The 57,671-nt window shown below is 61.5% G+C and carries 48 protein-coding genes (2 of these 48 running past the window's edge); 33 read left to right on the plus strand and 15 right to left on the minus strand.

Annotated elements, in window-relative coordinates; translation table 11 throughout:
- A protein-coding gene (locus IHQ43_RS01765; RefSeq protein WP_192563171.1) for a substrate-binding periplasmic protein crosses the window boundary here: on the plus strand, positions 1-54 show its end. It extends 702 nt beyond the left edge of the window; 54 of the gene's 756 nt are visible here — the last part of the coding sequence; its start codon lies beyond the left edge, outside the window; the stop codon is at positions 52-54.
- Here IHQ43_RS01765 and IHQ43_RS01770 read toward each other — a convergent pair.
- The 5 genes from IHQ43_RS01770 to gpmI form a co-directional block, all read right to left on the minus strand.
- Positions 35-1,408 (minus strand): Vps62-related protein, encoded by a 1,374-nt coding sequence (locus IHQ43_RS01770; RefSeq protein ID WP_192563172.1) that lies wholly within the window; start codon positions 1,406-1,408, stop codon positions 35-37. The genes IHQ43_RS01765 and IHQ43_RS01770 overlap by 20 nt on opposite strands.
- Before the next feature lie 116 nt (positions 1,409-1,524).
- Positions 1,525-2,301, minus strand: coding sequence for a divergent polysaccharide deacetylase family protein (locus IHQ43_RS01775; protein WP_192563173.1), 777 nt, complete (start codon positions 2,299-2,301; stop codon positions 1,525-1,527).
- Positions 2,302-2,303: 2 nt separating this feature from the next.
- The gene (locus IHQ43_RS01780) at positions 2,304-3,623 is read right to left on the minus strand and encodes a S41 family peptidase (protein ID WP_192563174.1); all 1,320 of its coding nucleotides are present in this window, start codon (positions 3,621-3,623) and stop codon (positions 2,304-2,306) included.
- Between the two features lie 31 nt (positions 3,624-3,654).
- Positions 3,655-4,941, minus strand: coding sequence for a murein hydrolase activator EnvC family protein (locus IHQ43_RS01785; RefSeq protein WP_115076224.1), 1,287 nt, complete (start codon positions 4,939-4,941; stop codon positions 3,655-3,657).
- 251 nt (positions 4,942-5,192) lie between these two features.
- On the minus strand, positions 5,193-6,719 hold the full coding sequence (gpmI, locus tag IHQ43_RS01790) for a 2,3-bisphosphoglycerate-independent phosphoglycerate mutase (protein ID WP_192563175.1): 1,527 nt from the start codon (positions 6,717-6,719) through the stop codon (positions 5,193-5,195).
- 152 nt (positions 6,720-6,871) lie between these two features.
- On the opposite strand from gpmI, the gene IHQ43_RS01795 reads away from it, so the two are divergent.
- From IHQ43_RS01795 to secB, 3 genes are read left to right on the plus strand one after another with little or no spacing between them, the layout of a single operon-like run.
- Positions 6,872-7,285 (plus strand): rhodanese-like domain-containing protein, encoded by a 414-nt coding sequence (locus tag IHQ43_RS01795; RefSeq protein WP_007952524.1) that lies wholly within the window; start codon positions 6,872-6,874, stop codon positions 7,283-7,285.
- Position 7,286: 1 nt separating this feature from the next.
- On the plus strand, positions 7,287-7,541 hold the full coding sequence (grxC, locus tag IHQ43_RS01800; RefSeq protein ID WP_007952522.1) for a glutaredoxin 3: 255 nt from the start codon (positions 7,287-7,289) through the stop codon (positions 7,539-7,541).
- Positions 7,542-7,594: 53 nt separating this feature from the next.
- Positions 7,595-8,080, plus strand: a complete 486-nt coding sequence (gene secB, locus IHQ43_RS01805) for a protein-export chaperone SecB (protein ID WP_085733279.1) — start codon at positions 7,595-7,597, stop codon at positions 8,078-8,080.
- A gap of 123 nt (positions 8,081-8,203) precedes the next feature.
- Here secB and IHQ43_RS01810 read toward each other — a convergent pair whose 3' ends face one another.
- The gene (locus tag IHQ43_RS01810) at positions 8,204-8,659 is read right to left on the minus strand and encodes a tRNA (cytidine(34)-2'-O)-methyltransferase (RefSeq protein WP_007952520.1); all 456 of its coding nucleotides are present in this window, start codon (positions 8,657-8,659) and stop codon (positions 8,204-8,206) included.
- Here IHQ43_RS01810 and IHQ43_RS01815 point away from each other — a divergent pair.
- A complete protein-coding gene (locus tag IHQ43_RS01815; protein ID WP_192563176.1) occupies positions 8,658-9,098 on the plus strand; it encodes a hypothetical protein in 441 nt (146 codons plus the stop codon). The genes IHQ43_RS01810 and IHQ43_RS01815 overlap by 2 nt on opposite strands.
- A gap of 410 nt (positions 9,099-9,508) precedes the next feature.
- On the opposite strand, the gene ntrC is transcribed toward IHQ43_RS01815, so the two are convergent.
- From ntrC to glnA, 5 genes are all read right to left on the minus strand, one after another.
- Positions 9,509-10,945, minus strand: coding sequence for a nitrogen regulation protein NR(I) (ntrC, locus tag IHQ43_RS01820; RefSeq protein ID WP_007952518.1), 1,437 nt, complete (start codon positions 10,943-10,945; stop codon positions 9,509-9,511).
- Positions 10,942-12,027 (minus strand): nitrogen regulation protein NR(II), encoded by a 1,086-nt coding sequence (gene glnL / locus IHQ43_RS01825; RefSeq protein WP_007952516.1) that lies wholly within the window; start codon positions 12,025-12,027, stop codon positions 10,942-10,944. Before glnL ends, ntrC begins: the two co-directional genes overlap by 4 nt.
- A 230-nt stretch (positions 12,028-12,257) precedes the next feature.
- Positions 12,258-12,881 (minus strand): DUF4124 domain-containing protein, encoded by a 624-nt coding sequence (locus IHQ43_RS01830; protein ID WP_192563177.1) that lies wholly within the window; start codon positions 12,879-12,881, stop codon positions 12,258-12,260.
- Complete coding sequence (locus IHQ43_RS01835; RefSeq protein ID WP_192563178.1) at positions 12,878-13,387, minus strand: DUF4124 domain-containing protein; 510 nt, start codon at positions 13,385-13,387, stop codon at positions 12,878-12,880. The genes IHQ43_RS01830 and IHQ43_RS01835 overlap by 4 nt, the downstream gene beginning before the upstream one ends.
- Positions 13,388-13,652: 265 nt before the next feature.
- The gene (gene glnA, locus IHQ43_RS01840; protein ID WP_179692968.1) at positions 13,653-15,059 is read right to left on the minus strand and encodes a type I glutamate--ammonia ligase; all 1,407 of its coding nucleotides are present in this window, start codon (positions 15,057-15,059) and stop codon (positions 13,653-13,655) included.
- 327 nt (positions 15,060-15,386) lie between these two features.
- On the opposite strand from glnA, the gene thiI reads away from it, so the two are divergent.
- Positions 15,387-16,841, plus strand: coding sequence for a tRNA uracil 4-sulfurtransferase ThiI (thiI, locus tag IHQ43_RS01845; RefSeq protein ID WP_192563179.1), 1,455 nt, complete (start codon positions 15,387-15,389; stop codon positions 16,839-16,841).
- 139 nt (positions 16,842-16,980) lie between these two features.
- Positions 16,981-18,801 (plus strand): translational GTPase TypA, encoded by a 1,821-nt coding sequence (gene typA, locus IHQ43_RS01850; RefSeq protein ID WP_007952502.1) that lies wholly within the window; start codon positions 16,981-16,983, stop codon positions 18,799-18,801.
- Between the two features lie 193 nt (positions 18,802-18,994).
- Here the strand turns inward: typA and IHQ43_RS01855 are convergent, their stop codons facing one another.
- On the minus strand, positions 18,995-19,432 hold the full coding sequence (locus IHQ43_RS01855; protein WP_007952500.1) for a YkgJ family cysteine cluster protein: 438 nt from the start codon (positions 19,430-19,432) through the stop codon (positions 18,995-18,997).
- A gap of 258 nt (positions 19,433-19,690) precedes the next feature.
- Here IHQ43_RS01855 and IHQ43_RS01860 point away from each other — a divergent pair, with 258 nt between their 5' ends.
- The 5 genes from IHQ43_RS01860 to IHQ43_RS01880 all read left to right on the plus strand — a co-directional run bounded on the left by IHQ43_RS01860 (position 19,691) and on the right by IHQ43_RS01880 (position 29,172).
- Positions 19,691-22,141 (plus strand): glycogen/starch/alpha-glucan phosphorylase, encoded by a 2,451-nt coding sequence (locus tag IHQ43_RS01860; protein ID WP_192563180.1) that lies wholly within the window; start codon positions 19,691-19,693, stop codon positions 22,139-22,141.
- 267 nt (positions 22,142-22,408) lie between these two features.
- The gene (locus tag IHQ43_RS01865) at positions 22,409-25,999 is read left to right on the plus strand and encodes a DUF2339 domain-containing protein (RefSeq protein ID WP_192563181.1); all 3,591 of its coding nucleotides are present in this window, start codon (positions 22,409-22,411) and stop codon (positions 25,997-25,999) included.
- On the plus strand, positions 25,996-27,360 hold the full coding sequence (locus IHQ43_RS01870; protein ID WP_192563182.1) for a DUF3999 domain-containing protein: 1,365 nt from the start codon (positions 25,996-25,998) through the stop codon (positions 27,358-27,360). Before IHQ43_RS01865 ends, IHQ43_RS01870 begins: the two co-directional genes overlap by 4 nt.
- A 195-nt stretch (positions 27,361-27,555) precedes the next feature.
- On the plus strand, positions 27,556-28,566 hold the full coding sequence (locus tag IHQ43_RS01875; protein WP_192563183.1) for a class 1 fructose-bisphosphatase: 1,011 nt from the start codon (positions 27,556-27,558) through the stop codon (positions 28,564-28,566).
- Between the two features lie 3 nt (positions 28,567-28,569).
- On the plus strand, positions 28,570-29,172 hold the full coding sequence (locus IHQ43_RS01880) for a DUF924 family protein (RefSeq protein ID WP_192563184.1): 603 nt from the start codon (positions 28,570-28,572) through the stop codon (positions 29,170-29,172).
- Here the strand turns inward: IHQ43_RS01880 and IHQ43_RS01885 are convergent.
- Positions 29,161-29,316 carry a hypothetical protein gene (locus IHQ43_RS01885; protein WP_192563185.1) on the minus strand — a complete coding sequence of 52 codons (156 nt, stop codon included), beginning with the start codon at positions 29,314-29,316 and terminating at the stop codon, positions 29,161-29,163. The genes IHQ43_RS01880 and IHQ43_RS01885 overlap by 12 nt on opposite strands.
- Before the next feature lie 184 nt (positions 29,317-29,500).
- Complete coding sequence (locus IHQ43_RS01890) at positions 29,501-31,393, minus strand: methyl-accepting chemotaxis protein (RefSeq protein WP_208492428.1); 1,893 nt, start codon at positions 31,391-31,393, stop codon at positions 29,501-29,503.
- Between the two features lie 282 nt (positions 31,394-31,675).
- Here IHQ43_RS01890 and IHQ43_RS01895 point away from each other — a divergent pair, with 282 nt between their 5' ends.
- Together IHQ43_RS01895 and IHQ43_RS01900 are read left to right on the plus strand one after the other, a co-directional pair.
- The gene (locus IHQ43_RS01895; RefSeq protein ID WP_007952486.1) at positions 31,676-31,930 is read left to right on the plus strand and encodes a hypothetical protein; all 255 of its coding nucleotides are present in this window, start codon (positions 31,676-31,678) and stop codon (positions 31,928-31,930) included.
- A gap of 31 nt (positions 31,931-31,961) precedes the next feature.
- Positions 31,962-32,531, plus strand: a complete 570-nt coding sequence (locus IHQ43_RS01900) for a lipocalin family protein (RefSeq protein ID WP_192563187.1) — start codon at positions 31,962-31,964, stop codon at positions 32,529-32,531.
- Between the two features lie 189 nt (positions 32,532-32,720).
- On the opposite strand, the gene IHQ43_RS01905 is transcribed toward IHQ43_RS01900, so the two are convergent.
- Positions 32,721-34,085 carry a formimidoylglutamate deiminase gene (locus IHQ43_RS01905; RefSeq protein ID WP_192563188.1) on the minus strand — a complete coding sequence of 455 codons (1,365 nt, stop codon included), beginning with the start codon at positions 34,083-34,085 and terminating at the stop codon, positions 32,721-32,723.
- A gap of 146 nt (positions 34,086-34,231) precedes the next feature.
- Between IHQ43_RS01905 and hutC the strand changes: the two genes are divergently transcribed.
- From hutC to IHQ43_RS02000, 19 genes are all read left to right on the plus strand, one after another.
- The gene (gene hutC, locus IHQ43_RS01910) at positions 34,232-34,942 is read left to right on the plus strand and encodes a histidine utilization repressor (protein WP_170844914.1); all 711 of its coding nucleotides are present in this window, start codon (positions 34,232-34,234) and stop codon (positions 34,940-34,942) included.
- 9 nt (positions 34,943-34,951) lie between these two features.
- Positions 34,952-35,521 carry a HutD/Ves family protein gene (locus IHQ43_RS01915; RefSeq protein ID WP_192563189.1) on the plus strand — a complete coding sequence of 190 codons (570 nt, stop codon included), beginning with the start codon at positions 34,952-34,954 and terminating at the stop codon, positions 35,519-35,521.
- A gap of 456 nt (positions 35,522-35,977) precedes the next feature.
- Positions 35,978-37,660, plus strand: coding sequence for a urocanate hydratase (gene hutU, locus IHQ43_RS01920; protein WP_064382814.1), 1,683 nt, complete (start codon positions 35,978-35,980; stop codon positions 37,658-37,660).
- A 162-nt stretch (positions 37,661-37,822) separates the two neighbouring features.
- On the plus strand, positions 37,823-39,295 hold the full coding sequence (locus IHQ43_RS01925) for a purine-cytosine permease family protein (protein WP_085608389.1): 1,473 nt from the start codon (positions 37,823-37,825) through the stop codon (positions 39,293-39,295).
- A 70-nt stretch (positions 39,296-39,365) separates the two neighbouring features.
- The gene (locus IHQ43_RS01930) at positions 39,366-40,334 is read left to right on the plus strand and encodes an ABC transporter substrate-binding protein (protein ID WP_192563190.1); all 969 of its coding nucleotides are present in this window, start codon (positions 39,366-39,368) and stop codon (positions 40,332-40,334) included.
- 84 nt (positions 40,335-40,418) lie between these two features.
- Positions 40,419-41,270 carry an ABC transporter permease gene (locus IHQ43_RS01935; protein ID WP_007952475.1) on the plus strand — a complete coding sequence of 284 codons (852 nt, stop codon included), beginning with the start codon at positions 40,419-40,421 and terminating at the stop codon, positions 41,268-41,270.
- A complete protein-coding gene (locus IHQ43_RS01940; protein WP_179692956.1) occupies positions 41,267-42,097 on the plus strand; it encodes a quaternary amine ABC transporter ATP-binding protein in 831 nt (276 codons plus the stop codon). Before IHQ43_RS01935 ends, IHQ43_RS01940 begins: the two co-directional genes overlap by 4 nt.
- Positions 42,098-42,242: 145 nt before the next feature.
- On the plus strand, positions 42,243-43,766 hold the full coding sequence (gene hutH, locus IHQ43_RS01945; protein WP_192563191.1) for a histidine ammonia-lyase: 1,524 nt from the start codon (positions 42,243-42,245) through the stop codon (positions 43,764-43,766).
- A gap of 116 nt (positions 43,767-43,882) precedes the next feature.
- Positions 43,883-45,415 (plus strand): histidine ammonia-lyase, encoded by a 1,533-nt coding sequence (gene hutH, locus IHQ43_RS01950; RefSeq protein ID WP_192563192.1) that lies wholly within the window; start codon positions 43,883-43,885, stop codon positions 45,413-45,415.
- Between the two features lie 99 nt (positions 45,416-45,514).
- Positions 45,515-46,720, plus strand: coding sequence for an imidazolonepropionase (gene hutI, locus IHQ43_RS01955; RefSeq protein ID WP_192563193.1), 1,206 nt, complete (start codon positions 45,515-45,517; stop codon positions 46,718-46,720).
- A 10-nt stretch (positions 46,721-46,730) separates the two neighbouring features.
- On the plus strand, positions 46,731-47,534 hold the full coding sequence (gene hutG, locus IHQ43_RS01960) for an N-formylglutamate deformylase (RefSeq protein WP_192563194.1): 804 nt from the start codon (positions 46,731-46,733) through the stop codon (positions 47,532-47,534).
- Between the two features lie 268 nt (positions 47,535-47,802).
- Complete coding sequence (locus IHQ43_RS01965) at positions 47,803-48,750, plus strand: choline ABC transporter substrate-binding protein (RefSeq protein ID WP_192563195.1); 948 nt, start codon at positions 47,803-47,805, stop codon at positions 48,748-48,750.
- Entirely contained in the window at positions 48,750-49,667 is a 918-nt protein-coding gene (locus IHQ43_RS01970) for an alpha/beta hydrolase (RefSeq protein WP_192563196.1), read from the plus strand. Before IHQ43_RS01965 ends, IHQ43_RS01970 begins: the two co-directional genes overlap by 1 nt.
- Positions 49,668-49,771: 104 nt before the next feature.
- Entirely contained in the window at positions 49,772-50,743 is a 972-nt protein-coding gene (gene pip, locus IHQ43_RS01975) for a prolyl aminopeptidase (protein ID WP_169428482.1), read from the plus strand.
- Positions 50,740-51,177 carry a D-aminoacyl-tRNA deacylase gene (gene dtd / locus IHQ43_RS01980; protein WP_064592873.1) on the plus strand — a complete coding sequence of 146 codons (438 nt, stop codon included), beginning with the start codon at positions 50,740-50,742 and terminating at the stop codon, positions 51,175-51,177. The genes pip and dtd overlap by 4 nt, the downstream gene beginning before the upstream one ends.
- 321 nt (positions 51,178-51,498) lie before the next feature.
- Positions 51,499-53,313 (plus strand): glucan biosynthesis protein G, encoded by a 1,815-nt coding sequence (locus IHQ43_RS01985; protein WP_179692948.1) that lies wholly within the window; start codon positions 51,499-51,501, stop codon positions 53,311-53,313.
- Entirely contained in the window at positions 53,306-55,876 is a 2,571-nt protein-coding gene (mdoH, locus tag IHQ43_RS01990; protein WP_192563197.1) for a glucans biosynthesis glucosyltransferase MdoH, read from the plus strand. The genes IHQ43_RS01985 and mdoH overlap by 8 nt, the downstream gene beginning before the upstream one ends.
- A 246-nt stretch (positions 55,877-56,122) precedes the next feature.
- Positions 56,123-56,920, plus strand: coding sequence for a transporter substrate-binding domain-containing protein (locus IHQ43_RS01995; RefSeq protein WP_192563198.1), 798 nt, complete (start codon positions 56,123-56,125; stop codon positions 56,918-56,920).
- A gap of 144 nt (positions 56,921-57,064) precedes the next feature.
- Positions 57,065-57,671: the 5' portion of an amino acid ABC transporter permease gene (locus IHQ43_RS02000; protein ID WP_007952431.1), read on the plus strand. 353 nt of this gene lie beyond the right edge of the window; only the first 607 of its 960 coding nucleotides appear in the window; the start codon lies at positions 57,065-57,067; its stop codon lies off the right edge, out of view.

The following is a 57,671-nucleotide window of genomic DNA, read 5'->3' on the forward strand; positions in this document are numbered from 1 at the left end:
GATCAGATGCGCAAGGACGGGGTGGTCGAGGAAATCATGGGGCGCTATCTGTAACTGTCGACGATTCCGATGACGACTGCTGAACAGCGCTGACGCCGCCGGTAATGGTTTCCGTCGATAGACTTCCCGCCATTACAGGCATCAATGTTGCTGTCGCGACTACTTCTGGCGGGTATTCACTCATGACAAAACTGGTGTCATCGGTGTAACCAAGCGGGACGGAGACCTCAGTGCCATCCTCCCGTACCAGCTCGTAGTGACTTTCCATCTGATACACCGCAACCGATTTGAGTTTCGCCGCCATGGCGATGACGACCCGAGAGCCCGATTCGCTCCACTCGTTCGAGGACGTTTCGGTGTGAGTGAAACTCCTGGGCAGGCACGCCGAGAACTTTGTTGCCCGGAGATCACTGAGGATTGCCGCCGGCCAGGCTTTGGTGAATTCGACGGCGGTATGGCGATTGAATAACCGCATGCCCGCTGCACTTTGCGCCCTTGGCGCTTTCCATTTGATCGACTGAGTCTGTTCCGTGGTATTTCGGCCATACCCGACCAGCACATATTGGTCGGTTCTTTTCAGATCGTAGTAACGCGAATTGTGAAATCCATCATTGGGTTGAGCGTAATCCCTGACTGTGAACCACGGAAGGCGGGCAACCTGCGTGACCTTGGCCGCTCCGCTTTCGGGATTCATGTGTGTAGAAAGTACCGGAGCTTCTGCGGGTGCGCTGACTTGAACCGGAATCTGTATCCGCAACGCATACGCGGAAGGGCCGGTTGCCGGTTTGTTGTGGCTCGGGACGCCGATGAAGGTGCCGGGCACAAAGCAGATTTCGCCCGCCTTGGCGGTCGGAGGATCAATGCTCCAAGCGCTGAAGTTCAGCGTTGCACCACTGCCTTTGTCATCCCAGATCCGATCACCGAGGTCGGCAGAAACGACCAGATCGGCCCTGACGCAACGGATTGCGTTGAGTGAGGGTTTGCCGTGATCGCTGGAGCAGGTCATACCCAGCGCGACGTAGCCCTGTGGCGCAATCGGGCGCCAGATCGAAGTTCGCATGGCGGCTCCCCTCCCGGATTCTTTCCAGACGAGTTCGAAGTCGGTGGGGCGGCTGAGTGCTTTTCCCCTGGTGTGACCGTCGTCCTGGAACGCTCCCTCGCAGACCACTGCGGCGACAATTTCGCCGTTGATGGAGGTGTTGTCGGGGATGAGGATGTCTCCCAGCGGGAAGTATCCCGGCAAAAGATCAGGGGCCGGCGCAGGTCGCCAGAAAGTGGCGGGCTTGGCCTGTGAGCCGTTGCTGTTCCAGATGCGGTTGAATTCGCTGGTGAAGTTGATCAGCAGGTTATCGAGCTTGATCGGCTCCATTGGCCTGGCGGCCAATGAAGCATTGTCGTTGGTAGTCATAGTCAATCCTGATAGTTGAATGGCAACTCGAAGGAGTTGCGACCTGTTGCGGGTCTGACTATCCGGAAAGGGGGGCGATGCGAGGCGGTAACTATTTATAGGCGCGTGTTGGTTTGTTACCGGTAAATCCCTTCCTTGCCATGAGCGACCGTAGCGCGATTGCTGCGCACACTGATCATCTGTTTGATGTCGATCCAATCGATGCCTTGAGCTTTCAACTTCGGCAGCTCCCGCTCCAGCACCGCCAAAGTCTGTGGATAAGGGTGGCCGATCATCACCGCCGAACCCTGCTTGCGAGCCAGGCTGATCGCCGTCTGCAACTGGGTAAAAATTGCCGCTTCAGTGCGCTCGTCATCGAGAAACACATCCCGGGAAACACTTGCCAGGTCGATCTTTTGCGCCTGTTGCGCAGCGACGGTCTGGGCGCTGGTGCGGCTGTCGACGAAGAATTTGTGGCGGCGCTGCAACTCACCCATCAACCACGCCATCGCTACCGGTTGTGCAGTCATGCGACTGCCCATGTGGTTGTTGATGCCGGCGGTGTAGGGGACCATTTTGAACGCGGCGTTCAGCCGTTTCTCAAGTTCCTCGATGGGCAGTTCAGGGTGCCAGGCGAACGGGCCGGTGGCCGGATCCATCGGCATGTGCAGGATCACGACCTTGCCGGCGCGGTGGGCTTCGCGGGCAAATTCGGTGGCGTGCGGGGTGTCGGGCATGATTGCCGTGGTGACCGGCCCGGGCAGGGCCAGCACGCGACGATCCCGGGGCAGGTTCTGCCCCAGGTCATCGATGATCAGTGTCAGGTAGGCTTTTTGAGGTGTCGGTCTGGCAGGTTCTGCGTGAGCAGCACCCGCCAGACAGCACAGCAGGACAAAGACGAAACGCAAAGACATCCTCAACGGCCGGACGTGATGCTCAGGCCTTTGAGCAGGCTCAGGGCCTGGGCCAACTGGTAATCGTCATCCTGCGGCATGGCTTTCGGTTTGGCGCCGGAGCCGGTCGGTTTGTCCGCGCCACCGTTGCCGTTGCCCAGGTGACCCTGCAGGTCGGCTTCCTTGAAGTAGTCGCCATCCGCTTCGTTGGTGATCTTGGCCTTGCGCACTTCGATGTCCGGGACGATGCCCTGGGCCTGGATCGAGCGGCCGTTCGGCGTGAAGTACAGCGCCGTGGTGATCTTCAGCGCGCGGTCGTTGTTCAGTGGCAGCACGGTCTGCACCGAGCCCTTGCCGAAACTGGTGGTGCCCATGACCACGGCGCGTTTCTGATCCTGCAGGGCGCCGGCGACGATTTCCGAAGCCGAGGCGCTGCCACCGTTGATCAGCACGACCATCGGCACCGCTTCGCTTTCGTCCTTGCCGGTGGCGGAGAAACGCAACTCGGAGTTGGCGATCCGGCCCTTGGTGTAGACGATCAGGCCTTTGGTGATGAAGTGGTCGACCACTTCCACCGCTGCCTGCAACACACCGCCCGGGTTGTTGCGCAGGTCGAGGATGATGCCGTTGAGCTTCTTGCCGTTGTCCTTGCGCAGCTTGGCCAGGGCCTTGGAAACCTCTTCGCCGGTCTTGACCTGGAACTGGGTGATGCGGATCAGGCCATAACCCGATTCCAGCAGCTGCGCCTTGACGCTCTTCACCTGGATCACGGCGCGAGCGAGGGTCACGTCGAATGGTGTGCCGCCGTCGCGGACCAGGGTCAGGGTGATCTTCTGGCCGATCTTGCCGCGCATCTTGTCCACGGCTTCGGTCATGGTCTGGCCGCGGGTTGGTGCGCCGTTGATCTTGACGATGAAGTCACCGGCCTGGATGCCGGCCTTCGACGCAGGCGTATCGTCGATTGGCGACACGACCTTGATGAAGCCGTCTTCGGCGCCGACTTCGATGCCCAGGCCGCCGAACTCACCGCTGGTGCTTTCCTGCAACTCGGCGAAGTCTTCAGGACCGAGGTAGGCGGAGTGCGGATCGAGGTTGCTGAGCATGCCCTTGATCGCGTTTTCCAGCAGGGTCTTGTCGTCCACCGGCTCGACATAGGCGGCCTTGATCCGGTCCATGACCTCGGCAAAGGTGCGCAGCTCTTCCAGCGGCAACGGTGCCTTGCTGGTGGCAGCAGTGCCTGCCGGAGCGACAGCCGGAGCCGGTTGAGCGGCGAACGCCAGAGGCGCGCCGATCACCAGAGCGATCGTCAGGGCCAGCGAGGTAAGACGGGACAAATGCAGCATGTCGAACGAACTCCTTAATTAGGCGGTGCGCTTATCCTTGCGCACGACACCATTGCGCCGGATCACTCGGGTGACCCTGCTGACGAATTGCGAAATACAGCGCTGGTGTGTCCTGGCCGCCACTGTTACCCACAGTGGAGATGGACTCACCGGCTTTAACCACGTCACCCGCCGACTTCAGCAGCGTCTGGTTGTGACCGTAAAGACTCAGAAAACCGTTGCCGTGGTCGAGGATCACCAGCAGCCCGGCGCCACGCAGCCAGTCGGCAAATACCACACGCCCGCCGTGTACGGCATGCACCTGGCTGCCGGCGGAGGCGCTGATCATCACGCCGTCCCACTTGGTACGGGCATCGTCACCACGGGTTTCGCCAAAGCGTGCCAGCAGTCGACCATCAACCGGCCATGGAAGTTTTCCCCGACTTGACGCAAAAGGGCCACCGAAGGTCTCGCCGCCGCTGGACACCAGGGCGCCGGGTGTCGATCTGACCGGTTTGCGTGGGGCGTCGGTGTTTTCCGCCTCGGCCTCACGCAAGCGCTTTTTTTCGGCTTCCTGCTGGGCGATGAGCGCTTTCTGCCGCGCTTCTTCTGCCTCACGAGCCTGGCGGGCCAGGGTTTCTTCAATGGTTTTAAGGACTTTAGACAGGTCTGCCTGATCCTGCTCGCGGGCGGCCAGTTTCTGGTCCCGGGCTTTCACGTCGTCATTGAGTTTGGCAAGGGCCTGCTGGCGTTCCTTGCGGACCTTGTCGAGCGCTTCGCGCTGAGTGTCGAGATCGCTTTGCTGTACCAGCAATTGTGCCTGCTGCAAGCCAATGTCCTTTTCGACATTGGCCAGTTGGCGCAGGGTTTCGTTGAAGCTTTTCAACTGTTCCAGGCGAGCCTGGCTCAGGTAGTCGTAATAGGTGAGGGTGCGGGCGAATTTCTCGGGATTCTGCTGGTTGAGCAGCAGCTTGAGGTATTCCTGGCGGCCGTTCTGGTAAGCGGCGCGGGCCTGGATGGCGATCAGTCGCTGCTGTTCAGTGCGCGCGCTCTGGAGTTTTTTTTTCTCCGCATCGAGTCGCTGCAGCTCGGATTCGCTCTTCTTCAGCTCTTTCTGCAAGGCTTCGACCTGCTTCTCGAGCTTGCCCATCTCGGTTTCGGTGCCCTTGAGTTCCTTTTGCACACCGGATTTTTCTTCCTGGAGCTTGCCCAGCAGTTTTTTCAGCTCGGCAATGTCCTGGCGCGTGGCGTCCAGTTGCTGTTGGGTTTGCGCGCGCTCATCCGCGAAGGCCGGTTGGAGCAGGCATGTCAGAGCGAGGGCGATCAGGACGCGAAGCATAGAGGCGGGCGGCACCAGGGTAAGGGACGGCCTAGTATGCCCGCCCGACGCGGCAAAAAAAACGCCCAATTGGGACTGTGTGATAACTGGGGTGCCGGACAGAGTGAAATCCTCTTTGAAAACCCCACAAACCATTGTGGGAGCTGGCTTGCCAGCGATGGCGTCTGCAGATTCAACATAGATGTTGGCTGTCAGATTGCTATCGCTGGCAAGCCAGCTCCCACAGGGTTTTTCAGTGTTTTGACGGGCGATTACACCAGAATCGAAGTGCCAGTCATTTCCGCCGGTTTTTCCAGGCCCAGCAGTTTCAGCATGGTCGGCGCCACGTCCGCCAGCACGCCGCCTTCGCGGACTTTCAGGTCACGCTTGCCGACGTAGATGAACGGCACCGGCTCGGTGGTGTGCGCGGTGTGCGCCTGGCCGGTGGATTCGTCGGCCATTTGCTCGACGTTGCCGTGGTCGGCGGTGATCAGCGCTTCGCCGCCGACTTTTTCCAGTGCCTCGACGATGCGGCCGACGCAGGTATCCAGGCATTCAACGGCTTTCACCGCGGCTTCGAACACGCCGCTATGGCCGACCATGTCGCCGTTGGCGTAGTTGACCACGATCACGTCGTAGCGCTGATTCTCGATGGCCTCGACGATGCGGTCGGTGACTTCCGGTGCGCTCATTTCCGGCTGCAAGTCATAGGTGGCGACTTTCGGCGACGGGATCAGGATGCGTTCTTCGCCCGGGAACGGTTCTTCACGACCGCCGGAGAAGAAGAAGGTCACGTGAGCGTATTTTTCGGTTTCGGCGATGCGTAGCTGAGTCTTGCCGTTTTTCGCCAGGTAGTCGCCGAGCACGTTTTCCAGGCTGCCCGGGGCAAAGGCTGCGGGGGCGGGGATGCTGGCGGCATACTGGGTCAGGCCCACGTACTGCACTTTTGGCTGGCGTGCGCGCTCGAATTCCTTGAAGCCGTCTTCGACAAACACGCGGCTCAGCTCGCGGGCACGGTCGGCACGGAAGTTCATGAACACCACGGCGTCGCCGTCTTCGACTGTTACCGGCTCGCCGATGCTGGTGGCTTTGACGAATTCGTCGCTCTCGCCACGGGCGTAGGCGGCTTCCAGACCTTCCTGGGCGGTGGCGGCGTTGAATTCGCCATTGCCATCAACGATCAGGTTGTAGGCCTGGGACACGCGGTCCCAACGGTTGTCGCGGTCCATGGCGTAGTAGCGGCCGATCAGGCTGGCGATGCGGCCCTTGCCGAGCGCCTGGAAAGTCGCGTCGAGCAGTTCGATCGACGAGGCAGCGCTTTTCGGCGGGGTGTCACGGCCGTCGAGGAAGGCATGCAGGTAGATTTTTTCGGCGCCACGCTTGAAGGCCAGTTCGGCCATGGCGATCAGGTGATCCTGGTGGCTGTGCACGCCGCCATCCGACAGCAGGCCCATGAAATGCACGGCCTTGCCGGCGGCCACGGCTTTATCCACAGCGGCACAGATAGTCGGGTTCTCGAAGAACTCGCCGTCGCGGATCGCTTTGGTCACACGGGTGAAGTCCTGATACACCACGCGCCCGGCGCCAAGGTTCATGTGGCCGACTTCGGAGTTGCCCATCTGGCCGTCCGGCAGACCGACGTCCATGCCGCTGCCCGAGATCAAGCCGTTCGGCACGGTGGCCCACAGGCGATCCAGCACAGGCTTTTTGGCCGCATAGACGGCGTTGGATTCGGGGTTGTCGCTGTGACCGAAGCCGTCGAGAATCATCAGGACCAAAGGTTTAGGCGTGGTAGTCATGGAATCCACTCGTGGCTAATAAGAAGAGGGCGATGGAAAAGGGAGTTGGAGTTTAAAGCGAAGTTCCGGCGGCGTCACCGCCGGACGGGGTTTGGCCGACCATAGTGGCTGTGTATACTGGCCGACATTTTAACGCCCTGGAACCTCCTTCGATGGTTGCTCACCTGATTGAATTTGCCACTAACCACTACATTCTTGTCGGTATCTTCGTCGTACTGCTGGCTTTGCTGCTGGCGCATACGGTGCAGGGCGGCGGTAAAAGCCTGAGCACGGGCGAGCTGACCGCACTGGTCAACAAGGAAGCCGGCGTGGTGGTGGACATCCGTCCGAGCAAGGACTACGCCGCCGGTCACATCGTTGGCGCGGTGAACATTCCCCAGGACAAACTGGCCGCCCGTATCGGCGAGCTGGAAAAACACAAGGCCAAGACCATCATTCTGGTCGACGCCCTGGGCCAGACCGCCGGCACCCACGCCCGCGAGCTGATGAAGGCCGGCTTTACCGCCGCCAAGCTGTCCGGCGGGATTTCCAGCTGGAAAGGCGACAACCTGCCGTTGGTGAAGTGACATGAGCGACGTCATCGTCTACTCCAGCGATTACTGCCCTTACTGCTCGCGCGCCAAGTACCTGCTCGCGAACAAAGGCGTGGCCTTCGAAGAGATCAAGGTCGATGGCAAGCCGCAGGTGCGCGCCGCCATGGCCCAGAAGGCCGGACGCACGTCCGTGCCGCAGATCTGGATCGGCGACACCCACGTCGGCGGATGTGATGATTTGTATGCCCTGGAGCGCGCCGGCAAGCTCGACGCGCTGCTCAAGGCCTGAACTGCTGCACACGTAAAGAACCCTAAAAGACCCAAGATCAGAAAGGATCTGAGATGACTGACCAACAGAACACTGCAGCCAGCGAAGAAGAAACCGCACCGCAATTCTCCTTGCAGCGCATCTACGTACGCGACCTGTCCTTCGAAGCCCCGAAAAGCCCGGCGATCTTCCGCCAGCAGTGGGATCCGGCGGTCGGTCTGGATCTGAACACCCGCCAGAAAGCCCTGGAAGGTGATTTCTACGAAGTCGTGCTGACCCTGTCCGTCACCGTGAAAAACGGTGAAGAAGTGGCCTTCATCGCTGAAGTGCAGCAGGCCGGTATCTTCCTGATCAAGAACCTGGACGCGGCTTCGATGAGCCACACCCTGGGTGCGTTCTGCCCGAACATCCTGTTCCCGTACGCGCGCGAAACCCTGGACAGCCTGGTGACCCGTGGTTCGTTCCCGGCCCTGATGCTGGCCCCGGTGAACTTCGACGCCCTGTACGCGCAAGAGCTGCAGCGCATGCAGGAAGCCGGCGAGACCCCGACCGTTCAGTAAGCGGTCTGGTTTCACCCAATGTGGGAGCGAGCTTGCTCGCGATTACGGAGGGTCAGGTGACATTGATGTCGTCTGACACACCGCTATCGCGAGCAAGCTCGCTCCCACAGTTGTTTTTGGGCGTTACTTGAAGTCGTTCTGCCGCCACGCTTCGTACACGGCCACTGCCACGGTGTTGGACAGGTTCAGGCTGCGGCAGCCTTCGCGCATCGGCAGGCGCAGGCGCTGTTCGCCGGGCAGGGCGTCGAGCACTTCCGGCGGCAGGCCACGGCTTTCCGGGCCGAAGATGAACGCATCGCCGGGGACGAACGCGGCATCGTGAAACGGCCGCGAACCCTTGGTGGTGAAGGCGAACAGCCGTGGATGACCGAGGCTTTCCAGGCAGCTGGCAAGGTCGGCATGGCGCTGCAAAGTGGCATACTCGTGGTAGTCGAGACCGGCGCGGCGCAGGCGCTTGTCGTCCATCTCGAAGCCCAGCGGTTCGATCAAATGCAGGTGGCAGCCGCTGTTGGCGCACAGCCTGATAACGTTGCCGGTGTTCGGCGGAATTTCCGGTTGAAAAAGGATGACGTGAAACATGCACGGCTCCGAAGGTAAAGATGACGCGCATTCTACGCCGCAAGCGGATCCGCGTTCGAAACTATTCCCACGGGTGATGGCTTCACTGGCGATCGTTGGTGTGATGGTCGGGATGATGATCGGCCGTTTGACCACACCTGACCCGACCGTCTTGCAGCAGGTCGAGGTGATCGATGGCGGTCTGGCGGTCTGGTTCAACAACGAGCCGAAGCTGCACGGCGAGATCGTCGATGGCAGCATTGCGCTGCTGTTTGAGGCCGAAGGCAAGGCGCAAAAAGGCCAGCTCAAGTTCAACGGCAAGGACCTGAACTGGCGGACGCGGTTGAGTGACGGGGGATTGTTGCTGACGCTGGTGGCGGCGCGGCCGCTGCAGGGCGACTGGGCCGGCCAGGCGGTCGATGACCGCTGGCGGCTGGAGATCCATCTCCGGGAGCAATAAAAGAGGGAATCCCCGGCCTGCCTGTACCAAGGTTCCCGAAACGGGCGGGCTCATCGCATCGCGTTCTGAGCCGGTGTAAAGAAGGAACCCCTGACCTGCCTGTATCAAGGGCCCCAAAAGGGTGGACTCGATGAGTCCGGTGTAAAGAGGGGAATCCCCGGCCTGCCTGTACCAAGGCCCCCGAAAGGGTGGGTGAATCGAATCACCTGATTGAGCTGTTGCAGGGGGCGTGCCAGGTTTTCTCGTTTTGAAACAAAAAAGCCCGGCACAATGACGAAGGCCCCGTAATACGGGGCCTTCGTCTTTTCACAGGATGGGATTTTCAGCGGTTTACAGTGCAAGACTGAGTCAGTGGCCGTGCCCGATTAAGGGTCACGGTGCCTTGCGGCGGTGCAGGCGGGCGCTGAATCTCAGCCTTCATCGCCCTCATCGTCATCCCCGCCATCGACCTTCATGCCGAGTTCCTTGATCTTGCGGGTCAAGGTGTTCCGGCCCCAGCCCAGCAGCACCGCAGCATCGCGACGACGCCCGGCGGTGTGCTTGAGTGCGGTCTCGATCATGATCCGCTCGAACGCCGGCACCGCGCTGTCGAGCAGGCTCGACTGACCGCGCGCCAGGGCCTGGTCGGCCCACTGGCGCAGCGCCTGTTCCCAGTTGGTCACCGGCGCCGAGTCCTGCGGCAGGCTCAACAGTTCCGGTGGCAGGTCGCTGATGTGTACCTCGCGCCCGGAGGCCATTACCGTGATCCAGCGGCAGGTGTTTTCCAGCTGACGCACGTTGCCCGGCCACGGCAGGTTTTTCAGGTATTCCTCGGTCTCGCTTTTCAGCAGCTTCGGCTCGACCGCCAGTTCTTGCGCGGCGCGGCTGAGGAAGTGCTTGGCCAGGGTCGGGATGTCTTCGCGACGGTCCGACAGGCGCGGGATGTGGATGCGGATCACGTTGAGGCGGTGGAACAAGTCCTCACGGAATTTCCCGGCGTGAACCAGGGTTTCCAGATTCTGGTGCGTCGCGGCGATGATTCGCACATCGACCTTGACCGGCACGTGCCCGCCAACGCGATAGAACTCGCCATCGGCCAGCACCCGCAGCAGTCGGGTCTGGGTGTCTGCTGGCATGTCACCGATTTCATCGAGGAACAGCGTGCCGCCATCGGCCTGCTCGAAACGGCCGCGACGCAGGTTGGCCGCACCGGTGAAGGCACCTTTCTCGTGGCCGAACAGCTCGGATTCCATCAGGTCTTTCGGAATCGCCGCCATGTTCAGCGCGATGAACGGCGAGGCCGCGCGCGGGCTGTGGCGGTGCAGGGCGTGAGCCACCAGTTCTTTACCGGTCCCGGATTCGCCGTTGATCAGCACGGTGATGTTGGAGTGGCTCAAGCGCCCGATGGCGCGAAACACTTCCTGCATCGCCGGCGCTTCGCCGATGATTTCCGGGGTGCGGGTCAGGGTCGGTGCGACTTCCAGGCCTTGCTGTTCCTGGGCGTGCTGATTGGCGCGCTTGACCAGCGACACGGCTTCGTCGACGTCGAACGGCTTGGGCAGGTACTCGAACGCGCCGCCCTGGTAGGAGGCGACAGCGCTGTCCAGATCGGAGTGAGCGGTCATGATGATCACCGGCAGCCGCGGGTGCTGCTCGCGGATCCGCGCCAGCAGGTCCAGGCCGCTGGCACCGGGCATGCGGATATCGGAGATGATCACGTCCGGCTGCTGGCGCGCGAGGCGGCTCATCACGCCATCGGCACTGTCGAAGCTCTGGGTGGTCATGCCTTCCTGTTGCAGGGCTTTTTCCAGAACCCAACGGATAGAACGGTCGTCATCGACGATCCACACGGTTTCACTACGGCTCATGTCGATGTGGCTCCTTGTTCCAGTGGCAGAAAGATCGAGAACGTGGTGTGGCCTGGATGGCTGTCACACTCGATCAGGCCCTGGTGCTGGCTGATGATGTTCTGGGTAATGGCCAGGCCCAGCCCGGTACCGTCCGGACGGCCGCTGACCATGGGAAAGAAGATGGTTTCCTGGAGTTCCGCCGGAATGCCCGGGCCGTTGTCGATGATCTCGATCTTGGTCACCAGACGATGGCGGACGTGGCCGATGGTGAACTGACGCATGGCGCGGGTACGCAGGCTGATGCGGCCCAGGCGCAGCTCGTTCTGGCTGCTGATGGCCTGCATCGCGTTGCGCACGATGTTCAGCACCGCCTGAATCATTTGTTCGCGGTCGATCAGGACGTCGGGAATGCTCGGGTCGTAATCGCGCACCAGCGTGATGCAGCCCTGACTTTCGGCCTCGACCAGTTGGCAGACGCGCTCCAGCACTTCGTGGACATTGCACAGGGCCAGCGACGGCAGTTTGTTCGAGCCGAGCATGCGGTCGACCAGATTGCGCAGGCGGTCGGCCTCTTCGATGATCACGTTGGTGTAGTCGCGCAGGCTGTCTTCCGGCAGTTCCCGGGCCAGCAGTTGCGCGGCGCCTCGGATGCCGCCCAGCGGGTTCTTGATCTCGTGGGCGAGGCCGCGCACCAGCATCTTGCTGGTTTCCTGCTTCGACAGCTGCGCCTCTTCCTTGGTGATCCGCAACAGGCGGTCACGGGGATGGACTTCCAGCAGGAGCAGGGTCGCACCGTTGCTGAGGATGGGCGTCACCGCGTAATCCACGGTCAGGGTCTGGCCGGTGAGGGCAGTGAGCATCGCTTCGCGCTTGGTGAACGGGTGCGCCTGTTCCACCGCCTGGCGCAACGAGTTGAGCGCCTCGGTGGACTCGGTGAACAGCTCGCTGATGAACTGCCCATGGCTGCGCTGACCGCTGATGGCCAGCAGCATCTCCGCCGCCGGGTTCATGTACTCGAGGCGCAATTCGCTGTCGAGCAGGATAGTGGCGGTGGTCAGGTTGTCGAGTAGCAAGCGATGCAGTGCGTCACTGATGGTCATGAGGACCTCTTTTGGAGCATGGCGCGCGCAGGGATACAGCGCTGATGCGAGGAAAATGCAAAAACCAAACCAAGGCTCCGAAAAGAAGCGTTCAACCCCTGAAACGGGCGTTTGACGCTCGTTTGCGTGGCAGTCAAACCGCTCTGGCGGGTACTTTCGAACCAAAATGGGTTGGAATGTGAGTACGGTGCAGCGTATTGCACCAATATAGTGCGCAAAGCTGAACGGCGTCAGAAGAAACGCAGGAAAGGATTTTTCGGTTCAGCGGGTTTGTCTTTCAGCGGACATTCCGGGCGCACGCCATAGTCGGCGCTGACGCACGGTTTGACCTGACGCTTCTGCGCCAGGGAGATGCGCTGCATGTGGAACGGCTGGTTGGCGGTTTTCTCTACGGTTCGGCCGTGTGCATCGAGGATTTCCACCGACAGGTTGTGGCTGCCACGATCAATGTTGCTCAGCGGGAACACCGGACTCAGGCCGGGCTCACCGACGGCCTGGCCATCCAGCAGCAGACGATACAGATGACCTCTTTGCAGGCCCGGCTCGCTGGTGACGCTGACGATCAGCTCGCCGGCGCTGCTGCGGATGGTCGCATCCGGCTCGGGGATCAGCACCCGCAGCATGTCGTAGTGGAACAGCGGCGGCTCTGCTGATTTTTTCGAAGGCGTGACCGGTGCAGCGCCGGTCGGATTCGAGGCCATGCGATTGCTGGTGGCCAGCGGTACACGCTTGGCGTTGCCATGCGGTTGATCGGTGTAGACGCGATTGCCCTGTGCGTCGATGTAAGTGAACACCTCGGCCGATGCGCCGAGCGCGATCAGTGAAAGGCACAAGGCAATCAATCCCCGCATCATGGTTTGTGCACCCGCTGCACGGTGAACACCACCGCCGGACTTTGCTGAAGGATCGCCTCGCCATCGATCACCTGCACCGCCAGCCGATGTTCGCCCCGGTCGACATTCACCAGTTGCAGGATTGGCACATTGCTCGGCTGGCCATAGGGCGCGTCGTCCAGCAGCAGACGCAATTGATGCGGCGGTTGCAGGCGCGGCTTGATCAGCACACTGACCGTGAACGTGCCGTTGTTGGCGCGCAGGGCTTCCTCGGTGGGCAGGCCGGTCAGCTCCAATACTTCATAGGCATTGCGCGCCGGCGCTTGGCTAACCGTGTCTGACGATGGCGCACTCGGTGCCTGCGGCTGGACGCTATTGAGCGGCGGCAAATCCACCGCTTGCGCCTGCACGCCGTCCGGCGCGTGATCGCTGTACACCGTGTTGCCGCTGGCGTCGGTGTACTTGTAGATCTGCGCGGCGGCGGGCAGGGCGATCAGCAGCAGAATGTAGAGAAAGGTGCGACCCATGAAATCGACCGGTAACGAAAGCGATGGGTTGCAGCATAGGCCAGGCGCGGCGGTTGGCCCAACCCAGCACACATCCAGAGATTATTCGGTTGATCGTTCCCACGCTGCGTGGGAACGCCTCAAGGGACGCTCCGCGTCCGGTGACGCGGAGCGTCACGGGCTGCATTCCCACGCAGAGCGTGGGAACGATCAAACATCCGGGCACAAAAAAGGCCTCCCGAAGGAGGCCTCTTTTTGTCACGCCGCGTAGCGCGGCGCTACCGGATCAGCAGCTGTAGTACAGCTCATATTCCAGTGGGTGTACGAAGGTGCGGACCTTGATTTCTTCTTCGGATTTCAGCGCGATGTAAGCATCGATGAAGTCGTCGGAGAACACGCCGCCCTTGGTCAGGAACGCACGGCCCTTGTCCAGCTCTTCCAGGGCTTCTTTCAGGCTGCCGCAAACTTGCGGGATCTCTTTCGCCTCTTCAGGCGGCAGGTCGTACAGGTTTTTGTCGGCAGCATCGCCTGGGTGGATCTTGTTCTGGATACCGTCCAGGCCGGCCATCAGCAGTGCTGCGAAAGCCAGGTACGGGTTGGCAGCCGGATCCGGGAAACGGGCTTCGATACGACGGCCGCGTGGGCTGTTGACGTAAGGAATACGGATCGAGGCGGAACGGTTGCGAGCGGAGTAGGCCAGCATCACTGGAGCTTCGAAGCCTGGCACCAGACGCTTGTAGGAGTTGGTGGCCGGGTTGGTGAAGCCGTTCAGGGCCTTACCGTGCTTGATGATGCCGCCGATGAAGTACAGGGCGGTATCGGACAGGCCGGCATAACCTTCACCTGCGAAGGTGTTCTTGCCATCTTTGGAGATGGACATGTGAACGTGCATGCCCGAACCGTTGTCGCCGTACAGCGGCTTCGGCATGAAGGTCGCAGTGCGGCCGTAGGCGTCGGCAACGTTGTGTACAACGTATTTCAGAGTCTGAACTTCGTCAGCTTTCTTCACCAGGGTGTTGAACTTGACACCAATTTCGTTCTGACCGGCAGTTGCCACTTCGTGGTGGTGAACTTCAACGGTCTGGCCCATCTCTTCCAGCGCGTTGCACATGGAAGTACGGATTTCGTGGTCGTGGTCGAACGGCGGAACCGGGAAGTAGCCGCCTTTCACGCCTGGACGGTGGCCTTTGTTGCCGCCTTCCACGTCCTGGTCGGACATCCACGAGCCTTGCTCGGAGTAGATCTTGAACATGGAACCGGAGATGTCGGACTTGAACTTCACTTCGTCGAAGATGAAGAACTCTGGCTCTGGACCGGCGAATACGGTGTCACCGATACCGGTGGTCTTCAGGTATTCCTCGGCGCGGTGGGCGATGGCGCGCGGGTCGCGATCGTAACCTTGCATGGTCGAAGGTTCGATGATGTCGCAGACCAGGATCAGGGTCGGCTCTTCGGTGAACGGGTCCAGAACGGCGGTTTCGTCGTCCGGCAGCAGGATCATGTCGGAGGCTTCGATGCCTTTCCAGCCAGCGATGGAGGAACCGTCGAACATCTTGCCAACTTCGAAGAAGTCGTCTTCCAGCGCATCGCGAGCCGGCATGGTCACGTGGTGCTGAGTGCCTTTGGTGTCCGTGAAGCGCAGATCAATCCACTTGACGTCATGATCTTTGATGAGTTGAACCGACTTCGACATAGTGTCCTCCGGGTGAATTAGGGCGGGTAGTGGATGCCCTTAATAGTGGTGATGCCGGCGCGAATACTCTGCCAAGGCAACCTGCCTCACAAGGGAGCAAATTGCATGCCAGTGCCCCAGCATGGGTTTTTTGCCCCAAATTCACGCTTCTAAAGGTCGAAAGCGCCTTAAAGGCGAAAATCTCGCCCTTTAATGTAGCGCTCAAATCGAAAAATGACCCGTTTTGGTGCGCACAAAACCTTCTGCACATTAACTGGTTAAACCTTGAGCAATTTCCGCTATAATCCGCGCCCCCCTTTTTCGGCTGGCCCTGCGCGCGCTGTTTTCATGAAACTAATCGTAAAAGTCTTCCCCGAGATCACCATCAAAAGCCGACCTGTCCGGACGAAATTCATCCGCCAACTGGCCAAGAACATCCGCACCGTGCTCCGCGACCTGGACCCGGCCGTGGTGGTGAACGGTGTGTGGGACAATCTCGAGCTGGAAACCCGCGTCACCGACCCCAAGGCCCTGAAAGAGATGGGCGAACGCCTGACCTGCATGCCGGGCATCGCGCACTTCCTGCAGATCGACGAGTACTCGCTGGGTGACTTCGACGACATCACCGAGAAGTGCAAGCAGCACTACGGCGATGCGCTGGCCGGGAAGATCTTTTCGGTGCGCTGCAAGCGTGCAGGCAAGCATGCATTCAGCTCGATGGACGTCGAAAAATACGTCGGCAGCAAGCTGCGCCGTGAGTGTGGCGCTGCCGGAATCGACCTGAAACAGCCGGAAATCGAAGTTCGCATCGAAGTTCGCGACAAACGGTTGTTCGTGATCCACAGCCAACACAATGGCATCGGCGGCTATCCGCTCGGTGCGCTGGAGCAGACGCTGGTATTGATGTCCGGCGGCTTTGACTCGACGGTTGCCGCGTACCAGATCATTCGTCGCGGCCTGATGGCGCACTTCTGCTTCTTCAACCTGGGCGGTCGTGCCCACGAATTGGGCGTGATGGAAGTCGCGCATTTCATCTGGAAGAAGTACGGCAGCTCGCAACGCGTGCTATTTGTCAGTGTTCCGTTCGAAGAAGTACTGGGCGAAATTCTCGGCAAGGTCGACGACAGTCATATGGGCGTCGTATTGAAGCGTATGATGTTGCGCGCGGCGTCGAACATTGCCGAACGCCTGCACATCGATGCGCTGGTCACCGGCGAAGCGATTTCCCAGGTGTCGAGCCAGACGTTGCCGAACCTGTCGGTCATCGATTGCGTCACCGACAAGCTGGTGCTGCGACCGCTGATCGTCGCCCACAAGCAGGATATCATCGACACGGCCGACCAGATCGGTACCGGTGATTTCGCCCGGCACATGCCGGAATACTGCGGCGTCATCTCGGTCAACCCGAAGACCGCCGCCAAGCGTGGCCGGGTCGAGCACGAAGAGCAGGAATTCGACATGGCGGTGCTCGAGCGTGCGCTCGCAAACGCCAGACTGGTGCCGATCGATCGGGTGATCGACGAATTGGGCCAGGATTTGCAGATCGAAGAAGTCAGCGAAGCGCTGGCTGGTCAGATCGTCATCGACATCCGTCACCCGGATGCCGCCGAGGATGACCCGCTGGAGCTCGCCGGCATAGAGGTACAGACGATGCCGTTCTACGCAGTGAACGCTCGTTTCAAGGAACTGGACCCTACTCGCCAGTACCTGCTGTATTGCGACAAAGGCGTGATGAGTCGCCTGCATGCCCACCATTTGCTCAGTGAGGGGCATGCCAATGTGCGCGTTTATCGACCGAGCTAAGTGCCCGGGGCTGTTTGCCTGTGGCCTGCGTCACCGGCCCCCCGACACCGCCGTCAAGCTGTAACGGCCATGCCGGACACTACTGTCAATCGCTGCCAAGACTTGTCAGCAAACCGAATCCTCTGATCGAGATACACAAGTGATCGAAAATCTACGCAACATCGCCATCATTGCCCACGTTGACCATGGTAAGACCACCCTGGTAGACAAACTCCTGCGTCAATCCGGCACCCTGGAGCGCAACGAGCTCAACGACGAGCGCGTGATGGACTCCAACGACCAGGAAAAAGAGCGCGGCATTACCATTCTGGCGAAAAACACCGCCATCAACTGGAACGGCTACCACATCAACATCGTGGACACCCCGGGCCACGCCGACTTCGGCGGCGAAGTTGAGCGCGTTATGTCCATGGTTGACTCCGTGCTGCTGCTGGTCGACGCCCAAGACGGCCCTATGCCGCAAACCCGTTTCGTGACCAAGAAGGCTTTCGAAGCCGGCCTGCGTCCAATCGTGGTCATCAACAAGGTTGACCGTCCGGGCGCGCGTCCTGACTGGGTTCTGGACCAGATCTTCGATCTGTTCGACAACCTGGGCGCTACTGAAGAACAACTGGACTTCCAGGTTGTTTACGCTTCGGCCCTGAACGGCATCGCCGGTCTGGACCACACCGCCATGGGCGAAGACATGACCGCGCTGTACCAGGCGGTAGTCGACCACGTTCCGCCTCCGGCTGTTGACCGTGACGGTCCGTTCCAGATGCAGATCTCCGCTCTGGACTACAACAGCTTCCTGGGTGTTATCGGTGTTGGCCGTATCGCCCGTGGTCGCGTCAAGCCGAACACCCCGGTTGTCGCTATCAGCGCCGACGGCAAGCGCCGCAACGGTCGTATCCTGAAGCTGATGGGTCACCACGGTCTGCACCGCGTTGACGTTGAAGAAGCAGCGGCCGGCGACATCGTCTGCATCAGTGGTTTCGACGAGCTGTTCATCTCCGACACCCTGTGTGACATCAACAACGTCGAGGCGATGAAGCCTCTGACCGTTGACGAGCCAACCGTTTCCATGACCTTCCAGGTAAACGACTCGCCATTCTGCGGTAAAGAAGGCAAGTTCGTGACCTCCCGTAACATCAAGGATCGTCTGGACAAAGAGCTGCTGTACAACGTTGCACTGCGCGTTGAAGAAGGCGACTCGGCTGACAAGTTCAAGGTTTCCGGCCGTGGTGAGCTGCACCTCTCGGTACTGATCGAAACCATGCGTCGCGAAGGCTTCGAGCTGGCGCTGGGCCGTCCTGAAGTGATCATCCGTGAAGTTGACGGCGTGAAGCAGGAACCGTTCGAAAACGTAACCATCGACATCCCTGAAGAATCCCAGGGCAAGGTCATGGAAGAAATGGGTCTGCGTAAAGGCGACCTGAGCAACATGGTGCCGGATGGCAAGGGCCGTGTTCGTCTGGAATACAACATCCCTGCTCGCGGTCTGATCGGTTTCCGTAACCAGTTCCTGACCCTGACCAACGGTGCTGGCATCCTGACCTCGATCTTCGACCGTTACGCTCCAGTGAAGTCGGGCCACATGTCCGGCCGTCAGAACGGCGTTCTGGTTTCGGTTGAAACCGGCAAGGCGCTGACCTACTCCCTGGAAACCCTGCAGGCTCGTGGCAAGCTGTTCGTAGAACACGGCCAGGAGATCTACAACGGTCAGATCGTTGGTCAGAACTCCCGCGACAACGACCTGGGTGTGAACCCTACCAAAGGCAAGAAGCTCGACAACATGCGTGCTTCGGGTAAAGACGAAACCATCGCTCTGGTCCCACCTGTTCGCTTCACCCTGGAACAGGCTCTGGAATACATCCAGGAAGACGAGCTGTGCGAAGTCACTCCTAAGTCCATCCGTCTTCGCAAGAAGATCCTGGACGAAAGCGAGCGTACCCGCGCTGCCAAGAAAGCCAAGGCATAAGATTTAGCCAAGGCTGAAAAAAACGCCCCCGGTCGAGAGACCGGGGGCGTTTTTGTTTGTCTGGCTTTTGAAAGTCTCGTTCCCACGCTCTGCGCGGGAATGCCTCAACGGACGCTCTGCGTTCGGCTCTTGGGACGCGGAGCGTCCCGGGCTGCATTCCCACGCGGAGCGTGGGAACGATCAGGCGTCGGGATCAGAAGCGTTCGATCGACCGCGAATTCTGCACCCGCTCCACTTCCTTCGGCTTGTACGCGCAATAGCCCGGGCGCGGGCCGATCTTCGGGTGGTTGCGGCAGGTGTCCGGGCGCTTGTCATAAATGGTGCACAGGCGGCTCTTACGATCCAGGTAATAGCAATCGTTGTTGCTCATGCGCTGCAGGGTGAAGATCCCCGACTTCTGGTTGAAGCGCTCGACCAGACCTTCTTTTTGCAGACGCTTGGCGATGTTCTTCGGCGGGTCGCCCAGTTCGAACTCGTCGACCACACCGATGCGCACCAGATCCTTGATCTTGACCTCGACCGGCAGCGTGCAGCAGCTGGAAACGCACGAGCCGCACATCGGGGCCGAATATTTGGCCCAGGTATCGAGACGGTCGATCTCGGCTGCGGCGATCAGGTTGGGCTTCATCATCGGTGTTTACCAGGCGTGTGCATCAGGGCGCGCGATCATACCGGGACTGGTGGATTTTTGAACAACCTTTCGCCAGATTTTTTCTTCATGCACGAGCATCGTCCGACAATTCGGCACGGCCCCTGCATTCATTAAGGCATTCGCCAAGGTAATGCCGGACGAAGTCTCACTCTCAGGAAAAACTGCCGAACCAGAGCCCCTACCGTCGGTCAGACCGTCTAGGCTCTGACAATTCCCCGCTCGCTCGAGGTCCTATCGATGACTCAAGAACCACTAGTTCGCGAAGCAGAGGTGGCCGCATTCCGCGACGCCGTCCTGACCAAACTCACCTACGCGGTGGGCAAAGACCCGGATCACGCCTTCGACCATGACTGGTTCGAAGCCATCGCGCTGGCGGCGCGCGATCACATGGTCGAGCACTGGATGGACCACACCCGGCAGATCTACCGCAAAGGCCAGAAGCGGGTGTATTACCTCTCGCTGGAATTTCTCATCGGCCGCTTGCTGTACGACAGCCTGAGCAACCTCGGTCTGCTGGACGTCGCCCGTGAAGCGCTGACCGAACTGGGCGTCGATCTGGAGCGCATCCGCATCCTGGAGCCGGATGCGGCGCTGGGCAACGGTGGCCTCGGACGCCTGGCGGCGTGCTTCATGGAAAGCATGTCGACCCTCGGCATCGCCGGCCACGGCTACGGGATTCGTTATGAGCACGGGTTGTTCCGCCAGGCCATCGTCGACGGCTGGCAACAGGAACAGACCGAGCACTGGCTGGATTTCGGCAATCCCTGGGAGTTCGAGCGGCCGGAAGTCGTGTATTCCATCGGCTTTGGTGGCAGCGTCGAGACCGTCACCGATGTCAGTGGCAAGAGCAAACAGGTCTGGCATCCGGCGGAAACCGTCCGGGCGATTGCCTACGACACCCCGGTGGTCGGCTGGCGCGGGGCAAGCGTCAACACTTTGCGCCTGTGGCGGGCCCGGGCCATGGAAGATCTGCACCTGGAGCGCTTCAACGCCGGTGACCACCTCGGAGCGGTCGCCGAAGTGGCCCGGGCCGAAAGTATTTCCCGCGTGCTCTACCCGGCGGACAGCACCGAAGCCGGGCAGGAACTGCGCCTGCGTCAGGAATACTTCTTCGTCGCCGCGTCGCTTCAGGATTTGCTGCGCCGTCACCGCAACATGCACACCTCGGTACTGACTCTCGGCGATCACGCGGCAATCCAGCTCAACGACACGCACCCCTCGATCGCCGTTGCCGAACTGATGCGCCAGTTGGTCGACGTCTACGACGTGGCCTGGGACGCGGCGTGGCAAGTCACCGTCGATACGCTGTCGTACACCAACCACACGCTGCTGCCCGAAGCGCTGGAAACCTGGCCGGTGGGGCTGATGGAGCGCATGTTGCCGCGACACATGCAGATCATTTACCTGATCAACGCCCAGCACATCGATTCGCTGCGGGCCAAGGGCATCCACGATTTCGACGTGCTGCGCGCGGTGTCGCTGATCGAGGAAGACAACGGCCGCCGGGTGCGCATGGGCAATCTCGCGTTTCTCGGTTCCCACAGCGTCAACGGCGTGTCTGGCCTGCACACGCAACTGATGCGCAAAACCGTGTTCTCCGAACTGCACAAGCTGTATCCGGAGCGGATCAACAACAAGACCAACGGCATCACCTTCCGCCGCTGGCTGTATCAAGCCAACCCGGAACTGACGTCGATGCTGGTCGATTCCCTCGGCCCGGACGTGTTGGATAACCCGGAACAGCGTCTGCTCGATCTTGAGCCGTTCGCCGAGAAACCCGCCTTCCGCAAAGCCTTTGCCGAACAGCGGCTGCACAGCAAAAAGGCCCTCGCTTACCTGATCCATGAACGGCTGGGGATCGCGGTCAATCCGGCGGCGATGTTCGACGTGCAGGTCAAACGGATCCACGAATACAAACGCCAGTTGCTCAACCTGATGCACACCGTCGCGCTGTATCAGGCGATCCGCGCCGAGCCGGAAATCGACTGGGTGCCGCGGGTGAAAATCTTCGCCGGCAAGGCAGCGGCGAGTTATCACCAGGCCAAGCTGATCATCAAGCTGACCAACGACATCGCCCGGGTGGTGAACAACGACCCGACCGTGCGCGGCCTGCTCAAAGTGGTGTTCCTGCCCAACTACAACGTCAGCCTGGCGGAAAGCATCATTCCGGCGGCTGACCTGTCGGAGCAGATCTCCACCGCCGGTTTCGAGGCCTCGGGCACCAGTAACATGAAGTTCGGCCTGAACGGCGCGCTGACCATCGGTACCCTCGACGGCGCCAACGTGGAAATGTGCGAGCGTATTGGCGCCGAGCACATGTTCATTTTCGGCCTCAGTGCCCAGCAGGTCGAGGCGCGCAAGCAGAACCACGAGTTCAGCGCCTTGCCGGATATCGCTGCGTCCCATCGCCTCAACGATGTGTTGCAGGCGATCCGCAGCGGGGTGTTCTCGCCGGACGACACGTCGCGCTACACCGGGCTGATCGACTCGCTGGTGGATTACGACCGGTTCCTGGTCTGCGCCGATTTCGACTCCTACTGGGAGGCGCAGATGCGTGTCGACGCGCTCTGGCACGACTCCAACAACTGGTGGCGTTCGGCGGTGCTGAATACCTCGCGCATGGGCTGGTTCTCGTCCGACCGGACGATCCGCGAGTACGCCACGGATATCTGGAAGGCACTGGAGTAACTTTTAGCGACAAATGTGCGCCCGGCCCCACGATTGTTGGGCCGGATCGATATACTGAGCGCCGGTTTCCGGTCGTTTCAGGCAGCGCTGAATCATTGTGGGAGCGAGCTTGCTCCGGGCTGCGATCCGACGAAGACGTTTAGCCAGTCAGCATCAATGTTGAATGTGCCGGCCTCTTCGCGAGCAAGCTCGCTCCCACAGGTTTGTGCCTAGACTGAAACCATCGCCGGACTTGCCCCAACCAGGGGCCGCTTAGGGATATCGACCATGCAATGGATGTTCATGTTGATCGGGCTGCTGCTCGGCTGGCTGCTCGACGAGTCGTTCAGCGATGCGCTGTTGGGCGCGTTGCTGGGGCTCGCCATCGGGCAGGCGATGCGCATTGCCCGGCTCGGTTCGCAGGCTGCCGAGCAACAGCGTCAGCTGGATCACGCGAAGATCGCGTTGCAGGGCGTCGAACAGCGACTGTTTCTGCTGGAGGGCGCTCCGGCGCATTCGCCAGCGCCGCCGAGCGTCGCGCCGGCCAGCGAAACGATCGTTGAACCCGTCACGGTATTTGAACAACCCTCTGCCGCAGAACCCGAGCTGGTCTGGGAACTGCCACCGGAACTCGAACCTGTTGCTGTCGCCGCTAGCGAACCGAGCCAGCCGCTGCCGGCCGATGTCTGGCGCCCGGAACCTGTCACCCGCGAACCACAACCGCCTGCCGAACCTCGTGGCCCGAACCTTATCGAGCGCGGCATCAGCGCTGCGCGTAACTGGCTGTTCGGTGGCAATACCGTGCTGCGGGTCGGCGTGGTGCTGTTGTTCTTTGGTCTGGCCTTCCTGCTGCGCTACGCCACCGAAGGCATGGTGGTGCCGATCGAATTGCGTTACGCCGGGGTCGCGGCGGCGGCGCTGGGATTGCTGGCGCTGGGCTGGTGGTTGCGCCATCGCAACAGCAGCTACGCCTTGATGCTGCAAGGCACCGGGATCGCGGTGTTGTACCTGACGGTGTTCGCGGCGATGCGTCTGCACCCGCTGCTCGATCCGTCTGCCGCGCTGGGATTGTTGGTGGCTGTGACGGTGTTCTCGGCCATTCTGGCCATCACTCAGGATTCCCTGGCCCTGGCCTGCGTCGCCGCACTGGGCGGTTTCGCCGCGCCGATCCTGACTTCTACGGGCGCCGGCAACCATGTCGCGCTGTTCAGTTATTTCGCATTGCTCAACGCCGGCATTCTGGCCATCGCCTGGTTCAAGGCCTGGCGCCTGCTCAACCTGATCGGCTTCGTTGGCACCTTCGGCATCGGTTTCGCCTGGGGCCTGCGTTCGTACACGCCGGAACTGTTGTGGAGCACCGAGCCGTTCCTGATTCTGTTCTTCCTGATGTACCTGGCCATCGGCCTGCTGTTCGCCCGACGCAAGTTGCTGGACCTGCCGGATGCACCGGCCGACGGTGACCGCGAGGCGCTGCTGCACTGGTCGGCGCGCAAGGGTGACTACGTCGACGGGACGATGCTGTTCGGTCCGCCGCTGGTGGGCTTCGGTCTGCAATTCGCGCTGGTCCAGCATCTGGAATTCGCCGCCGCGTTCAGTGCGTTGGCGCTGGGCATGATCTACATGGCCCTCGCCAAAGTGCTGATGGGCGGACGCGCATTGTTGCTGGGTGAGACTTGCCTGGCGCTCGGCGTGATTTTCGCCAGCCTGGCGATTCCATTGGGGCTGGATGCGCGCTGGACCTCCGCCGCCTGGGCGGTGGAGGGCGCGGGGATTTTCTGGCTCGGCTTGCGTCAGCAACGGCCGTTGGCCCGGGCCTTCGCATTGCTGCTGCAACTGGGCTCGGCACTGGCGTTTCTCAGCCAGTTGCGCGTTGGCGAAAGCAGTCTGCTCGACGGTGCGCCGCTGGGCGCATTGATGCTCGGCGCGGCGTTGTTGTTCAGCTTCTATCAATTGCGCAAGGCGTTGCCGGAGCAAACTTCACCGTGGGAGCGTCAGGGCTTGCCGGTGCTGGCGTGTCTCGGGCTGACCTTCCTGTATCTGCTGGCGCCGCTGTTCTTCTTTACTCAGGGCACGGCGATCAGTTGGGCGCTGGCCGGTCTGGTGACCTTGTTCGTCGGCTTGCGCCTGCAATCGCGCACCTTCCTGTTCACCGCGTTTGCCGTGCAACTGCTCGGCGGGGCGTTGTTCCTGTTGCGCCTGCAAGGAGCGGGCGAGGATTCGGCGGCGGTGTTCAGCGCCGGGTGGAGCGGTCTGCTCAGCGCATCGCTGATCGGTCTGGCGCTGATCGCCGGCATGCTGCTGGCGGCGCGCGACGAGATGGTGCGCAGCGATGTTCGTCTGCTGCGCGGTTTGTCGTTGGTGCTGCTGGCGGGTCTGGTGCTGATCAATCTGGCGGTGTTGTTCGTGCTGCCATGGCAAACCGCGAGCGCGGTGTGGGCGGCCAGTGGCTTGCTGATCATCTGGCTCAGCCTGTACCTCAAGCAGCGCGTGAGTTTTGTCTTCGGTCTGCTGTTGCAACTGATCGGCGGCGCGGCGTTTTTGCTGGCAGGCCCCGAATTGCTCGGGCCGCTGTCCAGCGAAGGGCTGCGACCGCTGGCCCATGGCGGATTCTGGACGCCACTGGTGTTGGGCCTGGCAGCGATGATCGGGGCGTGGCGCCTGCAACTGGGCAATCACGCTTCGGCGTTCGACGTGCTGAGTCTGCAGCGCCTGTCCGAAGTGTTGCTGGTGTGGGGCGCCGGTTGGTGGGCGCTGGCGTGGATCAGCGAAGTGCTGCGGTTTACGCCGCTGAATCTGCAGGCAACGCTGTTGCTGCTGGTGGCCGCACTGAGCGTCGCGTTGTGGACGCTGTTGGCCCTGCGTCTGAAATGGCCGTCGCTCGGGTTGCTCTGCACCGTGCTGATTCCGGCGGCCGGGCTGGTGTTGCTCGGTGCGTGGCATTCTCGCTATCACCCGGCGGCGGATTTCGGCTGGCTGGCCTGGGTCGCGGTGTTCGTTGTGCATTTCATCAGCCTGCGGCGTCTGGCGCCGATGTTGCCAGCGCGGTCCTTGAGCACGGCGCATGTGCTCGGTTGCTGGCTGCTGATCGGCGTGCTGGCGCTGGAGTTGCGTTACGGCCTGCTGCTGTTGTCCGAGCAATACAACGCCTGGCGCTGGCTGGGCTGGGCGATTCTGCCGAGTGTGTATCTGTTGCTGATGGCCGCACCGCGTCAGTGGCCGTGGCCGGTGGCGGCGTTCCCTCGGGAATATCGCCTGTACGCGGCGGCGCCGCTGGCGGTGTTGATGCTGGTCTGGTTCTGGCTGGCCAATGGCGTCAGCGATGGCAATGCCGAGCCGCTGCCTTATGTACCGCTGCTCAACCCGCTGGAGTTGGGTCTGCTGTTTGCGTTGTTCGGTGTCTACGTCTGGTCGCGCAGCGCCGTTGCCGAGCTGTCGATCCGCCAGGATTACGCGGCTTACGCAACGCAACTGATCGCTGGTGTTTCGCTGTTCGCGTTCTGCACTGCGCTGGTCACCCGCGCCGCGCACCATTGGGCCGGCATTCCGTTCGAGCTGGATCTGCTGCTCGAATCGATGCTGGTGCAGGCCGGTCTGTCCATCGTCTGGACGCTGATGGCGCTCGGACTGATGATCGGCGGGCACCTGCGCCATCGCCGCGAAGTGTGGTTGATCGGCGCGGCGCTGATTGCGCTGGTGGTGGCCAAACTGATTTTTGTCGAATTGAGCAACCGTGGCGGACTGGCCCGGATCGTCTCGTTCATCGGCGTCGGCGTGTTGCTGCTGGTGGTGGGCTACTTTGCGCCGCTGCCGCCCAAACGCGTCGACGCTGCACCGGCGGCGGACAAACCGGCCCCGGAAACCGAAGGAGTGTCGTCTTGAGTCGCAAGCTTAATCTCGGGTGGCTGTTGCTGGGCGTGGCCATGACGGCCGGCGCCCAGGAAAAACCGGCGGACTTCGCCGCGCAGGTGCCGTTGTCGGTCAGTGGCTCCGGCCCTTGGTATCGCCTCGAACTGCCGCTGAGCGTGCAGTTGCAGGCACGTCAGACCGATCTCAGTGATCTGCGGGTGTTCAACGCCGCCGGAGAGCCACAGGCCTATGCGCTGGCCCGGGAATCGGCGCAAACCCGCGACGACGGCCAGTTGCATGAGGTGAAGTGGTTCCCGCTGTACAACTCGGCGGATGCCACCGAACGCGCGCCGAGCGTGCGCGTGCAGTCCACCACCACCGGCACGCTGGTGGAGGTGCAGCCGTCCAGTCAGCTCGAAGCTGGTGAGGAAGTGCTGCGCGGCTGGCTGCTCGATGCCAGCGCGATCAAGGCGCCGCTGCAGCAACTGATCCTCGACTGGACCAGCGAGCGCGACGGCTTCCAGCGTTTCAGCATCGAGGCCAGCGACGACTTGCAGCACTGGCAGGCCTGGGGCGAAGGCCAGGTCGCGCGCCTGACATTTGCCGACGAACGGGTCGAGCAGCATGAAGTGGCGCTGCCGGGGCAGTCCGCGCGGTATCTGCGTCTGCTGTGGGATTCGCCGGCTTCGGCGCCGGTCCTGACGTCGGCGCAACTGAAAAGCAGCGACCCGCGCAACCTGCCGCTGCCATTGGTCTGGTCGCCGGCGCTGGCCGGCAGCAGCGGCAAGCCCGGCGAATACACCTGGCAGCTGCCGATGGGGCTGAATATCGAGCGGGTGCAGGTCGAACTGAAACAGGCCAACAGCCTCGCGCCGGTGACCCTGTCGGGACGTCGCGAAAGCAGTCTGCCGTGGCAACCGCTGATCAGCGGCTTGCTCTATCGCCTGACCCAGAACGGCCAGGACGTGGTGCAGAACGAATTGCAGCTCTACGGCCAGACCGTGCAGCAGTTGAAACTGACGGTCGACGAACGCGGCGGTGGCCTCGGCGAGCAGGCGCCAAGTGTGAAATACGCAGTGCGCGCCACTCAGGTGATCTTCCTTGCCCGTGGCGAAGGACCGTACAGCCTGGCGCTGGGCAATCCGACCGTGAAAACGGCCAACCTGCCGCTGACCACGCTGATTCCCGATTTCAAACCGGAGAAACTGGCCACGCTGGGCAAGGCCACAGTGCAGGGCGAAGCGCTGGCGACCCAGACTTCGACAGCCACCACCTCGGCCACGGCGGACACCAACTGGAAGAAGTTCGGCCTGTGGGCGGTGTTGCTGCTCAGTGTGCTGTTTCTGGCAGCGATGGCCTTCAGCCTGCTGCGCAAACCGCCGGCCAAGTCGTGAATATGACGGGTGTGGCCTCTACACCCGTCGGGTTTCCAACTACGCTGAATCCGGTACCTGAACTCTCTGGGTTCGATCACGTCTGATAGCAGGAATTGCACCCGACGCACGTTACCGGGCGTCATTGCTCGCTACGGTTTCAGACTCCCTGTAAACTGCGCGGGTTTTTAGCCCCCCATTCCACCGGAGCCGTCCATGTCCCGCGTTACCCTGAGTCGCTATTTGATTGAGCAGACCCGCAGCAACAACACTCCTGCCGATCTGCGTTTCCTGATCGAAGTGGTGGCGCGTGCCTGTAAAGAGATCAGCCACGCCGTGTCCAAAGGCGCCCTGGGCGGTGTTCTGGGCAGCATGGGCACGGAAAACGTGCAAGGCGAAGTGCAGAAGAAGCTCGACGTGCTGTCGAACGAAATCCTGCTCGAAGCCAACGAGTGGGGCGGTCACCTGGCCGGCATGGCGTCCGAAGAAATGGACAACGCCTACCAGATCCCGGGCAAATACCCGAAAGGCGCCTACCTGCTGGTATTCGACCCGCTGGACGGTTCGTCGAACATCGACATCAACGCCCCGGTCGGCACCATCTTCTCCGTGCTGCGTTGCCCGAACGAATACCTGAGCCAGAACGAGCCTCTGAATGAGAAGGCCTTCCTGCAGCCAGGTACCCAGCAGGTTGCCGCCGGTTACGCCATTTACGGCCCGCAGACCATGCTGGTGCTGACCCTGGGCCACGGCGTGAAAGGCTTCACCCTGGACCGCGAAATGGGCAGCTTCGTCCTGACCCACGAAGACATCACCATTCCTGAAACCACCCAGGAATTCGCCATCAACATGTCCAACCAGCGTCACTGGGAAGCTCCGGTACAGCGCTACGTTTCGGAACTGCTGGCCGGTGAAGAAGGCCCGCTGAAAAAGAACTACAACATGCGTTGGGTCGCGGCGATGGTTGCCGACGTTCACCGCATCCTGACCCGTGGCGGTCTGTTCATGTACCCGCGCGACAGCCGCGAGCCGTCCAAGCCGGGCAAACTGCGCCTGATGTACGAAGCCAACCCGATGTCGTTCCTGGTGGAACAGGCGGGCGGCGCTTCCACCGACGGTCACCAGCGCATTCTCGACATCAAGCCTGAAGGCCTGCACCAGCGCGTAGCGGTGTTCCTCGGCTCGAAAGAAGAAGTCGCCCGCGCCACGGCTTACCACAAGGAATAAACCATGAACGTGCCCTGGCAGCCGTTGCTCGATTGGTGGTTCGGACACTCCGAATCAGCTACTGAAGTAACGGCCCAACAGGGCGGGTTGTGGTTCGGCAAGAAAGACAGCCAGGACCTCGAAGCGCGTGAGCGTTTCGGGGTCTTTGTCGATCAGGCCCTCGCTGGCGAATTGACCGAATGGACGCAACGTCCCGAGGGTTGGCTGGCGGTGGTGCTGTTGCTCGACCAACTCCCGCGAATGATCTTTCGCGATACGCCCAAGGCTTTTTCCGGCGATCTACGGGCACAGAAACTGGTTGCTCAGGGGATTGCTGCAGACTTCGATCGGCAGTTGAAACCGATTCAGCGACTCTTCATCTACCTCGTCTTCGAACACAGCGAAAACCTCGCGGTGCAGAATGAAGCGGTTTCACGATTCATCGAACTGGTGGCTGAACAGCCGGAGGCGGAGCGCGGGGTGTTTGCCGACAACCTGGATTATGCGGAGCGACATCAGCGGGTGATTGCGCGGTTTGGACGGTTTCCGCATCGCAATGCGGTGTTGGGGCGGGAGTCTACGGTTGAGGAGCTGGAGTTTCTCAAACAGCCTGGGTCAAGTTTCTAGCTTGTCCGCGTTCATTTTATCCAATTCAAGAAACAAGTCTTCAACGTCTCTGTACTTTTCTTGATCAATCTCGTCGGTACCCAATGCAAGGATTGCCAGTAAAGTAGTTTGATCTGAATCCGTGCAATCGTGTTTCTTGTTCATTAGCCACATCTCCTTGCGAATCGCGGATTACATTTCCGGCCTTCTGCGTCATGTATACCGCTATCGCGGGCAAGCCCGCTCCCACAGTGTTTGATGTGAAACACAAATTGTGTAAACACACATTACCTGTGGGAGCTACGGTGCGACGACTCGACTTGCCAGCGATGAGGTCAGTAGCCGCGCCTCAGATCCGGAAACTACCCACCAACTGCTTGAGTCGCGCAGCCTGCTGCTCCAGATCCGCACAAGCCCGCAACGTCGCCTGCAAGTTTTCCACACCTTCCTGGTTCAGCGTGTTGATCTCGTTGATATCAACGTTGATCGACTCGACCACCGCCGTCTGCTCTTCCGTCGCCGTCGCTACCGACTGGTTCATGCCGTCGATCTCGCCGATGCGCTGGGTCACGCTGCCCAAGCGTTCGCCGGCCTGGTTGGCGATGCCGACGCTGCTTTCGCTCTCGCGCTGGCTCTCGGTCATGATGCCGACCGCCTGACGCGCGCCGACTTGCAGCTCTTCAATCATCTTCTGCACTTGCTGCGCCGAATCCTGGGTGCGGTGCGCCAGGTTGCGGACTTCGTCGGCCACCACGGCGAAACCACGACCGGCCTCACCGGCACGGGCCGCTTCGATGGCGGCGTTGAGCGCCAGCAGGTTGGTCTGCTGGGAGATGCTGGTGATCACTTCCAGAATCTGCCCGATGTTCACGGTGTTGCTGTTCAGGGTTTCGATGTTGCCGCAGGAGTCGCTGATCTTCGCCGACAGCTGTTGCATCGCGTGGATGGTTTTATCCACCACCTGCTGGCCGTCTTCGGCCAGGCTGCGCGCATCGCTTGAGTGTTGCGAGGCGAGGGCGGCGTTCTGGGCGATTTCCTGGGCGGCGGCGCCGAGCTGGTTGATCGCGGCGGCCACGCTGTTGGTGCGCGAGGCCTGCTGGTCGGAGTTGAACATCGACGAGTTCGACGCGGCGACTACGCGCAGGGCGACTTCGTTGACTTGCCCGGTGGCCGACGACACTTCGCGGATCGAGGTGTGAATGCGCTCGACGAAACGGTTGAACGAGGTGCCCAGTGCGCCGAATTCATCGTGGCCGTGAATGGTCAGGCGTTTGGTCAGGTCACCTTCGCCTTCGGCGATGTCGTGCATGGCGCGGCCCATGGTCAGCAGCGGCTGCATCAGCACGCGGATCAGCATGCCGAGCAGGGCGATGATGATTACCACGGCGATGACCATGGCGATCAGCGCCGAGGTGCGGAATTCGCTGAGCATCGAGAACGCGGTGTCCTTGTCCAGCACCAGCGCCACGTACCAGTCGGCCGACGGCACGCCGTTGACGTGGGTGAAGGAGATCAGTTGGGTCTTGCCGTCGAACTCGACTTCTTTCAGGCCCGGACTGACTTTCGGCGCACCGTTGGGGTAGGCCTCGGCCAGGGTTTTGAGCACCAGCTTGCTGTCCGGGTGGATCAGGATCTTGCCGTCGGCACTGACGATGAACGCGTGACCGTGGCCGCCGAAGTTCAGCGAGTTGATGATCGCGCTGACGCTGGAGAGATCAATGTCGGCGCCGGCCACACCGATCATCTGGCCCTGGCGCTGCACCGGCGTGGCGACGGTGATCACCAGTTTGCCCGACGAGGCGGCGATGTACGGTTCGGTGACGATGGTCTGTTGCGCAGCGTTGGCTGCCTTGTACCAGCCGCGGGCGCGCGGATCGTAATCAGGTGCACGGTTGCCGGCCGGAACCGAGAACATCACACCGTCGGCGCCGCCGAAGTAGCTGAGCTGGAAATTGCCGGTGTAGGCGGGCAGGTCGATGATGCGTTTCAGGCTGGCCGGCGCGTTGCCGTCGGCGACAACCTGTTGCGCCATCGATTGCAGCAACTGGATGCGGCTTTCCAGCCAGGTCTGGATGTTGCTGGTGGTCAGGCTGCCCAGTTCCTGCATTGATGCTTCGGTGCTGCTTTGCAGGGCTTCGCGCTGGCGATAGTCGTTGAACAAAATGAAACAGGCGAACGCAACGGCCACCACGAGGGCGGCAGCCAACAAGATCTTGTGGCTGAATTTCATGTTTCTGGTCATTAAGTGAGCTACCGCGAAGGGGCTGGTCAAGAAAGGGCGGCAATTTGCCACACTATCGGGCTTTGCGCTGCTCTTATTTCGACCGCGCCGCGCCAAAGATTAGGCGGTTTTTGCGAAAAGCGACGAAATGCTCAATACCCCTACGAACTGTCTGATTTGCCGACGAATGCCGGACGAGCGGGCTAACAAATAGCCAGCCTCCCAGGGAACCAGACAGGGGTTTTCTCTTCTAAGCTTCTGGTTGGCGCCATGCCATCCCCCTTCCGTTCCAGGAGTTCCACCATGTCGCTGCGATCTATCGCCCTGCTGTCGTTTTGCGTGCTGTTGGCCGCATGCAGCAAGGTCAATCAGGAAAACTATTCGAAGCTTTCGGCCGGCATGGCCAAAGCCGAAGTGGAGACGCTGCTTGGCAAGCCCACCGATTGCTCGGGCGCGCTCGGCATGTCCAGTTGCACCTGGGGCGACAAGAACAGCTTTATCAGCGTGCAGTACGCCGGTGACAAAGTGCTGATGTTTTCCGGCCAAGGCCTGAAGTAAACCGGGGCTACGCGCCCACGGGAGAAAAACAATGAAGCGGTTATTGCTTGTTCTTTTGGCCGGCCTGGTATTGGCCGGCTGCGCCACGTCCGGTGAAGATCCGCTGGCGCCGAAGACGGTCAACAGTGTCAATCTCAAGCGTTACCAGGGCACCTGGTACGAGCTGGCGCGTCTGCCGATGTACTTCCAGCGCAATTGCGCGCAATCCGAAGCCCGTTATTCCCTCAAGCCCGACGGCAATATCGCGGTGTACAACCGCTGCCTGACGGCGGACTGGCAGTGGGAAGAAGTCAAAGGCACGGCTTATCCACAGGTGCCGGGCAAGACCGACAAGCTGTGGGTCGAATTCGATACCTGGTTCTCGCGGCTGATTCCGGGTGTGGCGAAGGGGCAATACTGGGTGCTGTACGTCAGCGATGACTACAAGACCGCCCTCGTCGGCGACCCGAGTCGTCGCTACCTGTGGCTGTTGTCCCGCACGCCGACTGTCAACGGTGTGGTGCGCGAGGAACTGCTGAGCAAGGCGCGTCAGCAGGGTTACGACACCACGCGACTGATCTGGCGTACGTCGGATCAGCAGATGGCCAAGACGTCCAACTGAGCACTGCTCTCTGATCGTTCCCACGCTCTGCGTGGGAATGCAGCCCGGGACGCTCCGCGTCCCAAAAGCGGACGCAGAGCGTCCATTGAGGCATTACCACGCAGACGGTTCGACGCCTCGACGTGGGAACGATCAGTAGCTGAGGTGCAAAAAAACCTGTGGAGGACAACCCCACAGGTTTTTTTTGTGTCAGCCCAAAAGCTCTCGCAGAACCTGGGTGAAGGCGCGATTGCTGTCCTCCTCCCCGGCATGTCGCCCGTCACGAACGACCCATTGACCGTTGACCAGCACATCGCGCACCTGACGGTCGCCACCGGCGAACAGCCAGCGATTGAGAATCCCGTCACCGCTGGCCGTGGCCAGATACGGATCACTGCCATCGAGCACAATCCAGTCGGCACGCTTGCCGACTTCCAGCGCGCCGATTGGCTGGCCCAGAGCCTGAGCGCCGCCATCCAGCGCTGCGTCGTACAGCGTACGGCCGACCATCGGCTGATCCGCGCCATACAAGCGGTTGCGCCGCTGATCGCGCAGGCGTTGGCCGTATTCCAGCCAGCGCAGTTCTTCCACCACACTCAAAGACACATGGCTGTCGGAACCGATGCCCATGCGCCCGCCCTGAGCGAGGAAATCCACTGCCGGGAAAATCCCGTCGCCAAGGTTGGCCTCGGTGGTCAGGCAGAGACCGGCGATGGCGCGACTCTTGGCCATCAGCGTGACTTCTTCCGGATTGGCGTGGGTCGCGTGCACCAGGCACCAGCGCTGATCGACTTCGGTGTTTTCGTACAGCCATTGCAGCGGGCGGCGACCGCTCCAGCTCAGGCAGTCGTCGACTTCCTTCTGCTGTTCGGCGATGTGGATGTGCACCGGGCATTGCTTGTCGCTGGCCGCCAGCACTTCGCTGATTTGCTGCGGCGTGACCGCGCGCAACGAGTGGAAGCACAGGCCCAGCGACTGCGCCTTCTGTTGAGCCAACAGCGGCTGCAGGCGCGATTGCAGTGCCAGATAGTTTTCGGTGCTGTTGATGAAGCGGCGCTGGCCTTCGTTCGGCGTCTGGCCGCCGAAGCCGCTGTGGCTGTAGAGCACAGGCAGCAAGGTCAGACCGATACCTGCCGAGCTGGCTGCCTGGCTGATGCGCAACGCCAGCTCGGCCGGGTCGGCGTACGGCTGGCCGTTGTGACCGTGGTGGACGTAATGGAATTCGGCGACCGAGGTGTAACCGGCCTTGAGCATTTCGATGTACAGCTGACGGGCAATCACACCGAGCTGGTCGGGGCTGATTTTTCCGACGAGCCGATACATCAGATCGCGCCAGGTCCAGAAACTGTCGTTGGGATTGCCCGCCACTTCAGCAAGTCCCGCCATCGCCCGCTGGAACGCGTGGGAGTGCAGATTCGGCATCCCCGGCAGCAGCGGGCCGCTCAACCGTTCGGCGCCATCTGCGGTGGAATCGGCCTGGATTCGGGTCAGCACGCCATCGGCGCTGACCTCGAGACGTACATTGTTGGCCCATCCGTTAGGCAGCAGCGCGCGTTCGGCAAAGAAGGCGGACATGGTTCAGCACCCCATCGTGTGTTATTTGTATATACATATACAGACGTTTGCCTGCCCGGTAAACTCCGGCAAGCTAGCAACTTTCATCCAATGAACAGGGATCCACCGTGCCGACTCCGCCTCCAGTCTCCCCGTTGGCCGCGAACATGGGCGACAGTCCGGCGCCCTTGTACGCCCGCGTCAAGCAGATGATCACCCAGCAGATCGACAGCGGTAACTGGCCGCCGCACTACCGCGTTCCGTCGGAAAGCGAACTGGTCAGCCAGCTAGGCTTCAGCCGCATGACGATCAACCGCGCACTGCGGGAAATGACTGCCGACGGTCTGCTGGTACGTATGCAAGGCGTCGGTACTTTTGTCGCCGAACCGAAGAGCCAGTCCGCGCTGTTCGAAGTGCACAACATCGCCGACGAAATCGCCTCCCGTGGCCATCGCCACACCTGCCAGGTGATTACCCTGGAAGAAGAGGCCGCCGGCTCCGAGCGCGCGCTGGCGCTGGACATGCGTGAAGGGCAGAAAGTCTTTCACTCGCTGATCGTGCATTACGAAAACGACATTCCGGTGCAGATCGAAGACCGTTTCGTCAACGCGCTGGTCGCCCCGGAATACCTCAAGCAGGATTTCACCCTGCAAACGCCTTACGCCTATCTGAACCAGGTCGCGCCGCTGACCGAAGGCGAGCACGTGGTCGAAGCGATCCTCGCCGAAGCGTCCGAATGCAAATTGCTGCAGATCGAAAAAGGCGAGCCTTGCCTGTTGATCCGCCGCCGCACGTGGTCGGGTCGTCAGCCAGTGACGGCGGCGCGTCTGATTCACCCCGGTTCCCGTCATCGTCTGGAAGGTCGGTTTCATAAATAGAGAGCATAAATGAGTGAAGTGAAGGTTTTACGCGCCGAAGGCTACCCGCGCATGCCGTGGAAAAACGGCGGCGGCAGCACCGAGGAAATCACCCGTGACGCCGGCGCCGGCCTCGACGGTTTTGGCTGGCGTCTGTCGATTGCCGACATTGCCGAATCCGGCGGCTTCTCGACCTTCGCCGGTTACCAGCGAGTGATCACGGTATTGCAGGGCGACGGCATGACCCTGTGTGTCGACGGCGACGTTACACGGCCGTTGTTACCCCTCGACCCGTTTGCCTTCAGCGGCGAGAGCCAGGTGTCCTGCACCTTGCTCGGCGGCGCAATCCGCGACTTCAACCTGATCTATTCGCCCCAGCGCTACAGCGCACGCCTGCAATGGCTGGACGGCGAACAGCGGTTTTTCAGTTCGGCGAGCACCGTGCTGGTCTTCAGCGCCAGTGAACTACTGGAGGTCACGGTCGGTGGTCGCGCCTCGCAACTCGGCCGCCATGACTGCCTGCAACTGGACGGTAACACCGGGCTGGCCGAGATCGCCGTCAATGCCGGCTGCTGCGTGATCGAACTGTCCCCGCGCTGATTCGTTCACACGCTCTGCGTGATCGTTCCCACGTCGAACCGTCCGCGTGGGAACGATCTAACGATCAAAAACCGCTGCTTTGAAAGCAGCGGTTTTTTTTCGTCCCGACGTTCCCGAAATGCGCACCAACTTGTTACCGAACGCCCCAGCGTGGCGCAAAACCACGCTTTCGTAACAACCTCTCGCCGCCCTCAATCCACCCCGGGAAAAATTTCATGGACGCCAGAGCCCTTGATTCAGGCGCTCTCCAGCCCTGTCCGGGATTTTTGTTGAACGACCCTCCAACAAGTTGGCCGCTCGATTGCATATGCTTGTATGTACAAGTAAAGACGTATGCGTATGAGTCGAACGAGACTCTCCGCAGCGTCCACTGATTCGCTTGTCGCGCACTGATGCGCACAGGCTGCTTGCCCACTGCCAGGGTTGGTTTGAATTGATCGCTGAGGAGTCTTTTTCGTGACTGACAACAACCGCACTAAATTCCGTGACGTCGAAATCCGCGCCGCCCGCGGCAACAAGCTGACCGCCAAGAGCTGGCTGACCGAAGCGCCGCTGCGCATGCTGATGAACAACCTCGATCCGGAAGTCGCCGAGAACCCGAAAGAGCTGGTGGTCTACGGTGGCATCGGTCGCGCTGCGCGTAACTGGGAGTGCTACGACAAGATCGTCGAGAGCCTGACCAACCTCAACGAAGACGAAACCCTGCTGGTGCAATCGGGCAAGCCGGTCGGCGTGTTCAAGACCCACAGCAACGCCCCGCGCGTGCTGATCGCCAACTCCAACCTGGTGCCGCACTGGGCGACCTGGGAACACTTCAACGAACTCGACGCCAAAGGTCTGGCCATGTACGGCCAGATGACCGCCGGCAGCTGGATCTACATCGGCAGCCAGGGCATCGTCCAGGGCACCTACGAAACCTTCGTTGAAGCCGGTCGCCAGCACTACAACGACAACCTCACCGGCAAATGGGTACTGACCGCCGGCCTTGGTGGCATGGGCGGCGCCCAGCCACTGGCCGCAACCCTCGCCGGTGCCTGCTCGCTGAACATTGAATGCCAGCAGATCAGCATCGATTTCCGCCTCAAGACCCGCTACGTCGACGAGCAGGCCAAAGACCTCGACGACGCACTGGCCCGCATCGCCAAATACACCTCCGAAGGCAAGGCCGTTTCCATCGCCCTGTGCGGCAACGCCGCTGAAATCCTTCCGGAACTGGTCAAGCGCGGCGTGCGTCCGGATATGGTCACCGACCAGACCAGCGCCCACGACCCGCTCAACGGTTACCTGCCGGCCGGCTGGACCTGGGACGAATACCGCGCCCGCGCCAAGACCGAGCCAGCCGCTGTGGTCAAGGCCGCCAAGCAATCGATGGCCGTTCACGTCAAAGCCATGCTCGACTTCCAGAAAATGGGCGTGCCGACTTTCGACTACGGCAACAACATCCGTCAGATGGCTCAGGAAGAAGGCGTCGAAAACGCATTCGATTTCCCGGGCTTCGTACCGGCCTACATCCGTCCGCTGTTCTGCCGTGGCATCGGCCCGTTCCGCTGGGCTGCGCTGTCGGGTGATCCACAGGACATCTACAAGACCGACGCCAAAGTCAAAGAGCTGATCCCGGACGACGCCCACCTGCACAACTGGCTGGACATGGCCCGCGAGCGCATCAGCTTCCAGGGTCTGCCGGCGCGTATCTGCTGGGTCGGCCTGGGCCTGCGCGCCAAGCTCGGTCTGGCGTTCAACGAAATGGTCCGCAGCGGCGAGCTGTCGGCACCGATCGTGATCGGTCGCGACCACCTCGACTCCGGCTCGGTTTCCAGCCCGAACCGTGAAACCGAATCGATGCAGGACGGCTCCGATGCAGTCTCCGACTGGCCGCTGCTCAACGCGCTGCTGAACACCGCGAGCGGTGCGACCTGGGTGTCCCTGCACCACGGCGGCGGCGTCGGCATGGGCTTCTCCCAGCACTCGGGCATGGTGATTGTCTGCGACGGTACTGACGAAGCGGCCGAGCGTATCGCTCGCGTCCTGCACAACGACCCGGGTACCGGTGTGATGCGTCACGCCGATGCCGGTTACCAGATCGCCATCGACTGCGCCAAGGAACAAGGGCTGAACCTGCCGATGATTACCGGCAAATAAAAGGCTTGGCTTTATGTGGGAGCGAGCTTGCTCGCGAAGAGGCCGGCACATCCAGTATCTGTGCTGACTGACAAATCGCTTTCGCGAGCAAGCTCGCTCCCACAGAAAAGCTGCCCTACAGAAGCTTAGTGAACAATCAGAACAATCCACAGAGGTTGAATCATGGCGGGCAACACCGATCGTGCAGGCAGTAAACCGTTGATCGAAAGGCGTTCGATCGACTACATCCCGGAAGCGGAAAGACACGGTCGTCTGTTCAGTCAGTTCACCCTGTGGATGGGTGCCAACCTGCAAATCACCGCGATTGTCACCGGGGCCCTGGCCGTGGTGCTGGGCGGCGATGTGTTCTGGTCGTTGATCGGTCTGCTGATCGGTCAATTGCTGGGCGGCGGGGTGATGGCGCTGCATGCGGCACAAGGGCCGAAGCTTGGCCTGCCGCAGATGATTTCCAGCCGGGTGCAGTTCGGCGTCTACGGCGCGGCGATTCCGATCGTGCTGGTGTGCCTGATGTACCTCGGCTTCACCGCCACCGGGACCGTGTTGTCCGGTCAGGCGCTGGGCCAGTTGTTCGGGGTCAGCGACACCGTCGGCATCCTGCTTTTTGCCAGCGTCATCGTCGTGGTCACGGTGCTCGGCTATCGGGTGATTCACTGGATCGGCCGCATCGCCAGTGTCATTGGCGTGATTGCTTTCGTTTATCTGTTCAGCCGTCTGATGAGCCAGGTGGACGTCGGCGCACTTCTGGAAATCCGCCACTTCAGCTGGAGCAGTTTCCTGCTGGCGGTGTCGCTCGCGGCCTCCTGGCAGATCGCTTTCGGCCCGTACGTGGCGGACTACTCGCGCTACCTGCCGAGCAAGGTGTCTTCGGTGAAAACCTTCTTTGCCGCCGGTGCCGGTTCGGTGATTGGTGCGCAGGTGGCGATGATCCTCGGTGTGTTCGCGGCCGCTTCGGCCAACGGGCAATTCGCCGGTCATGAAGTCGCTTACATCGTGGGTCTGGGCGGGACCGGTGCCACCGCCGCGCTGCTGTATTTCAGCATTGCGTTCGGCAAGGTCACCATCTCCACCCTGAACTCCTACGGCAGCTTCATGTGCATCGCGACAATCATCAGCGGCTTCCGTGGCCACCTGACGGTTACCCGGATGCAGCGTCTGGTGTTCGTGCTGGTGATCGTCGGCGCGGCGACCCTGATCGCGCTGCTCGGCCAGCACTCGTTCCTCGGTGCATTCAAGTCCTTCATCCTGTTCCTGCTGGCGTTCTTCACGCCGTGGAGCGCGATCAACCTGGTGGACTACTACTGCATCACCCGCGAGCGCTATGACGTACCGGCGCTGGCGGATCCGAACGGTCGCTACGGCCGCTGGAACATCCTCGGTATCAGCGTTTATGTGTTCGGGGTGCTGGTGCAACTGCCGTTCATTTCCACCAAGTTCTATACCGGTCCATTGGTAGCGGCCCTGGGGGATGTGGATATTTCCTGGATCATCGGTCTCGTGCTGCCCGCAGCGCTGTACTACGTCTGCGCGAAAAAATGGCACGGCACCGTACCCGATCGACTGATTCTGCCCGTCGAGCAGGACAGCGTTGTACAACCTAAAACAAGCGGGGCCGGTCGCGCTGCGGCGCAGGCCTGATCTGGACGTGGACAGGGCTGGATGCCTCTTGACTGCCGTAAGCCAATTCATGATTAGGAGCGTCACAACAATGAAATCGAACAAGACCCTGCTGACCACATTGCTTTCCATGGGCCTGCTGGCCAGCGCCGGCGCGACCCAGGCCGCCGGCTGGTGCGAGTCCGGCAAACCGGTGAAATTCGCCGGCCTGAACTGGGAAAGCGGCATGCTGCTGACCGACGTTCTGCAAGTGGTGCTGGAGAAAGGTTACGACTGCAAGACCGACAGCCTGCCGGGCAACTCCATCACCATGGAAAACGCCCTGAGCAGCAACGACATCCAGATCTTCGCCGAAGAATGGGTCGGCCGCAGCGAGGTCTGGAACAAGGCCGAGAAGGCCGGCAAGGTCGTCGGTGTCGGCGCCCCGGTGGTGGGTGCGATCGAAGGCTGGTACGTGCCGCGCTACGTGATCGAAGGCGACGCCAAACGCAAACTCGAAGCCAAGGCGCCGGACCTGAAAAACATCACCGACCTGGGCAAATACGCCGCTGTCTTCAAGGACGCCGAAGAGCCTTCCAAGGGCCGCTTCTACAACTGCCCGGCCGGCTGGACCTGCGAGCTGGACAACAGCGAAATGCTGAAAAGCTACGGCCTGGAAAACAGCTACACCAACTTCCGTCCGGGCACCGGTCCGGCGCTGGATGCGGCCGTGCTGTCGAGCTACAAGCGTGGCGAGCCGATCCTGTTCTACTACTGGTCGCCAACCCCGCTGATGGGCCAGATCGACGCGGTGAAACTGGAAGAGAAAGCGGGCGTCGACAAGACCGTGACCATCAAGGTCGGTCTGTCCAAGACCTTCCACGAACAAGCGCCGGAGCTGGTGGCCGTGCTGGAAAAGGTCAACCTGCCGATCGACCTGCTGAACCAGAACCTGGGCCGCATGGCGAAGGAACGTATCGAGTCGCCAAAACTGGCGAAAATCTTCCTCAAGGAACATCCTGAGGTCTGGCATGCGTGGGTGAGTGAAGACGCTGCCAAGAAAATCGACGCGGCGCTGTAGGTCGAATTCCTCCCGGCCAACCGAGAGGCTGGCCGGGGTGTTCGCCGCAATCGCTTGATTGAGTTTCCTGATTGAGAGCCGCTTATGTTTCCCGAAAGCTTTACCTTTTCCATCGCCGACTGGGTCAACGGTTGGGTCGATGCGCTGGTCACCAACTACGGCGATGTGTTCCGCCATATCTCCGACACCCTGCTGTGGGCCATCGTCAATCTTGAAGGCCTGCTGCGCGCCGCGCCGTGGTGGTTGATGCTGGCCATCGTCGGCGTCGTGGCCTGGCACGCAACGCGCAAAGTCGTGACCACCGCGGTGATCGTCGGTCTGTTGTTCCTGGTCGGCGCTGTCGGTCTGTGGGACAAGTTGATGCAGACCCTCGCGCTGATGATGGTGGCGACGGTCATTTCGGTGCTGATCGGCGTACCGCTGGGGATTCTCTCGGCGCGCAGTAATCGCCTGCGTTCGGTGCTGATGCCGTTGCTCGACATCATGCAGACCATGCCCAGCTTCGTGTACCTGATTCCGGTGCTGATGCTGTTCGGCCTGGGCAAGGTGCCGGCGATTTTCGCCACCGTGATCTACGCCGCGCCGCCGCTGATCCGCCTGACCGATCTGGGCATCCGCCAGGTCGACGGCGAAGTGATGGAAGCGATCAACGCCTTCGGTGCCAACCGCTGGCAGCAACTGTTCGGCGTGCAACTGCCGCTGGCCCTGCCGAGCATCATGGCCGGGATCAACCAGACCACCATGATGGCCCTGTCGATGGTGGTGATCGCCTCGATGATCGGCGCCCGTGGCCTGGGTGAAGATGTGCTGGTGGGCATTCAGACCCTCAACGTCGGACGTGGCCTGGAAGCCGGTCTGGCGATCGTGATTCTCGCAGTGGTCATCGACCGCATTACCCAGGCGTATGGTCGGCCACGGCATGAGGTGAGCAAATGAGCAACGCAACCGTGAGCAAGATCGAAGTCAAAAACGTCTTCAAGATTTTCGGCAACCGCGCCAAGGATGCACTGGCGATGGTCGGCCAGGGCAAGACCAAGGATCAGGTGCTGAACGAAACCGGTTGCGTGGTCGGGGTCAACGACTTGTCCCTGAGCATCGGCACCGGCGAGATCTTCGTGATCATGGGCCTGTCCGGCTCCGGCAAATCGACGCTGGTGCGCCACTTCAACCGCCTGATCGACCCGACCAGCGGCGCGATCCTGGTGGACGGCGTGGACATCCTGCAATACGACATGGAAGCCCTGCGCGAATTTCGCCGGCACAAGATCAGCATGGTGTTCCAGAGCTTCGGCCTGCTGCCGCACAAGACCGTCCTCGACAACGTCGCCTACGGCCTGAAGGTGCGTGGCGAGACCAAGCAGCTGTGCGCCGAACGTGCGCTGCACTGGATCAACACGGTGGGCCTCAAGGGCTACGAAAACAAATACCCGCACCAGCTCTCCGGCGGCATGCGCCAACGTGTGGGCCTGGCCCGCGCCCTGGCGGCGGACACCGACATCATCCTGATGGACGAAGCGTTCAGTGCGCTGGATCCGCTGATCCGCGCCGAGATGCAGGACCAGTTGCTGGAGCTGCAAAAGACCCTGCACAAGACCATCGTCTTCATCACCCACGACCTCGACGAGGCCGTGCGCATCGGCAACCGCATCGCGATCCTCAAGGACGGCCGCCTGATCCAGGTCGGTACGCCGAAAGAGATCCTGCATTCGCCGGCGGACGAATATGTCGACCGCTTTGTGCAGCGGCGGGCGGCGGTGGTCTGATCTGAGTTTTGCAGTGCACAGACTGGCCTCATCGCGGGCAAGCCCGCTCCCACAGGGATTGTGTGAGCACCGGAGATTCTGTGGGAGCTGGCTTGCCAGCGATGAGGCCGGTGAAGCTGCATCAAAATTATGGTTGAGGTAAGTGATGTCCCAGGCTGAAAAAATCGTTATCGCCGACGCTCCGATGCGTTGGCAGGATGTGGTCGCAGTCGCCCGTCACGGCGCGCAGCTCGAGCTGTCGGCGCAGACCTGGGCGCGCATTGAAAACGCACAGGGCATCGTCCAGCGCATTGTTGCCAGCGGCGAGCGCGCCTATGGCGTGAACACCGGGCTCGGTGCGCTGTGCAACGTCTCGCTGAAAGACGAACAGCTCAGCCAGCTGTCGCGCAACACTTTGCTCAGCCATGCCTGTGGCGTCGGCCCGGTGCTGGCCGACGAGCAGACCCGGGCAATCATGTGCTCGGCGATCCGCAACTACAGCCACGGCAAATCCGGCATTCATCGTCGGGTGGTCGAAGCGCTGCTGGCACTGCTCAATCGCGGCATCACCCCGCAAGTGCCGTCGCAGGGCTCGGTGGGTTACCTGACCCACATGGCGCACATCGGCATCGCGCTGCTGGGCGTGGGCAATGTCAGCTATCGCGGGCAGGTTGTGTCCGCACAGCAGGCGCTGGCCGAAGAGGGTCTGCAACCGGTGCAGCTCGGGGCGAAGGACGGTCTGTGTCTGGTCAACGGTACGCCGTGCATGACCGGCCTCGGTTGCCTGGCAATTGCCGACGCTACGCGTCTGCTGCAATGGGCCGACGTGATTGGCGCCATGAGCTTCGAAGCCCAGCGCGGCCAGATCGCCGCGTTCGATGCCGAAATCATCGCGCTCAAGCCGCATCCGGGCATGCAGCAGGTCGGCGTCAATCTGCGCGCCTTGCTCGATGGCAGCGAAGTGATTGCGACGAGCAAAGGCATTCGCACCCAAGACGCGCTGAGCATCCGCTCGATCCCGCAGGTGCACGGCGCCGCCCGCGATCAACTGGAACACGCGATCAAACAGATCGAAACCGAACTCAACGGCTGCACCGACAACCCGTTGCTGCTGGGCACGCCGGATGACTTCCGGGTGATGTCCCAGGCCAACCCGCACGGGCAATCGGTGGCGCTGGCGGCGGATCTGCTGGCGATCGCGATGGCCGAAATCGGCTCGATTGCCGAGCGGCGTCTGGATCGTCTGATCAACCCGCACGTCAGCGGTCTGCCGGCGTTTCTGGTGGCCAATCCGGGGGTGAACTCCGGGATGATGATCGTGCAATACGTCGCCGCGTCGCTGTGCGCGGAAAACCGCCAGTTGGCGCAGCCGGCGGTGCTCGACAACTATGTCACCTCGGGCCTGCAGGAAGACCATCTGAGCATGGGCACCAACGCCGCGCTGAAGCTGCACCGCGCGCTGGAAAACTGCACGCAGATCCTCGCCATCGAGTACCTGCTGGCGGCCCAGGCATTTGAATTCCTCAAGGAACAGCGCTTCGGCGCGGGCACCGATACCGCCTGGCGACTGCTGCGCGAAAAAGTCCCGGCCTACGATCAGGACCGCTGGCTGGCGCCGGACATCGCCGCTGCCGCAAGCGTTCTGAAAGACACGGATTTGTTGCACAACGCATTACCGAATCTGCACTGAAAACTACCCACGCCAGCGTGCCAAGGCGCGGCTCCCCAAAAGGGCAGACGCGACGGACAACGGACATCTCCGGAGCGTCTGGCGAGTTAACAATAAACTCTCAAAAGGAGCACAAAATGACTGCGCTGAATCTGATCCCCGGCCAACTGAGCCTGGCCCAACTGCGTGACGTCTATCAGAACCCGGTCAAGCTGACCCTCGACAACAGCGCCAGCGCGCAGATCGAAGCCAGCGTGGCCTGCGTCGAGCAGATCCTCGCGGAAAACCGCACCGCCTACGGCATCAACACCGGTTTCGGCCTGCTGGCCTCGACCCGCATCGCCAGCGAAGACCTGGAAAACCTCCAGCGCTCGCTGGTGCTGTCCCACGCCGCCGGCGTCGGCCAGCCGATCAGCGACGAGCTGGTGCGTCTGATCATGGTGCTCAAGGTCAACAGCCTCAGCCGTGGTTTCTCCGGTATCCGTCGTGTGGTGATCGATGCGCTGATCGCCCTGATCAACGCCGAGGTTTACCCGCACATTCCGTTGAAAGGCTCGGTCGGTGCCTCCGGTGACCTCGCGCCATTGGCGCACATGTCTCTGGTGCTGCTGGGCGAGGGCAAGGCGCGCTATAAGGGCGAGTGGATGGAAGCGACCGAAGCGCTGAAAGTCGCCGGTCTGACGCCGCTGACGCTGGCCGCCAAAGAAGGTCTGGCGCTGCTCAACGGTACTCAGGTGTCCACCGCATTCGCTTTGCGCGGTCTGTTCGAAGGTGAAGACCTGTTCGCCGGCGCACTGGCGCTGGGTGGTCTGACGGTCGAAGCGGTGCTCGGCTCGCGTTCGCCGTTCGACGCACGTATCCATGCCGCCCGTGGCCAGAAAGGCCAGATCGACGCCGCTGCCGCTTACCGCGATCTGCTGGGCGAGCGCAGCGAAGTCTCCGACTCGCACCAGAACTGCGAAAAGGTTCAGGACCCGTACTCGCTGCGTTGCCAGCCGCAAGTCATGGGGGCGTGCCTGACCCAGTTCCGTCAGGCTGCCGAAGTGCTGGCTGTCGAAGCCAACGCCGTATCCGACAACCCGCTGGTGTTCGCGGCCGAAGGCGACGTGATTTCCGGCGGCAACTTCCACGCCGAACCGGTGGCCATGGCCGCTGACAACATGGCCCTGGCCATTGCTGAAATCGGTTCCCTGAGCGAGCGTCGTATCTCGCTGATGATGGACAAGCACATGTCGCAACTGCCGCCGTTCCTGGTGGCTAACGGTGGCGTGAACTCCGGCTTCATGATCGCCCAGGTGACCGCTGCGGCCCTGGCCAGCGAAAACAAGGCGCTGTCCCATCCGCATTCGGTGGACAGCCTGCCGACCTCCGCCAACCAGGAAGACCATGTTTCGATGGCCCCGGCTGCCGGCAAGCGCCTGTGGGAAATGGCCGAGAACACCCGCGGGATTCTCGCGGTGGAATGGCTGGCGGCGGTGCAGGGTCTGGACCTGCGCAACGGCCTGAAGACCTCGGCCAAACTGGAACAGGCCCGAGGGATTCTGCGTCGCGAAGTGCCGTTCTACGAGAAGGACCGCTTCTTCGCGCCGGACATCAATGCCGCGACCGAACTGCTGGCTTCGCGGTGCCTGACCGAACTGGTTCCAGCCAAGCTTTTGCCTAGCCTGTAAGGGCCCTTTCGCTGGCAAGCCAGCTCCCACAGGGACAACGCAATACCTGTGGGAGCTGGCTTGCCAGCGATACGATTTTGAACAAGACGAGGACTTGGGATGAAAACCCTCTGGCAACACTGCCACGTCGCAACCATGGCGCAAGGCGTCTACTCGATCATCGAGGATGCGGCCATCGTGACGTCCGGTGCACTCATCGAGTGGATCGGCCCGCGCAGCCAATTGCCGTCAGGCGAATACCCGGCGGTCAATGACCTGCAAGGCGCGTGGGTCACTCCCGGCCTGATCGACTGCCACACCCACACCGTGTTCGGCGGCAACCGCAGCGGCGAATTCGAGCAGCGCCTGCAAGGCGTCAGCTACGCCGAGATCGCCGCAGCAGGCGGCGGCATCGCCAGCACCGTGCGTGCCACCCGCGAAGCCTCGGAAGACGAACTGTTCGCCAGCGCCGCCAAGCGCTTGAAAAGCCTGATGCGCGACGGCGTGACCACGGTCGAAATGAAGTCCGGCTACGGCCTTGATCTGGCCAGCGAACGCAAGATTCTGCGGGTCATCCGCCGTCTCGCCGCCGAACTGCCGATCAGCGTGCGCAGCACCTGTCTTGCCGCCCACGCGCTGCCGCCGGAATACAAGGATCGCGCCGACGACTACATCGATCACATCTGCGCCGAAATGCTGCCAGCCCTGGCTGCCGAAGGGCTGGTGGATGCAGTCGATGCGTTCTGCGAATACCTGGCGTTCTCCCCGGAACAGGTCGAGCGAGTGTTCATCGCCGCGCAAAAACTCGGCCTGCCGGTGAAACTGCACGCCGAGCAATTGTCGTCGCTGCACGGCTCCAGCCTCGCTGCGCGCTATCACGCGTTGTCCGCCGATCACCTGGAGTTCATGGACGAAGCCGACGCCATCGCCATGGCCGAATCCGACACCGTCGCGGTGCTGCTGCCGGGCGCGTTCTACTTCCTGCGCGAAACCCAGTTGCCGCCGATGGAAGCCCTGCGCAAACACAAAGTGAAAATCGCCATCGCCAGCGACCTCAACCCCGGCACCTCGCCGGCGCTGTCGTTGCGCCTGATGCTGAACATGGCCTGCACCTGTTTCCGCATGACCCCGGAAGAAGCTTTGGCCGGCGCCACGATTCATGCGGCGCAAGCCTTGGGCATGGCCGAGTCCCACGGCTCGCTGGAAGCCGGCAAGGTCGCGGATTTTGTTGCCTGGCAGATCGACCGGCCGGCGGATCTGGCGTACTGGCTGGGTGGTGAACTGGATAAACGCGTCGTGCGTCACGGCGTCGAATCAAGTCTGTAGGAGAGCGGTTGTGGATAAGGTTCTGAACTTCAAACAAGGTCGCGTGCCGCTGCTGATCAGCATGCCCCACGCCGGTGTGCGCCTGACCCCGGCGGTCGAGGCCGGGTTGATCCCGGACGCGAAAAGCCTGCCGGACACCGACTGGCACATTCCGCAGCTCTACGACTTCGCCGCCGAACTGGGCGCCAGCACCCTGGCGGCCGAATACTCGCGGTTTGTCATCGACCTGAATCGGCCGTCCGACGACAAGCCGTTGTATGCCGGCGCCACCACCGGTCTGTACCCGGCGACGCTGTTCGATGGCATTCCGTTGTTCAAGGACGGGCAGGAGCCGTCGAAAGAAGAGCGTGCGACGTACCTGGAGCAGATCTGGACGCCGTACCACCGCACCTTGCGGGAAGAGCTGGCGCGGCTGAAGGCCGAGTTCGGTTACGCGCTGCTGTTCGATGCGCATTCGATCCGCTCGATCATCCCGCACCTGTTCGACGGCAAGCTGCCGGACTTCAACCTCGGCACCTTCAACGGCGCCAGTTGCGACCCGCAACTGGCCACACAACTGGAAGCGATCTGCGCCCGCCACGCCGATTACAGCCATGTGCTGAACGGACGCTTCAAGGGCGGCCATATCACCCGTCACTACGGCAACCCGGCCGGGAACATCCACGCCGTGCAACTGGAGCTGGGCCAGTGCACCTACATGGAAGAGTTCGAACCGTTCCGCTACCGCGCCGATCTGGCGGAGCCGACGCGGGTGGTGTTGAAGGAACTGCTGCAAGGGCTGCTCGTCTGGGGCAAATCCCACTACAACGCGTAACCCTCTGCTGACTCTGATCGTTCCCACGCTCCGCGTGGGAATGCCTCTAGGGACGCTCCGCGTCCAGTGACGCAGAGCGTCACGGGCTGCATTCCCACGCGGAGCGTGGGAACGATCTAGCTGGGGGGTGGAACCAAACAGTCGCCACCGTGCAAATCCCCGTCGCCTCAGTTCGCTTTTCCCGCTCGTCTGCTGCGTAATGTTTCGGCCACGGTGCAAGAAGACACCGATCCGAACAATAACCCGCTGCCGCACGAGACGATCCCACATGAAAAAACTGTTCACTCGTTGTGCGTTAATCCTTACCGGCAGTGCGCTGCTCAGCGCCGGCGCCATGGCTTCCGACGATGCATCCTGCAAAACCGTGCGCATGGGCGTGGTCAACTGGACCGACGTGATCGCCACCAGCGGCATGGCCGACGTGCTGCTCAACGGCCTCGGCTACGAAAGCAAACAGACCAGCGCCGTGCAGCAAATCATCTTCGCCGGTATCCGCGACAAGCGCCTCGATATCTTCCTCGGCTACTGGAAGCCGGCGATGGACAAGAACATCGCGCCGTTCCTCGCCGCCAATCAGGTCAAGGTCATGGACAAGCCCAGCCTGGCCGACGCCCAGGCGACTCTGGCGGTTCCGGACTACGTGGCGGCGGCAGGGCTGAAAACCTTTGGCGACATCGCGAAATTCAAGGATCAGCTCGGTGGCAAGATTTACGGCATCGAGCCCGGTAGCGGCGCCAACACCACGATCAAGACGATGATCGAAACCAACCATTTCGGTCTGAAGGATTTCAAGATCATCGAATCCGGTGAGGCCGGCATGCTCGCCGCCGTGCAGCGGGCGGTGAACCGCAAGGAATTCGTGGTGTTCGTCGGCTGGACCCCGCACCCGATGAATATCAACATGAAGATCACCTACCTGACCGGCAGCGAAGACGTCTACGGCCCGAACGAAGGTGCCGCCACCGTTTCCACCGTCACCGCGCCGGACTACGCCGAGCGCTGCCCGAACGTCCATCAACTGCTGGAAAACCTGACGTTCACCGCCGCCCAGGAAAGCCAGTTGATGGTGCCGATCATGGAGCGCAAGACACCGCAGGACGTGGCGAAAACCTGGCTGCGTGAACATCCGGAAGATCTGCAGCGTTGGCTGGCGGGTGTCAGCAGTTTTGACGGCAAGGACGGCGTGGCCACGGTCCAGGCCAGCCTGAAAAACTGATGGGCACTTATCCACTCTCGCCGTCGATGGCGGCGTTCGTCGCCAGAACCGAAAGCTTTGCCAGCGATGACAGCAGCCTCAGCGGATTGCGCAAATCCTATGACGCCATGTGCCGCGCCTTCACGCCCGAACGGCCGGCGGGTCTGGAGGTGGTGGATTTCCAGTTGAGCGAGGTGGCGGTGCGCTCGTATCGCCCGCCTGTCCGGCCATCGGCCAGTGGCTGGCCATGCGTGCTGTATCTGCACGGCGGCGGTTGGGTGGTCGGCGGGCTGGATTCCCATGACTTCATCTGCTGCGAGCTGGCCATGGCCGTCGGGGCGATGGTAGTGGCGGTGGATTACCGGTTGGCGCCGGAGCATCCGTTCCCGGCCGGTTTCGAGGATTGCCTGAGCGTCTGGCGCGCGTTGCGCAGCGGGCCGTTCTGGTTTGATCCCGGACGGATGCTGGTGGCGGGCGACAGTGCCGGGGGCAATCTGGCGGCGGCGCTGTGCCTGGCGCTGCGCGATGCCGGCGAGCCGCTGCCGGGCGCGCAGGTCTTGATCTATCCGGGGCTGGGGGGCGACGAGCAGTTGGCGTCACGCAGCGAATGCGCCGATGCGCCGTTGCTCGCCAGCAGCGATGTCGATTGTTATCACGCCCTGTACCTGCGCGGCACCGTGAAGCCGAACGCTTATGCGATGCCGTTGCTGGCCGGGGACTTCAGCGGTTTGCCCCCGGCCTGGATTGCCGTGGCGCAGTTCGATCCGCTGCGTGACGATGGCGTGTGCTACGCCGAGCGGCTGAACGCAGCGGGCGTCGACGCGGCGCTGTACTACGGCGAAGGGCTGGTTCACGGTTGCCTGCGGGCGCGGCATGAGGTCGCCGAGGTCGATCGTCTCTACGAAAACCTGCTGGGGTTCATGGCTGACAAATTGTGACGGCGCGCGGGCATGCTCATTGACGTAAATCGGGTTTATGATGCCGGACGGCAGAATAATAGAAGTCCCCCCAGGGATGACCTCGACCCCTTACGGAGCGCGCAATGCAGACTTTGTTTCCGCAGATCAAACCTCACGCACGGCACGATCTGGCCGTCGATGACACCCATACGCTGTACGTCGACGAAAGCGGTTCACCGGAAGGCTTGCCGGTGGTGTTCATTCACGGAGGTCCCGGCGCCGGGTGCGACGCCCAGAGTCGCCGCTACTTCGATCCGAACCTGTATCGCATTGTCACCTTCGACCAGCGCGGCTGCGGTCGCTCCACGCCCCACGCCAGCCTGGAAAACAACACCACCTGGGATCTGGTCGAAGACCTCGAGCGCATCCGCAAACACCTGGGCATCGACAAATGGGTGCTGTTCGGCGGCTCCTGGGGTTCAACCCTGGCGCTGGCCTACGCGCAGACCCACCCGGAGCGCGTGCATGGGCTGATCCTGCGCGGGATCTTTCTCTGCCGCCCGCAGGAAATCGAATGGTTCTACCAGGCCGGCGCCAGCCGTCTGTTCCCCGATTACTGGCAGGACTACCTCGCGCCAATCCCGCTGGACGAGCGCGACGACCTGCTCAGCGCTTTCCACAAGCGCCTGACCGGCAACGACCAGATCGCCCAGATGCACGCGGCCAAGGCCTGGTCGACCTGGGAAGGGCGCACCGCGACCCTGCGTCCGAATCCGCTGGTGGTCGATCGTTTCTCCGAACCGCAGCGCGCCTTGTCGATTGCGCGGATCGAATGCCACTACTTCACCAACAATGCGTTCCTTGAGCCAAACCAGCTGATCCGCGACATGGGCAAGATCGCCCATCTGCCGGGCGTGATCATTCATGGTCGCTACGACGTGATCTGCCCGCTCGACAACGCCTGGGAACTGCATCAGGCCTGGCCGAACAGCGAGCTGCAGGTGATCCGCGATGCCGGCCACGCCGCCTCGGAGCCGGGTATCACCGATGCGCTGGTGCGCGCCGCCAGCAATATGGCCCGTCGTCTGCTTGACCTGCCGCCCGAAGAAGCATGAAGGGTCTGTTGCAGCGCGTGAAAGGCGCGCGGGTCGAAGTGGCGGGCGAGGTGGTCGGCAGTGTCGATCAGGGTTTGCTGGTGCTGGTGGCGGTCGAACCCGACGACACGCCGGCCAGCGCCGACAAACTTCTGCATAAGCTGCTTAACTATCGGGTGTTCAGTGACGCCGAGGGCAAGATGAATCTGTCCTTGGCGGATGTGGGTGGCGGGTTGCTGCTGGTCTCTCAGTTCACCCTCGCCGCCGACACCAAAAGCGGGTTGCGTCCGAGTTTCTCGACCGCCGCCCCTCCGGCGCTGGGCGAAGAATTATTCGACTATCTATTAAGCAAAGCGAAACAGATGCATGGCACAGTGGCATCAGGTAGATTCGGCGCGGATATGCAGGTGCACCTGGTCAACGATGGCCCGGTAACCTTCCTGTTACAGACATGAAAGCGCTTGAAACATCTTTTTAAGGGCTTTTCGACTGAAAACAGGGAATTTTCGCGATAAATACTTTGTTACCCCTGATGCGTTGTCACGCGGGCTACTAGATAATCGCGCGCTACGGGGATCAGCGTTCGTTGGTCCATTTTGACTTAGGTAGAGACTTGTCCGGATCCGATTGGGGAATCATTTTGACCCAGCGGAGTCGGAACAATGCTCGCCAACTTGGCAAGGGTGCCCTGAAAGGTCGGTTTTTTTGTACCGAATCCCTCACAGGCACTTCATCTGGCCGTTGGTTTATTGATCTGTTTTCGGCGAGGGTTGCTCGTGATTGTTAGTCCCTGTAATGCAGCAAAATTGTCTGCCAAACGCTTGCGCAGCGCTCTGGTAGCGGGCTCGGCAGTACTCTGCCTGCTCAGCGCCGGTCAGCTTTGGGCATTCAATCTTGACGATGTGTCGGCCAAGGCCAAAGAGTTGGCCGGGCAGAAGTTCGAAGCCCCGCGCAGCAACCTGCCGAACGAATTCCGTGAAATGAAATTCGCGGACTATCAGAAGATTCGTTTCCGCACCGAAAAAGCCGAATGGGCCGACCAGAAGAACCCGTTCAAGCTGTCCTTCTATCACCAGGGCATGCACTTCGATACGCCGGTGAAAATCAACGAAATCACCGCGAACACCGTCGAAGAGATCAAATACGATCCAAGCCGTTTCGATTTCGGCGACCTGCAGTTCGATCCGAAGGCCACCGAACAACTGGGCTACGCCGGTTTCCGTGTGCTGTACCCGATCAACAAGGCTGACAAGCAAGACGAAATCATGACCATGCTGGGCGCGAGCTACTTCCGCGTTGTCGGCAAGGGTCACACCTACGGCCTGTCGGCCCGTGGCCTGGCGATTGATACGGCTTTGCCTTCCGGCGAAGAATTCCCGCGTTTTCGCGAGTTCTGGATTCAGCAGCCGAAGCCGGGTGACAAGCACCTGGTGATCTTCGCCCTGCTGGACTCGCCACGTGCGACCGGCGCCTACCGTCTGATCCTGCGTCCGGGCAGCGACACCATCGTCGACGTCAAGGGCCAGATGTACCTGCGTGACAAGGTCGGCAAGCTCGGCATCGCGCCGCTGACCAGCATGTTCCTGTTCGGCGCCAACCAGCCGTCGAAAGTGCTCAACTACCGTCGTGAGCTGCACGACTCCAGCGGTCTGTCGATCCATGCCGGCAATGGCGAGTGGATCTGGCGTCCGCTGAACAACCCGAAACACCTGGCCGTGAGCAACTTCAGCGTCGAGAACCCGCGTGGTTTCGGTCTGCTGCAACGTGGCCGTGACTTCAGCCACTACGAAGACCTCGATGACCGCTACGACAAGCGCCCAAGCGCCTGGATCGAGCCGAAGGGCGACTGGGGCAAAGGCACCGTCGATCTGGTCGAGATCCCGACCGCCGACGAAACCAACGACAACATCGTTGCGTTCTGGAGCCCGGAAAAACTGCCGGAGCCTGGCCAGCCGCTGGACTTCGCCTACCGCATGCACTGGACCATCGATGAAGCCGCGCTGCACGCGCCGGACAGCGCCTGGGTCAACCAGACCCTGCGTTCCACGGGTGACGTCAAACAATCGAACCTGATCCGTCAGCCGGATGGCAGCGTTGCCTACCTGGTCGACTTCGAAGGCCCGTCCCTGGCGGCCCTGGCCCCGGATGCGGACGTTCGCAGCCAGGTCAGCGTCGGCGACAACGCCGAACTGGTCGAGAACAGCGTGCGCTACAACCCGGAAACCAAGGGCTGGCGCCTGACCCTGCGGATGAAGATCAAGGACGCGAGCAAGTCCACCGAGATGCGCGCTGCCCTGGTGCAGCCAGTGGTCACCGCTGATCTGGCCAAGTCTTCGGTGCCGACGTCCAACTCGTCGGTGGCCAAGGCCGACAAGGTTGCCGCCAAGCAACAAGAGAAAGCCGACAAGGAAGCCAAGGCCGCCGAGGCCAAACAGGCCGACGCCAAGCCGGTTGCAGATGCCAAGGACAAGGCCAACAAAGACGCCAAGCAGCCAGCCGCTGCGGACGCGGCCCCAGCCACACCGGAATCGGCACCGACTGAAGAAGTCCTGACCGAGACCTGGAGCTATCAGTTGCCTGCCGATGAGTAACTCTCAAGTACAGCCAGAGACTCTGTCCGAGTACCTGGCGCATCTGCCGATGACCGACGAGCAGCGCGCGGAACTCGCGGGCTGCCAGTCCTTCAGCGAATTGCATGAACGCCTGTCGTCCAAGACCTTTGACGCACCGACCGAAGCCGCCCAGGCTTCGGTGGGCAAGCGTCTGATCCTGAGCACCGCCGAAGAGCTGCAAGACGCGGAAATGCTGGTGCTCGACGCCAGCGGCCGGGTCAGCATGAAGGCCACGCCGCCGATCCGTCGGACCAAGGTCGTGCCGGAGCCGTGGCGCACCAACATTCTGGTGCGTGGCTGGCGCCGCCTGACCGGCCGGACCAACCCGCCGCAACCGCCGAAAGACGAAAATGTGCTGCCGGCGGCGCGCTGGCGCACGGTCGGTTCGATCCGTCGCTACATTCTGTTGCTGCTGATGCTGGGGCAGACCATCGTCGCCGGCTGGTACATGAAAGGCATCATGCCGTACCAGGGCTGGTCGTTCGTCGATCTGGAAGAAGTCCTGCATCAACCGCTGCTGCAAACCGCCACGCAAGTGCTGCCGTATGCGCTGCAGACCAGCATCCTGATCATGTTCGGGATTCTGTTCTGCTGGGTGTCGGCCGGTTTCTGGACCGCGCTGATGGGCTTCCTTGAATTGCTCACCGGCCACGATAAATACCGGATCTCCGGTAAAAGTGCCGGCAACGAGCCGATTCCGAAGGACGCGCGCACCGCACTGGTGATGCCGATCTGCAACGAAGATGTGCCTCGGGTGTTCGCCGGTCTGCGCGCGACCTTCGAGTCGGTCGCCGCTACCGGTGACCTGGACCGTTTCGACTTCTTCGTCCTCAGCGACAGTAACGACACCGACATCTGCGTTGCCGAGCAGCAGGCCTGGCTGGACGTCTGCCGCGAAGCCAAGGGCTTCGGCAAGATCTTCTATCGCCGCCGTCGCCGTCGCGTCAAACGCAAGAGCGGCAACCTCGACGACTTCTGCCGTCGCTGGGGCGGTGACTACAAGTACATGGTCGTGCTCGACGCCGACTCGGTGATGAGCGGCGAGTGCCTGACCAGTCTGGTGCGCCTGATGGAGGCCACTCCGGACGCCGGCATCATCCAGACCGCGCCGCGCGCTTCGGGCATGGACACGCTGTATGCACGCATGCAGCAGTTCGCCACCCGTGTGTACGGTCCGCTGTTCACGGCCGGCCTGCACTTCTGGCAGCTGGGTGAATCCCACTACTGGGGTCACAACGCGATCATCCGCATGAAACCGTTCATCGACCACTGCGCCCTGGCGCCGTTGCCGGGCAAGGGTGCGTTCTCCGGTGCGATCCTCTCTCACGACTTCGTTGAAGCCGCGCTGATGCGCCGTGCCGGCTGGGGCGTGTGGATTGCCTACGATCTGCCGGGCAGCTATGAAGAACTGCCACCGAACCTGCTCGACGAACTCAAGCGTGACCGTCGCTGGTGCCACGGCAACCTGATGAACTTCCGCCTGTTCCTGGTAAAGGGCATGCACCCGGTGCACCGCGCGGTGTTCCTGACCGGCGTGATGTCTTATCTGTCGGCGCCGTTGTGGTTCTTCTTCCTGGTGCTGTCCACCGCGCTGCTGGCGGTGAACACGCTGATGGAGCCGCAGTACTTTCTCGAACCGCGTCAGCTCTATCCGCTGTGGCCGCAATGGCACCCGGACAAGGCGATCGCGCTGTTCTCGACGACTATCGTGCTGCTGTTCCTGCCGAAGCTGTTGAGCATCATCCTGATCTGGGCCAAAGGCGCGAAAGAGTTCGGCGGCAAGTTCAAGGTGACCCTGTCGATGCTGCTGGAGATGCTGTTCTCCATGCTGCTGGCGCCGGTGCGGATGATTTTCCACACCCGTTTCGTTCTGGCCGCGTTCCTCGGCTGGGCCGCGACCTGGAACTCGCCGCAGCGTGACGACGACTCGACGCCATGGAGCGAAGCGGTCAAGCGCCACGGTCCGCAGACCTTGCTGGGCTTCTTCTGGGCGCTGCTGGTGATCTGGCTGAACCCGAGCTTCCTGTGGTGGCTGGTGCCGATCGTCGGTTCGCTGATGCTGTCGATTCCGGTGTCGGTGATTTCCAGCCGCGTCGGTCTGGGCCTCAAATCCCGTGACGAGAGCCTGTTCCTCATCCCCGAGGAATACAATCCGCCACAGGCGCTGCTGGCCACCGATCAGTACACCCACGAAAACCGCTGGCATGCACTGAACGACGGCTTCGTCCGCGCCGTGGTCGATCCACAGCAGAACGCCCTGGCGTGCTCGCTGGCGACCTCGCGTCACGGTGAGGCCGAGCCGATCGAATGGCTGCGCCAGGAACGTGTGCGTCACGCGATCAAGGTCGGCCCGGCCGGGCTGAACAACCATGATCGTCTGCAACTGCTGAGCGACCCGGTGGCCCTGGCCCGTCTGCACGAGCAGGTATGGGCCGAAGGCCACGCCGAGTGGCTGGACGCATGGCGGGCTTCGGTGAAAGCTGATCCCCATGCGCCGCTGCTGCCGCTCAAGCCTGTGAGCTTGCAGGCGCAACCGGCCTGATGAAGAACCCCGCGAAAGCGGGGTTTTTTTTGCCTGCCGATTACCGACGCGGATCACTCGTTCCCATGCTCTGCGTGGGAATGCAGCCCGGGACGCTCTGCGTCCCATCCGGCACCAACCGATCAAAAAACCTTGTGCAAACGGACGAGTGCGTTAGCATCCGTCCCCGAATTGGCGCACCCGGACAATCTTGTCCATTTCTGTCGGTTTTAGCGCCGCAAACGCAATGGTTTTGGGGACTTGAAGATGAAGAAGTATCTGTCGATGCTGCTGGTCGGCGTCACGGCACTGGTTGCAGTCAATGCGGCGCAGGCCGGCGCGATCGATGACGCGGTCAAGCGCGGTTCGTTGAAAGTCGGCATGGATCCGACCTACATGCCGTTCGAGATGACCAACAAGCGCGGCGAAATCATCGGTTTCGAAGTCGACATCCTCAAAGCCATGACCAAGGCCATGGGCGTCAAGCTGGAGCTGGTCTCCACCGGCTACGACGGGATCATCCCGGCGCTGATGACCGACAAGTTCGACATGATCGGCAGCGGTATGACCCTGACCCAGGAACGCAACCTGCGCCTGAACTTCAGCGAACCGTTCATTGTGGTCGGCCAGACCCTGCTGATCCGCAAGGAGCTGGAAGGCACCATCAAGACCTATAAGGACCTGAACACCGCCGACTACCGCATCACCTCCAAGCTCGGCACCACCGGCGAGATGGTCGCCAAGAAGCTGATCTCCAAGGCCAAGTACCACGGCTACGACAACGAGCAGGAAGCCGTGCTCGACGTGGTCAACGGCAAGGCTGACGCCTTCATCTACGACGCGCCATACAACGTCGTTGCAGTGAACAAGGTCGGCGCCGGCAAACTGGTGTTCCTCGACAAGCCGTTCACCTACGAGCCGCTGGCCTTCGGTCTGAAGAAGGGTGACTACGACAGCATCAACTTCATCAACAACTTCCTGCACCAGATCCACGAAGACGGCACCTACGATCGCATCCATGACAAGTGGTTCAAGAGCACCGAGTGGCTCAAGGACATGGAATAACTCGGTCATATAGACCGAGTCGCCCCATTCGCGAGCAAGCTCGCTCCCACAGTGACCGGTGTGTCTGACCCGGTCCCTTGTGGGAGCGAGCTTGCTCGCGAAGAGGCCTTCCTGGCGACACAGAATTCGGAACCTGCAAATCCAATGAAACAGAAAAAAGCCCAATGGCCCTGGCACGTCCTGACCGTGCTGGTGCTGGTCGGCCTGGCTGGCGCGCTGTATTACGCCACGTCGCTGATGTCCTACGAATGGCGCTGGAACCGTGTGCCGCAGTATTTCGCCTACCAGGCCGAGGAAACTCAGCGCGCGACCGACATTTCCACCGTCAGCGAACTGGTGCGCAAGGGCGGCAGCGCGCAGGTCACCCTGCGCAACGATGCCGGTGACGAGCAACACCTGACCGTCGACGAAAACAGCCTGCAATTCGCTCAGGGCGACGATGTGGCCGAAGGCGACGTCGTGGGCGTGACCCGGCATTGGGCGGCGGGTCCGCTGCTGTGGGGCCTGTGGACCACGCTTTGGCTGTCGGTGGTGTCCGGCGTGCTGGGTCTGCTGATCGGTCTGGCCACCGGACTGTGCCGGCTGTCGAGCAACCCGACCCTGCGCGACCTGTCGACGATCTATGTCGAACTGGTGCGCGGCACGCCGCTGCTGGTGCAGATCTTCATTTTCTATTTCTTCATCGGCACGGTGATGAACCTGTCCCGGGAGTTCGCCGGGATCGCCGCGCTGTCGCTGTTCACCGGTGCCT

The sequence above is a fragment of the Pseudomonas gozinkensis genome, from assembly GCF_014863585.1.
Classification (GTDB): Bacteria; Pseudomonadota; Gammaproteobacteria; order Pseudomonadales; family Pseudomonadaceae; genus Aquipseudomonas; species Aquipseudomonas gozinkensis.

Coding starts and splice junctions, on each gene's coding strand:
- IHQ43_RS01770 (WP_192563172.1), bottom strand. CDS start 1,408: ATGACTACCAACGACAATGCTTCATTGGCCGCCAGGCCAATGGAGCCG.
- IHQ43_RS01775 (WP_192563173.1), bottom strand. CDS start 2,301: ATGTCTTTGCGTTTCGTCTTTGTCCTGCTGTGCTGTCTGGCGGGTGCT.
- IHQ43_RS01780 (WP_192563174.1), bottom strand. CDS start 3,623: ATGCTGCATTTGTCCCGTCTTACCTCGCTGGCCCTGACGATCGCTCTG.
- IHQ43_RS01785 (WP_115076224.1), bottom strand. CDS start 4,941: ATGCTTCGCGTCCTGATCGCCCTCGCTCTGACATGCCTGCTCCAACCG.
- gpmI (WP_192563175.1), bottom strand. CDS start 6,719: ATGACTACCACGCCTAAACCTTTGGTCCTGATGATTCTCGACGGCTTC.
- IHQ43_RS01795 (WP_007952524.1), top strand. CDS start 6,872: ATGGTTGCTCACCTGATTGAATTTGCCACTAACCACTACATTCTTGTC.
- grxC (WP_007952522.1), top strand. CDS start 7,287: ATGAGCGACGTCATCGTCTACTCCAGCGATTACTGCCCTTACTGCTCG.
- secB (WP_085733279.1), top strand. CDS start 7,595: ATGACTGACCAACAGAACACTGCAGCCAGCGAAGAAGAAACCGCACCG.
- IHQ43_RS01815 (WP_192563176.1), top strand. CDS start 8,658: ATGCACGGCTCCGAAGGTAAAGATGACGCGCATTCTACGCCGCAAGCG.
- IHQ43_RS01810 (WP_007952520.1), bottom strand. CDS start 8,659: ATGTTTCACGTCATCCTTTTTCAACCGGAAATTCCGCCGAACACCGGC.
- ntrC (WP_007952518.1), bottom strand. CDS start 10,945: ATGAGCCGTAGTGAAACCGTGTGGATCGTCGATGACGACCGTTCTATC.
- glnL (WP_007952516.1), bottom strand. CDS start 12,027: ATGACCATCAGTGACGCACTGCATCGCTTGCTACTCGACAACCTGACC.
- IHQ43_RS01830 (WP_192563177.1), bottom strand. CDS start 12,881: ATGATGCGGGGATTGATTGCCTTGTGCCTTTCACTGATCGCGCTCGGC.
- IHQ43_RS01835 (WP_192563178.1), bottom strand. CDS start 13,387: ATGGGTCGCACCTTTCTCTACATTCTGCTGCTGATCGCCCTGCCCGCC.
- glnA (WP_179692968.1), bottom strand. CDS start 15,059: ATGTCGAAGTCGGTTCAACTCATCAAAGATCATGACGTCAAGTGGATT.
- thiI (WP_192563179.1), top strand. CDS start 15,387: ATGAAACTAATCGTAAAAGTCTTCCCCGAGATCACCATCAAAAGCCGA.
- IHQ43_RS01855 (WP_007952500.1), bottom strand. CDS start 19,432: ATGATGAAGCCCAACCTGATCGCCGCAGCCGAGATCGACCGTCTCGAT.
- IHQ43_RS01860 (WP_192563180.1), top strand. CDS start 19,691: ATGACTCAAGAACCACTAGTTCGCGAAGCAGAGGTGGCCGCATTCCGC.
- IHQ43_RS01865 (WP_192563181.1), top strand. CDS start 22,409: ATGCAATGGATGTTCATGTTGATCGGGCTGCTGCTCGGCTGGCTGCTC.
- IHQ43_RS01875 (WP_192563183.1), top strand. CDS start 27,556: ATGTCCCGCGTTACCCTGAGTCGCTATTTGATTGAGCAGACCCGCAGC.
- IHQ43_RS01880 (WP_192563184.1), top strand. CDS start 28,570: ATGAACGTGCCCTGGCAGCCGTTGCTCGATTGGTGGTTCGGACACTCC.
- IHQ43_RS01885 (WP_192563185.1), bottom strand. CDS start 29,316: ATGAACAAGAAACACGATTGCACGGATTCAGATCAAACTACTTTACTG.
- IHQ43_RS01890 (WP_208492428.1), bottom strand. CDS start 31,393: ATGACCAGAAACATGAAATTCAGCCACAAGATCTTGTTGGCTGCCGCC.
- IHQ43_RS01895 (WP_007952486.1), top strand. CDS start 31,676: ATGTCGCTGCGATCTATCGCCCTGCTGTCGTTTTGCGTGCTGTTGGCC.
- IHQ43_RS01900 (WP_192563187.1), top strand. CDS start 31,962: ATGAAGCGGTTATTGCTTGTTCTTTTGGCCGGCCTGGTATTGGCCGGC.
- IHQ43_RS01905 (WP_192563188.1), bottom strand. CDS start 34,085: ATGTCCGCCTTCTTTGCCGAACGCGCGCTGCTGCCTAACGGATGGGCC.
- hutC (WP_170844914.1), top strand. CDS start 34,232: ATGGGCGACAGTCCGGCGCCCTTGTACGCCCGCGTCAAGCAGATGATC.
- IHQ43_RS01915 (WP_192563189.1), top strand. CDS start 34,952: ATGAGTGAAGTGAAGGTTTTACGCGCCGAAGGCTACCCGCGCATGCCG.
- IHQ43_RS01925 (WP_085608389.1), top strand. CDS start 37,823: ATGGCGGGCAACACCGATCGTGCAGGCAGTAAACCGTTGATCGAAAGG.
- IHQ43_RS01930 (WP_192563190.1), top strand. CDS start 39,366: ATGAAATCGAACAAGACCCTGCTGACCACATTGCTTTCCATGGGCCTG.
- IHQ43_RS01935 (WP_007952475.1), top strand. CDS start 40,419: ATGTTTCCCGAAAGCTTTACCTTTTCCATCGCCGACTGGGTCAACGGT.
- IHQ43_RS01940 (WP_179692956.1), top strand. CDS start 41,267: ATGAGCAACGCAACCGTGAGCAAGATCGAAGTCAAAAACGTCTTCAAG.
- hutH (WP_192563191.1), top strand. CDS start 42,243: ATGTCCCAGGCTGAAAAAATCGTTATCGCCGACGCTCCGATGCGTTGG.
- hutH (WP_192563192.1), top strand. CDS start 43,883: ATGACTGCGCTGAATCTGATCCCCGGCCAACTGAGCCTGGCCCAACTG.
- hutI (WP_192563193.1), top strand. CDS start 45,515: ATGAAAACCCTCTGGCAACACTGCCACGTCGCAACCATGGCGCAAGGC.
- IHQ43_RS01965 (WP_192563195.1), top strand. CDS start 47,803: ATGAAAAAACTGTTCACTCGTTGTGCGTTAATCCTTACCGGCAGTGCG.
- IHQ43_RS01970 (WP_192563196.1), top strand. CDS start 48,750: ATGGGCACTTATCCACTCTCGCCGTCGATGGCGGCGTTCGTCGCCAGA.
- pip (WP_169428482.1), top strand. CDS start 49,772: ATGCAGACTTTGTTTCCGCAGATCAAACCTCACGCACGGCACGATCTG.
- dtd (WP_064592873.1), top strand. CDS start 50,740: ATGAAGGGTCTGTTGCAGCGCGTGAAAGGCGCGCGGGTCGAAGTGGCG.
- mdoH (WP_192563197.1), top strand. CDS start 53,306: ATGAGTAACTCTCAAGTACAGCCAGAGACTCTGTCCGAGTACCTGGCG.
- IHQ43_RS01995 (WP_192563198.1), top strand. CDS start 56,123: ATGAAGAAGTATCTGTCGATGCTGCTGGTCGGCGTCACGGCACTGGTT.